The organism is Stenotrophomonas maltophilia group sp. Smal32 (assembly GCF_030237085.1).
Lineage (GTDB): Bacteria > Pseudomonadota > Gammaproteobacteria > Xanthomonadales > Xanthomonadaceae > Stenotrophomonas > Stenotrophomonas maltophilia_Q.
Genome location: NZ_JASJSI010000016.1, coordinates 1,134 through 54,985, shown reverse-complemented (window position 1 = coordinate 54,985; position 53,852 = coordinate 1,134). Strand labels below are relative to the sequence as shown.

General features: G+C 66.3%; 56 protein-coding genes, 8 tRNA genes, 1 pseudogene and 1 riboswitch (1 of these 66 only partly in view). Of the genes and pseudogenes, 18 read left to right on the top strand and 47 right to left on the bottom strand.

The genetic code is table 11. The features are described from left to right. Nucleotides 1-1,384: the 5' portion of an oxygen-independent coproporphyrinogen III oxidase gene (hemN, locus tag QRO91_RS06165; protein ID WP_049430659.1), read on the bottom strand. 26 nt of this gene lie to the left of the window's left edge; only the first 1,384 of its 1,410 coding nucleotides appear in the window; the start codon lies at nucleotides 1,382-1,384; its stop codon lies beyond the left edge, outside the window. Nucleotides 1,385-1,428: 44 nt separating this feature from the next. Continuing rightward, the gene (locus QRO91_RS06160; protein WP_049430639.1) at nucleotides 1,429-1,869 is read right to left on the bottom strand and encodes a group III truncated hemoglobin; all 441 of its coding nucleotides are present in this window, start codon (nucleotides 1,867-1,869) and stop codon (nucleotides 1,429-1,431) included. A gap of 179 nt (nucleotides 1,870-2,048) precedes the next feature. Between QRO91_RS06160 and QRO91_RS06155 the strand changes: the two genes are divergently transcribed. Then, nucleotides 2,049-2,336, top strand: a complete 288-nt coding sequence (locus tag QRO91_RS06155) for a hypothetical protein (RefSeq protein ID WP_111203420.1) — start codon at nucleotides 2,049-2,051, stop codon at nucleotides 2,334-2,336. Next, nucleotides 2,333-3,382, top strand: a complete 1,050-nt coding sequence (locus QRO91_RS06150) for a 4Fe-4S dicluster domain-containing protein (RefSeq protein ID WP_049430637.1) — start codon at nucleotides 2,333-2,335, stop codon at nucleotides 3,380-3,382. The genes QRO91_RS06155 and QRO91_RS06150 overlap by 4 nt, the downstream gene beginning before the upstream one ends. A 1-nt stretch (nucleotide 3,383) precedes the next feature. Here QRO91_RS06150 and QRO91_RS06145 read toward each other — a convergent pair whose 3' ends face one another. After that, on the bottom strand, nucleotides 3,384-3,620 hold the full coding sequence (locus tag QRO91_RS06145; RefSeq protein ID WP_005408923.1) for a hypothetical protein: 237 nt from the start codon (nucleotides 3,618-3,620) through the stop codon (nucleotides 3,384-3,386). A gap of 353 nt (nucleotides 3,621-3,973) precedes the next feature. Beyond that, nucleotides 3,974-4,183 carry a hypothetical protein gene (locus QRO91_RS06140; RefSeq protein WP_049430635.1) on the bottom strand — a complete coding sequence of 70 codons (210 nt, stop codon included), beginning with the start codon at nucleotides 4,181-4,183 and terminating at the stop codon, nucleotides 3,974-3,976. Between the two features lie 111 nt (nucleotides 4,184-4,294). On the opposite strand from QRO91_RS06140, the gene QRO91_RS06135 reads away from it, so the two are divergent. Beyond that, nucleotides 4,295-4,696 (top strand): transcriptional regulator, encoded by a 402-nt coding sequence (locus QRO91_RS06135; RefSeq protein WP_197619686.1) that lies wholly within the window; start codon nucleotides 4,295-4,297, stop codon nucleotides 4,694-4,696. Nucleotides 4,697-4,718: 22 nt separating this feature from the next. After that, nucleotides 4,719-4,782: riboswitch (Fluoride riboswitch) on the top strand. A gap of 74 nt (nucleotides 4,783-4,856) precedes the next feature. Next, entirely contained in the window at nucleotides 4,857-5,249 is a 393-nt protein-coding gene (gene crcB / locus QRO91_RS06130; protein ID WP_049430634.1) for a fluoride efflux transporter CrcB, read from the top strand. A 3-nt stretch (nucleotides 5,250-5,252) separates the two neighbouring features. Here crcB and QRO91_RS06125 read toward each other — a convergent pair whose 3' ends face one another. Then, nucleotides 5,253-6,086, bottom strand: a complete 834-nt coding sequence (locus QRO91_RS06125; RefSeq protein ID WP_197619684.1) for an AraC family transcriptional regulator — start codon at nucleotides 6,084-6,086, stop codon at nucleotides 5,253-5,255. Nucleotides 6,087-6,220: 134 nt separating this feature from the next. On the opposite strand from QRO91_RS06125, the gene QRO91_RS06120 reads away from it, so the two are divergent. Further along, on the top strand, nucleotides 6,221-6,715 hold the full coding sequence (locus QRO91_RS06120) for a DUF6265 family protein (RefSeq protein WP_049430632.1): 495 nt from the start codon (nucleotides 6,221-6,223) through the stop codon (nucleotides 6,713-6,715). Between the two features lie 18 nt (nucleotides 6,716-6,733). On the opposite strand, the gene QRO91_RS06115 is transcribed toward QRO91_RS06120, so the two are convergent. Further along, on the bottom strand, nucleotides 6,734-7,240 hold the full coding sequence (locus QRO91_RS06115) for an ATP-binding protein (RefSeq protein WP_197619664.1): 507 nt from the start codon (nucleotides 7,238-7,240) through the stop codon (nucleotides 6,734-6,736). 261 nt (nucleotides 7,241-7,501) lie between these two features. Between QRO91_RS06115 and QRO91_RS06110 the strand changes: the two genes are divergently transcribed. From QRO91_RS06110 to QRO91_RS22485, 3 genes and pseudogenes are all read left to right on the top strand, one after another. Next, complete coding sequence (locus QRO91_RS06110) at nucleotides 7,502-8,578, top strand: S9 family peptidase (protein WP_049430629.1); 1,077 nt, start codon at nucleotides 7,502-7,504, stop codon at nucleotides 8,576-8,578. Nucleotides 8,579-8,668: 90 nt separating this feature from the next. Then, on the top strand, nucleotides 8,669-8,869 hold the full coding sequence (locus QRO91_RS06105; protein WP_049430627.1) for a hypothetical protein: 201 nt from the start codon (nucleotides 8,669-8,671) through the stop codon (nucleotides 8,867-8,869). Continuing rightward, nucleotides 8,854-8,988, top strand: a pseudogene (locus tag QRO91_RS22485) (hypothetical protein); the annotation flags it as partial. The gene QRO91_RS06105 and the pseudogene QRO91_RS22485, both read left to right, overlap by 16 nt. Nucleotides 8,989-9,072: 84 nt before the next feature. On the opposite strand, the gene QRO91_RS06100 reads toward QRO91_RS22485, so the two are convergent. Further along, entirely contained in the window at nucleotides 9,073-9,342 is a 270-nt protein-coding gene (locus tag QRO91_RS06100; protein ID WP_197650970.1) for a hypothetical protein, read from the bottom strand. A gap of 124 nt (nucleotides 9,343-9,466) precedes the next feature. Next, nucleotides 9,467-10,171, bottom strand: a complete 705-nt coding sequence (locus tag QRO91_RS06095; RefSeq protein ID WP_049430624.1) for a helix-turn-helix transcriptional regulator — start codon at nucleotides 10,169-10,171, stop codon at nucleotides 9,467-9,469. Nucleotides 10,172-10,276: 105 nt separating this feature from the next. Between QRO91_RS06095 and QRO91_RS06090 the strand changes: the two genes are divergently transcribed. Next, nucleotides 10,277-10,924 (top strand): flavin reductase family protein, encoded by a 648-nt coding sequence (locus tag QRO91_RS06090; protein WP_049430621.1) that lies wholly within the window; start codon nucleotides 10,277-10,279, stop codon nucleotides 10,922-10,924. 4 nt (nucleotides 10,925-10,928) lie between these two features. Here the strand turns inward: QRO91_RS06090 and QRO91_RS06085 are convergent, their stop codons facing one another. The 3 genes from QRO91_RS06085 to QRO91_RS06075 form a co-directional block, all read right to left on the bottom strand. Further along, a complete protein-coding gene (locus QRO91_RS06085) occupies nucleotides 10,929-11,474 on the bottom strand; it encodes a DUF4124 domain-containing protein (protein WP_197632352.1) in 546 nt (181 codons plus the stop codon). Between the two features lie 74 nt (nucleotides 11,475-11,548). Further along, entirely contained in the window at nucleotides 11,549-12,058 is a 510-nt protein-coding gene (locus QRO91_RS06080; protein WP_285310314.1) for a GNAT family N-acetyltransferase, read from the bottom strand. Between the two features lie 78 nt (nucleotides 12,059-12,136). Beyond that, nucleotides 12,137-12,634, bottom strand: coding sequence for a GNAT family N-acetyltransferase (locus tag QRO91_RS06075; protein WP_197619660.1), 498 nt, complete (start codon nucleotides 12,632-12,634; stop codon nucleotides 12,137-12,139). Between the two features lie 107 nt (nucleotides 12,635-12,741). Between QRO91_RS06075 and QRO91_RS06070 the strand changes: the two genes are divergently transcribed. After that, entirely contained in the window at nucleotides 12,742-13,146 is a 405-nt protein-coding gene (locus QRO91_RS06070) for an NUDIX domain-containing protein (RefSeq protein ID WP_049430614.1), read from the top strand. A gap of 72 nt (nucleotides 13,147-13,218) precedes the next feature. Here the strand turns inward: QRO91_RS06070 and QRO91_RS06065 are convergent. The 3 genes from QRO91_RS06065 to QRO91_RS06055 form a co-directional block, all read right to left on the bottom strand. After that, nucleotides 13,219-13,292 (bottom strand) — tRNA-Cys (locus tag QRO91_RS06065). 66 nt (nucleotides 13,293-13,358) lie between these two features. After that, nucleotides 13,359-13,434 (bottom strand) — tRNA-Gly (locus QRO91_RS06060). Between the two features lie 142 nt (nucleotides 13,435-13,576). After that, nucleotides 13,577-13,652: transfer RNA gene (locus QRO91_RS06055), tRNA-Gly, on the bottom strand. 130 nt (nucleotides 13,653-13,782) lie between these two features. Here QRO91_RS06055 and QRO91_RS06050 point away from each other — a divergent pair. Continuing rightward, nucleotides 13,783-14,184: a hypothetical protein gene (locus tag QRO91_RS06050; RefSeq protein WP_197650972.1), complete on the top strand. Its 402-nt coding sequence runs from the start codon at nucleotides 13,783-13,785 to the stop codon at nucleotides 14,182-14,184. Continuing rightward, nucleotides 14,177-14,605 (top strand): hypothetical protein, encoded by a 429-nt coding sequence (locus QRO91_RS06045; protein ID WP_049429469.1) that lies wholly within the window; start codon nucleotides 14,177-14,179, stop codon nucleotides 14,603-14,605. The genes QRO91_RS06050 and QRO91_RS06045 overlap by 8 nt, the downstream gene beginning before the upstream one ends. Nucleotides 14,606-14,627: 22 nt before the next feature. On the opposite strand, the gene QRO91_RS06040 is transcribed toward QRO91_RS06045, so the two are convergent. The 19 genes from QRO91_RS06040 to QRO91_RS05950 form a co-directional block, all read right to left on the bottom strand. Beyond that, nucleotides 14,628-15,548 carry an HlyD family secretion protein gene (locus tag QRO91_RS06040; RefSeq protein WP_197650976.1) on the bottom strand — a complete coding sequence of 307 codons (921 nt, stop codon included), beginning with the start codon at nucleotides 15,546-15,548 and terminating at the stop codon, nucleotides 14,628-14,630. Beyond that, nucleotides 15,545-16,273 carry an ABC transporter ATP-binding protein gene (locus tag QRO91_RS06035; RefSeq protein ID WP_197650978.1) on the bottom strand — a complete coding sequence of 243 codons (729 nt, stop codon included), beginning with the start codon at nucleotides 16,271-16,273 and terminating at the stop codon, nucleotides 15,545-15,547. Before QRO91_RS06035 ends, QRO91_RS06040 begins: the two co-directional genes overlap by 4 nt. A gap of 10 nt (nucleotides 16,274-16,283) precedes the next feature. Continuing rightward, nucleotides 16,284-17,423, bottom strand: coding sequence for an ABC transporter permease (locus QRO91_RS06030; RefSeq protein WP_197650980.1), 1,140 nt, complete (start codon nucleotides 17,421-17,423; stop codon nucleotides 16,284-16,286). Continuing rightward, nucleotides 17,420-18,883 (bottom strand): TolC family protein, encoded by a 1,464-nt coding sequence (locus QRO91_RS06025; RefSeq protein ID WP_197650981.1) that lies wholly within the window; start codon nucleotides 18,881-18,883, stop codon nucleotides 17,420-17,422. The genes QRO91_RS06030 and QRO91_RS06025 overlap by 4 nt, the downstream gene beginning before the upstream one ends. A gap of 369 nt (nucleotides 18,884-19,252) precedes the next feature. Next, nucleotides 19,253-19,328, bottom strand: a tRNA-Gly gene (locus QRO91_RS06020). A 115-nt stretch (nucleotides 19,329-19,443) separates the two neighbouring features. After that, nucleotides 19,444-20,550 carry an NAD(P)/FAD-dependent oxidoreductase gene (locus QRO91_RS06015; RefSeq protein WP_197650983.1) on the bottom strand — a complete coding sequence of 369 codons (1,107 nt, stop codon included), beginning with the start codon at nucleotides 20,548-20,550 and terminating at the stop codon, nucleotides 19,444-19,446. Between the two features lie 138 nt (nucleotides 20,551-20,688). Then, nucleotides 20,689-20,764: transfer RNA gene (locus tag QRO91_RS06010), tRNA-Gly, on the bottom strand. A gap of 111 nt (nucleotides 20,765-20,875) precedes the next feature. Next, a complete protein-coding gene (gene pgsA / locus QRO91_RS06005) occupies nucleotides 20,876-21,502 on the bottom strand; it encodes a CDP-diacylglycerol--glycerol-3-phosphate 3-phosphatidyltransferase (protein ID WP_010486073.1) in 627 nt (208 codons plus the stop codon). Nucleotides 21,503-21,520: 18 nt separating this feature from the next. Further along, nucleotides 21,521-23,365 (bottom strand): excinuclease ABC subunit UvrC, encoded by a 1,845-nt coding sequence (gene uvrC, locus QRO91_RS06000; RefSeq protein ID WP_049432503.1) that lies wholly within the window; start codon nucleotides 23,363-23,365, stop codon nucleotides 21,521-21,523. Continuing rightward, on the bottom strand, nucleotides 23,362-24,774 hold the full coding sequence (locus QRO91_RS05995; protein WP_049432506.1) for a nhl repeat protein: 1,413 nt from the start codon (nucleotides 24,772-24,774) through the stop codon (nucleotides 23,362-23,364). Before QRO91_RS05995 ends, uvrC begins: the two co-directional genes overlap by 4 nt. Next, nucleotides 24,771-25,259 (bottom strand): low molecular weight protein-tyrosine-phosphatase, encoded by a 489-nt coding sequence (locus QRO91_RS05990; RefSeq protein WP_049432508.1) that lies wholly within the window; start codon nucleotides 25,257-25,259, stop codon nucleotides 24,771-24,773. The genes QRO91_RS05995 and QRO91_RS05990 overlap by 4 nt, the downstream gene beginning before the upstream one ends. Next, on the bottom strand, nucleotides 25,256-26,029 hold the full coding sequence (gene kdsB, locus QRO91_RS05985; RefSeq protein ID WP_100443625.1) for a 3-deoxy-manno-octulosonate cytidylyltransferase: 774 nt from the start codon (nucleotides 26,027-26,029) through the stop codon (nucleotides 25,256-25,258). The genes QRO91_RS05990 and kdsB overlap by 4 nt, the downstream gene beginning before the upstream one ends. A gap of 74 nt (nucleotides 26,030-26,103) precedes the next feature. Beyond that, entirely contained in the window at nucleotides 26,104-27,123 is a 1,020-nt protein-coding gene (lpxK, locus tag QRO91_RS05980; protein ID WP_197650934.1) for a tetraacyldisaccharide 4'-kinase, read from the bottom strand. After that, on the bottom strand, nucleotides 27,123-28,871 hold the full coding sequence (gene msbA, locus QRO91_RS05975; protein ID WP_049432515.1) for a lipid A export permease/ATP-binding protein MsbA: 1,749 nt from the start codon (nucleotides 28,869-28,871) through the stop codon (nucleotides 27,123-27,125). Before msbA ends, lpxK begins: the two co-directional genes overlap by 1 nt. Beyond that, complete coding sequence (locus QRO91_RS05970) at nucleotides 28,868-29,290, bottom strand: biopolymer transporter ExbD (protein WP_004152323.1); 423 nt, start codon at nucleotides 29,288-29,290, stop codon at nucleotides 28,868-28,870. Before QRO91_RS05970 ends, msbA begins: the two co-directional genes overlap by 4 nt. A gap of 3 nt (nucleotides 29,291-29,293) precedes the next feature. Beyond that, complete coding sequence (locus tag QRO91_RS05965; protein WP_049432517.1) at nucleotides 29,294-29,956, bottom strand: MotA/TolQ/ExbB proton channel family protein; 663 nt, start codon at nucleotides 29,954-29,956, stop codon at nucleotides 29,294-29,296. Nucleotides 29,957-29,959: 3 nt separating this feature from the next. Beyond that, nucleotides 29,960-32,359 (bottom strand): DNA internalization-related competence protein ComEC/Rec2, encoded by a 2,400-nt coding sequence (locus QRO91_RS05960; protein WP_197650935.1) that lies wholly within the window; start codon nucleotides 32,357-32,359, stop codon nucleotides 29,960-29,962. 59 nt (nucleotides 32,360-32,418) lie between these two features. After that, entirely contained in the window at nucleotides 32,419-33,762 is a 1,344-nt protein-coding gene (locus QRO91_RS05955) for a HAMP domain-containing sensor histidine kinase (protein WP_049432522.1), read from the bottom strand. A 1-nt stretch (nucleotide 33,763) separates the two neighbouring features. After that, a complete protein-coding gene (locus tag QRO91_RS05950; protein WP_033833867.1) occupies nucleotides 33,764-34,435 on the bottom strand; it encodes a response regulator transcription factor in 672 nt (223 codons plus the stop codon). Nucleotides 34,436-34,580: 145 nt separating this feature from the next. Between QRO91_RS05950 and QRO91_RS05945 the strand changes: the two genes are divergently transcribed. Continuing rightward, nucleotides 34,581-35,348 carry a MipA/OmpV family protein gene (locus tag QRO91_RS05945; RefSeq protein WP_197620513.1) on the top strand — a complete coding sequence of 256 codons (768 nt, stop codon included), beginning with the start codon at nucleotides 34,581-34,583 and terminating at the stop codon, nucleotides 35,346-35,348. Between the two features lie 30 nt (nucleotides 35,349-35,378). Further along, on the top strand, nucleotides 35,379-35,663 hold the full coding sequence (locus QRO91_RS05940) for a hypothetical protein (RefSeq protein ID WP_049432529.1): 285 nt from the start codon (nucleotides 35,379-35,381) through the stop codon (nucleotides 35,661-35,663). Between the two features lie 42 nt (nucleotides 35,664-35,705). On the opposite strand, the gene QRO91_RS05935 is transcribed toward QRO91_RS05940, so the two are convergent. Then, entirely contained in the window at nucleotides 35,706-35,846 is a 141-nt protein-coding gene (locus tag QRO91_RS05935; protein WP_005408867.1) for a hypothetical protein, read from the bottom strand. 162 nt (nucleotides 35,847-36,008) lie between these two features. Between QRO91_RS05935 and QRO91_RS05930 the strand changes: the two genes are divergently transcribed. The 3 genes from QRO91_RS05930 (at nucleotide 36,009) to QRO91_RS05920 (ending at nucleotide 37,457) form a co-directional block, all read left to right on the top strand. Beyond that, on the top strand, nucleotides 36,009-36,578 hold the full coding sequence (locus QRO91_RS05930) for a TlpA disulfide reductase family protein (RefSeq protein WP_197620511.1): 570 nt from the start codon (nucleotides 36,009-36,011) through the stop codon (nucleotides 36,576-36,578). Nucleotides 36,579-36,690: 112 nt separating this feature from the next. Further along, on the top strand, nucleotides 36,691-36,879 hold the full coding sequence (locus QRO91_RS05925; protein WP_005408865.1) for a hypothetical protein: 189 nt from the start codon (nucleotides 36,691-36,693) through the stop codon (nucleotides 36,877-36,879). Nucleotides 36,880-37,136: 257 nt separating this feature from the next. Further along, nucleotides 37,137-37,457, top strand: coding sequence for a hypothetical protein (locus QRO91_RS05920; protein ID WP_197650936.1), 321 nt, complete (start codon nucleotides 37,137-37,139; stop codon nucleotides 37,455-37,457). 95 nt (nucleotides 37,458-37,552) lie between these two features. Here the strand turns inward: QRO91_RS05920 and QRO91_RS05915 are convergent. From QRO91_RS05915 to uvrB, 3 genes are all read right to left on the bottom strand, one after another. Next, a tRNA-Val gene (locus QRO91_RS05915) sits at nucleotides 37,553-37,627 on the bottom strand. 98 nt (nucleotides 37,628-37,725) lie between these two features. Next, nucleotides 37,726-37,800: transfer RNA gene (locus QRO91_RS05910), tRNA-Val, on the bottom strand. A 107-nt stretch (nucleotides 37,801-37,907) separates the two neighbouring features. Next, on the bottom strand, nucleotides 37,908-39,932 hold the full coding sequence (uvrB, locus tag QRO91_RS05905; protein WP_049432592.1) for an excinuclease ABC subunit UvrB: 2,025 nt from the start codon (nucleotides 39,930-39,932) through the stop codon (nucleotides 37,908-37,910). 171 nt (nucleotides 39,933-40,103) lie between these two features. On the opposite strand from uvrB, the gene QRO91_RS05900 reads away from it, so the two are divergent. After that, a complete protein-coding gene (locus QRO91_RS05900; protein WP_197650938.1) occupies nucleotides 40,104-40,598 on the top strand; it encodes a GspH/FimT family protein in 495 nt (164 codons plus the stop codon). Between the two features lie 48 nt (nucleotides 40,599-40,646). On the opposite strand, the gene QRO91_RS05895 is transcribed toward QRO91_RS05900, so the two are convergent. From QRO91_RS05895 to QRO91_RS05850, 10 genes are all read right to left on the bottom strand, one after another. Further along, nucleotides 40,647-40,723 (bottom strand) — tRNA-Asn (locus tag QRO91_RS05895). Nucleotides 40,724-40,770: 47 nt separating this feature from the next. Continuing rightward, the gene (locus QRO91_RS05890) at nucleotides 40,771-41,196 is read right to left on the bottom strand and encodes a type IV pilin protein (RefSeq protein WP_049432588.1); all 426 of its coding nucleotides are present in this window, start codon (nucleotides 41,194-41,196) and stop codon (nucleotides 40,771-40,773) included. 13 nt (nucleotides 41,197-41,209) lie between these two features. After that, nucleotides 41,210-45,013, bottom strand: coding sequence for a pilus assembly protein (locus QRO91_RS05885; protein WP_197650939.1), 3,804 nt, complete (start codon nucleotides 45,011-45,013; stop codon nucleotides 41,210-41,212). Nucleotides 45,014-45,024: 11 nt separating this feature from the next. Further along, nucleotides 45,025-45,546 (bottom strand): PilX N-terminal domain-containing pilus assembly protein, encoded by a 522-nt coding sequence (locus tag QRO91_RS05880; protein ID WP_197650940.1) that lies wholly within the window; start codon nucleotides 45,544-45,546, stop codon nucleotides 45,025-45,027. Nucleotides 45,547-45,549: 3 nt separating this feature from the next. After that, entirely contained in the window at nucleotides 45,550-46,719 is a 1,170-nt protein-coding gene (locus QRO91_RS05875; RefSeq protein ID WP_049432579.1) for a PilW family protein, read from the bottom strand. Continuing rightward, nucleotides 46,716-47,216, bottom strand: a complete 501-nt coding sequence (gene pilV / locus QRO91_RS05870; RefSeq protein WP_005408857.1) for a type IV pilus modification protein PilV — start codon at nucleotides 47,214-47,216, stop codon at nucleotides 46,716-46,718. Before pilV ends, QRO91_RS05875 begins: the two co-directional genes overlap by 4 nt. Further along, nucleotides 47,213-47,728 carry a Tfp pilus assembly protein FimT/FimU gene (locus QRO91_RS05865; protein WP_197620521.1) on the bottom strand — a complete coding sequence of 172 codons (516 nt, stop codon included), beginning with the start codon at nucleotides 47,726-47,728 and terminating at the stop codon, nucleotides 47,213-47,215. Before QRO91_RS05865 ends, pilV begins: the two co-directional genes overlap by 4 nt. Nucleotides 47,729-47,889: 161 nt before the next feature. Beyond that, a complete protein-coding gene (gene ppnN, locus QRO91_RS05860; RefSeq protein ID WP_154348764.1) occupies nucleotides 47,890-49,278 on the bottom strand; it encodes a nucleotide 5'-monophosphate nucleosidase PpnN in 1,389 nt (462 codons plus the stop codon). A gap of 252 nt (nucleotides 49,279-49,530) precedes the next feature. Next, nucleotides 49,531-52,776, bottom strand: coding sequence for a carboxypeptidase regulatory-like domain-containing protein (locus QRO91_RS05855; RefSeq protein WP_197650941.1), 3,246 nt, complete (start codon nucleotides 52,774-52,776; stop codon nucleotides 49,531-49,533). 232 nt (nucleotides 52,777-53,008) lie between these two features. Beyond that, the gene (locus QRO91_RS05850; protein ID WP_285310313.1) at nucleotides 53,009-53,713 is read right to left on the bottom strand and encodes an SDR family oxidoreductase; all 705 of its coding nucleotides are present in this window, start codon (nucleotides 53,711-53,713) and stop codon (nucleotides 53,009-53,011) included. Nucleotides 53,714-53,852 lie beyond the last annotated feature (139 nt).

Here is a 53,852-nt window from a genome sequence, read left to right as displayed (position 1 = left end):
GCTCGTGTGCGGCGCGCAGGTAGGGGTCAAAGCACATCGCCAGCAACCGCAGCAGTGGTCGCCCCGGCTCGCTGGCGCGCACGACCCCCTCCCGGTACTCGGCCAGGCCGTCCTGTTGCAGCCGCTGCACCGCACGCAGGTCTTCGGCAAAGTACTGCTGGAAATCCACGCCGTGGCGCTGCCCCAGCACTGCACCATCCACCTCGCCCTGGCACATCAGCTGCTGGATCAGCTCCGCGCGCAGCTGGTCGTCGGCACTCAGCGCGACACCGCGCCAGACCGGCAACTGTCCCTGGTCCACCGCGTCCTCCCACGACGGCAGGTCACGTGGATTCTGGCTGTAGGTGGCACCGATATGGCTGATCGCACTGACGCCCAGGCCGAGCAAATCGGTATCGGCGTGGGTGGTGTAGCCCATGAAGTTGCGATGCAGCTGGCCGGCACGCTGCGCGCGTGAAAGATCCTCCTCCGGCAATGCGAAATGATCCATGCCGATGTACTGGTAGCCGGCCGCGGAGAGCTTCTCCACCGCCAGCCCCAGCAGCGCCAGCTTGTCTTCTGGAGAGGGCAACCGGCTTTCGTCGATCTGCTTCTGCGCGCGGAACAGATGCGGCAGGTGCGCGTAGCCATAGACCGCCAGGCGGTCGGGGCGCAGCGCCAGTACCCCGTCCAGGGTTCGCCCGAATCCCTCCAGGCTCTGCCCGGGCAGGCCGTAGATCAGGTCGACGTTTACCGAACGCATGCCGCTGTCGCGGCACGCACGGAGGATGTCCAGGGTCTGCTGCACGCCCTGCACGCGGTTGATCGATTCCTGCACCAACGGGTCGAAATCCTGCACGCCCAGGCTGGCCCGGTTGAACCCCAGCCGCGCCAGCATCCCCACGTCGCGGGCATCGATGAAGCGCGGATCGAGCTCGATCGAAAAATCGCGCTGCGGCGAATCGCTGAAGTCAAAGCGACGGCGCAGGCCTTCCACCAGCGTGGTCATCGCCTCGGCATCCAGGAAATTCGGCGTACCGCCGCCGAGATGCAGCTGGATGACCTCGCGACCGTCATCGAACTGTGGTGCCAGCAGATCGGCCTCGGCCAGCAGGCGCGAAACATAGCTGTGGCCACGACCGCGATCGCGGGTGATCACCCGGTTGCAGCCACAGTAGAAGCACGGGCTGGAACAGAACGGCACATGCACGTACAGCGACAGCGCGCGTGCCAGCTTGTTGCTGTCGGCAATCGCCTGGCGCAGCGCCGGTGCATCGAAGCCATCGTGGAAGTGCGGCGCGGTCGGATACGAGGTGTAGCGTGGCCCCGGCCGGTCATGCCGGCGCAGAAGGTCGGGGTCGAAGGTCCAAGCCAGGCCACCGGCGGCGGGAGAGAACGTGTCCATGCCACCAGCATCGCGCCGGACGGCCGCTGCCGCCTTGACCCAGATCAATCCTTGGCGGCGATCCCCAGCACCGGCAGCCCGACCTGGGGCCAGCGCAGCATCTGGTAGCGCTTCCAGAAGGTATCGCCGATGCGTGCGGCCACGTCGTTGGCCAGTTCCTGCATCGCCGGGTTGTCGCATTCGGCCGTGGTGATCCGGAACAGCACCAGCCAGCGGTCGAACAGGTCCTTGTCCAGCTCGATGGCCATGTGCTTGGACATCGGCGAGCCCTTGAAGCGGCGGGTACCGCGCAGCATCGCCGACCAGAAGTCGACCAGCTGTGCCAGGTGCTCTGGCCAGTCGTGCACATGCGCCTCGAACACCGGCCCGAGGCGCTCTTCCTCGCGCACGCGCGCGTAGAAGTCGTGGACCAGGCGGGTCACCTCCTGCTCGGTACACAACCCAGGCGAGGCGACGGGGAGAACAGGCGGCGGTGTTGCGTTCATCGGGGTACCCAAAGCGTGCCGGCAGTGTGCCGCAGCGAGGCGGCACCACCGTTGATCCAGATCAATGTCGGCGCAGTCGGCTGCACCTAGGCTGGCACGCCTGCAGGAAGCATGCCCTGCGGATGCTGCGCCAACCTCGGCGGAGTATACGCGCCGCCCACTTTTCGATCCGGGACAGCATGAACAGACCCTCTCCCAGCCGCCGCCAGCAGCTGATCCAGCACTGGGGCGCCATCCTTTGGCCCAGCTTCATCGCCGCGGGCGTGGCCAGCGTGGTGTTCTTCGCCTTCGTCGATCCCCTGCGCCTGCAGGCAATCAGTTTCCCGGACACCTCCATCAGCCGCGAGCTGGGCTATACCGCAGGCTTCTTCATGTTCTGGACGGTGACGGCGCTGTCCAGCGCGGTCACCTGGTACCTGCAACGCCCCATGCCCAGTGACGACGACGACGAGCTGCCACTGGGATGAGCGCGCGCCCTACCTCGAGAACCAGGCCCCGGCACTGGCGCGGCACGCTCAGCACTGCCCTGCTGGCACTGTTCTACGCCCTGCCGTGGCTGCGCTGGGACGGGCGGCAGGCGTTGCTGCTGGACATCAACGCGCGGCGCTTCGACCTGTTCGGCTGGACCCTGTGGCCCAACGACGTCGGCGTGCTGATCGGCCTGCTGGCGGTGCTCGCGGTGGGCCTTGCCCTGCTCACCCACCTCGCCGGGCGCATCTGGTGCGGCCATGCCTGCCCGCAGACACTGTGGCGCCGCACCTTCGACTGGATCGCCGACGGCATGGTCCGCACGCTTCCGGCACGCGTTGCGCGCGCGGCCACGCAGCTGGCCTGGGGGCTGCTCTCACTGTGGACCGGCATTACCTTCGTGGGCCTGTTCAGCCCGATCGCCGAGCTGGTGATCGCAGCGCCGCGTGCCGGCTGGAGCGGCTGGGAGACCTTCTGGGTGCTGTTCTACGCCGCCGCCACCTGGGGCAATGCCGGTTTCCTGCGCGAACAGGTCTGCCGTTCGCTGTGCCCATTCGCACGCATGCAGCCGCTGCTGACCGATCCACACACGCCACGCATGCTGTACGACGCCCGACGCGGCGAGCCGCGCGGGCCGCGCCCGTCGGGGCTGGGCGGCGTACTGGGCCGGGGTCGTGGCCTGCTCGACCCGACCACCGCCCAGGACTACGTGTTCCGCGCCGCGCACCCGCTGCTGGCCGGACCGATGCCGACCTTCAACGCCGATCGTCTCGGAGACTGCACCGATTGTGCCGCCTGTGTCAGCGCCTGCCCGATGCAGTTGGACATCCGCCAGGGGCCGCAGGCCGACTGCCTGGCCTGCGGCGCCTGCCTGGAAGCCTGCGCACAGCAACAGCACCGGGCCGGGTTCGGTCCGGGGCTGGTGCGTTACTGCAGTCCGCAGGCGATGGCCGGGCAACAGAAGCGCTGGTGGCGACCCCGGACCCTGGCCCTGCTGTGCTTGATGCTGACGCTGCTTGCCTTCGGCGCCTGGCGCTTGTTCTGAATCAACGCGGCCCGTCGGCGTGCGGCGGAACCAGCTGCGCACGTCGGACAATGCCCAGCTGCTCGATGATCAGCGCCATTTCGTTGGTGAACTCGGTACGCTCGGTCCCCTGCGGGACGAGCCGGTCCAGCACCTGCTGGTAGGTATCCCAGAACGCCGGACCGCATCCGTGTTTGTGATAGCTGGCTTCCAGTTCGCGGCGTACCCGTTCAGCCAAGCCATGCATGCCGTATTCCATACGACCTCCGTTGGACTTGTTCTGCATCGTTGACGGTCTACCGACTCACTTGCGTGCTACTGAAAGACTCCCGGGCTTCACGTCCGGTTGATCCAAATTAGTCACAGATTTCACGACAGGTCAATTACATGCAGCGACTTTCGCGATTGAAATTATTAATCGTTCACGAAACTACATACGGGACCCCGCCCCTCCCGGATGGGGTGAAGCCGACAACGCGACCCAGGCACCTGGCACGGCAGCCGGTAGGCGTCGACGATCGGTACTGCCAGAACGATCAGTTTTTCCTATTTTGCTAAGTGTACTTAACAGAATGTGCTTAGCGTGCTAAATGCGACAAAAGGCGGCGTCATTCAGATGGATTCGACTTCGGCGGCGGCAGTTGCGGGGAACAGGTTCGGGTAGCGCTGATGCAGGATGTATTGCCGCAGAGCCGGAATCGGGAAGTCTTTCGGCCATTGCGATACTGCGGAACGGCTGATGCCGAAGAAGCGCGCCAGCTCCGCATCGGTCTGGAATCCCAGCCGCGTGCGAACCTGCCGCTTGTTCCAGAATTCGGTCATGGTCTGCCCTTCTGTTAACCAGACTTATTCTTGCGGCAAGGATTCTTCGCATTCCACGCGTTAAGCTGGCTTGCATAGATGAATACTCTCGGCCAACGACTCGCCGCCGCCATGAAGAAAGCCGGGCACCCCCGCCCGGCCGATCTGGCCCGCGCCGCCAAATCCACCACGGCAACCATCAGCAACTGGCTCAACGACCATGTCAGTGCGTCCCATGTGAAAGCCGAGCAGCTGTTCCGCATCGCAGATGCGGCCAAGCTGGACGCACGCGAGCTGCTGTACGGAGTGAACGGGCGCGGCGTCGGGGAGCCGGGTAACGCCTACATTCCCAGCCAGGCCCACCTGGATGTATGGCAGGACGCCTACGAGCTGGTCAGTCACTTGGTGGCCAAGAATGGCCTGGAAATCGACCACCGCCGCCACGCGGCGCTGGACCTGCTCGCGTTCGAACTGCTGATGGATGGCTTCAGCCGCAGCAAGGTCGCCCGCGTGCTGACCACCTCGATGACGTGAATGCACTACCGCTGGTAGCATGGACCACGATGGGGATGGGGCTCCCCCGATAACCGCCTGAGAAGGCTGATGGCTCCTGCCAAGACGAACCCGGTGTTCGTCGATGGCAGGCCGTGCCTGCCCTCGGCGTTCGCCATCGACCCTGCACTCGAGGCACGCGATGCAAACGCTGAACAACTATGTCCTGGTCTTCATCGGAGGTGGCATCGGCGCCTGCCTTCGCCATGCCTGCAACCTGATCGGCGCCCGGGTGGCCGTCGGCAGCCCCTGGCCTTGGTCGACCTTCCTGATCAACATCAGCGGCGCGCTGCTGATGGGCGTGGTGGTCGAGGTCTTCGCGATGCGCAATGGCGCCTCGCCGCAGCTGCGCCTGCTGCTCGCCACCGGCATCCTCGGCGGCTACACCACGTTCTCCACCTATGCGCTGGAGATCGGCCTGCTGCTGCAGCGCGGCCAGCATGGGCTGGCCGCGCTGTATGCCGGTGGCTCGGTGGCACTGGGCCTGGCCGGCCTGTTCGGTGGCATGAAGCTGGCCCGGCTGGTCCTGGGCTGAGGCTCAGGCCGCGCCAGCACGCGCCTGTCCGCGCCATTCGCGTGGTGACTGCCCCGTGTGCGCCTTGAACGCGCGCGAGAGTGCCGCCTCGCTGCCATAGCCCACCTCGTCGGCAATCCGCTTCAGCGGCCGGCCCTGGCGCAGCGCCTGCTGTGCCAGCCCAACCCGCCAGCCCTGCAGGTACTGGCCCGGGGTGGTCCCCATCGCTTCGCGGAAGCTGGCGGCGAACACGCTGCGTGACATCCCGGCCACCTCGGCCAGATCTTCCAGCGTCCATCCCTGCGCCGGGGCTTCATGCATCGCCACCAGCGCCAGCCGCAATCGCGGATGGCCAAGCCCAGCGAACAGACCGCCGCGCATTTCGCCACCTTCCATCAGCTGGCGCAGCACCTGGATCATCACCACCTCGAACAGACGGTTGACCATCGCCGCTCGCCCGCAACGCTGCTCGAACGCTTCTTCGAACAACAACTCCAGGGCCGCCTTGCCGCCATACAGCTCGGCCAGTGGCAGGCAGATGAAATCAGGCAGCGCGGCACTGATCGGATTCAGCCGGCCGCCTTCGAAATGCAGGTTCGCGCAGGCCATGTCGGCGCCCTGCTGAGGATCGGTACTGAAGCGGTGCGGCATCGGGCGCGGGTACAGCAGCAGGCTGGGCACCTCGACCTGTACGGTCTGCTGGCCATGACTGACCTGCAGCGGGCCACGTCGCACCAGGTGCAGTTGGCCGGCCTCATCCTCGCCGTCCAGCGTGTTGATGCCGCACAGCGCACCGGCATGGAACACCGAGGCGGTGACCGCGAAGCGTTCAAGCAGAATGGCGAGGCGATCGACCATGGCGGGACGTTGGGTCAAGCGAGACAGGCTCAGTGCGACAGATCGTATCGGAATCACTGCAGGAAAGGAGGGCACTGGCCGGGCGGTCCACCGGGCGCTATACAGGCCCCAGATTCCCGCGCATGGAGGCACCGATGTCGATCCGCATCGCCCCGGCCCTGCTGACGCTGCTGCTTGCGGTGGCCCACGCACAGGCCTCGCCGCCGTCGAAGATCGAACACCTGGCCTGGCTGGCCGGCTGCTGGCAACTTGACGGGCAGCCGCCCGGCGCCGGCGAGCAGTGGTCCAGCCTTGCTGGAAACACCCTGTTCGGCAGCAGCCGCAGCCTGCGTGACGGGCGAACCGTCGGCTTCGAATTCATGCAACTGCGCCAGCACGATGATGGGCGCCTGGTGCTGACCGCCCTGCCCTCTGGCCAGAACGCCACGGACTTCAACGCCACGCGGGTCGATGGCAACGAGGCGGTGTTCGAGAACCCGACCAACGACTTTCCGCAGCGCATCCGCTACCGGCGCCTGGACGAGCAGCGGGCGCATGCGCGCATCGAGATCGCGCAGGACAATCCGGCACAGGCGATCGACTTTCCCATGCATCGCGTCGCCTGCGGTGGACCGGCGCCCGCGCGCTGATCCGCTTCCAGGCCACCCCTACGCCGTATGGCGGATTACCACGAAGCCTTCTTCCCTGGCCGGTGCTACGAAGTGACGGGTGATCTGCTCGAATTCCTCATCGCTGGCCTGGAAGGGATGCTCGCCGCGCGCATTGCGTGCACGCAGCCGCGCCTTGCAGACTTCGTCGGCAACATCGAGGAAGTGCAGTTGATGCGCGGCGCCCACTGGCGAGAACACCTCACGCGCCCACGCGCGGGTGGCGGGCGTGTTGAAGGGAAAATCGAGCACCACCGAAACGCCGGCCTGCAGCAGCGCACGCAGATGATCGGTCAGCACGCTGCGCAGCGTGGCTGCGCGCTGCAGATAATCCGCGATGGAGTGGATTTCGCCCGGGTGCAGCGCTGCCAACCATGCGTCCTCGCTGATCAGCACGTGGTGCGGCCTCGCCACCAGTTGCCGCGACAGCGTGGACTTTCCTGCGCCAATCTTGCCGCACAGCAGGTGCAGGGTTGCGCCGTCGGCGGCGGGTGAAGGGTATTGCATCTACGATCTCCTCGGTGGATTCCAGTTCCCGGGAGAGCGCTGCGTGCAATCCGCCTTCCCGGGCGGGTTGCAGGGCCGTGACGACCGCGCGCTACCCCGCCTTCCCGTGGGGAATGCGGATAATCGACGCGGTGACATGCGGGGCCATGCCGCCAGCGTAGAGCGCCGCCTCTTCGGCCCGCAACCCCCTGCGGCAGTGCAGCGCGCGCAACGTTTCATTGGCATCTATGCTCGGCGCCATTCCCGCATGGAATGACCACGATGCGCCCCTTGCTTCGATGTGCCCTCGCCCTTGGCCTGCTGCTTCCTTCGACGGCATTGCTGGCAGCACCACCCTCGGCGCCACGCACGCTCAGCGGCGAGCTGCAGGGCGCCCCCTGGCGGCTGGATGTACCGGCAGACTGGAACGGCGACCTGGTGATGCTGGCCCACGGCTATGAGCCCGTGGGCGTGCCGCGCACCATGCCAATGGCCGCCAACGACAGCACGGCAGCGCTGCTGGGCGCCGGTTACGCCGTCGCGCAGAGCGCGTATTCCGGCCAGGGCTGGGCGGTGGCTGATGCGGTCAACGACATGGAACACCTGCGACACCATGCGCTGGGTGAACTCAAGCGCGTGCAGCACACCTGGATGCTGGGCTTCTCGATGGGCGGCGCCGTGACCATCGGCAGCCTCGAGCGCTTCCCGCAGCACTATGCCGGTGGCGTGTCGCTGTGCGGTGCCAATCTCAGTGGCGAACAGATCGCGGCCGACCTGCTGACCACGCTGGTCGCGTTCGATTATTTCTTCCCCAAGGCGGAGGGGCTGCCGGGCACCGGATTGGCATCGCGCGAAGCGGCCCTGCTGCCGCAGGGTGAGCTGTACCAGGGAATCGCTACTGCGCTGCAGCGCGACCCGGCGCATGCCGCGTTGCTGGCGCAGCGGCTGCAGGTCTCCCGCGGCGAAGTGGCCGGCACGATCAGCCTGCACGCCCTGGTCCTGCATGAACTGGCCACACGCAGCGGTGGCATGCCGGTCGGCAACAGGGGCGTGGTCTACAGCGGCTTCGGCGATGACTCCGCATTCAATGCCGGGGTGCAGCGCATCGAAGCTGTACCCGCCGCGCAGGCCAAGGTGCGCGCGACGCTGGCGCTGACCGGCGCCCTGAAGCGCCCGCTGGTGATCCAGTTCAACCACAACGACCCGACCATCGTGCCGCACATGCAGACGGCGTATCCGCAGTTGGCCGCACACGCCGGTGCGCGGCCAGCGCCACGGGTACTGCCATCGGTGGGCGAAGGGCATTGTGGCTTTTCGGAAGCACAGGTGGTCGACGCCTTGAAGGCGGTACAGCACTGAGACCAGCGCGTGCCGCAGCGCATCAGGACCGTCCAGCAAGTGCTGCTATGGTGGCCCGGCCCATTGACGGGCACACAAAGGACTGACGTGATGATCAAGACGACCTTGAAGACCGTGATGCTCCTTGGCATGGCCGTGACCGGCCTGGCCTTCGCTGCAGATTCCTGCGAGTTCTGCACCCTGAAGTACGAGCAGTGCCTGCGTACATCACATGGACCGCTGGGCAAGACCTCCGAGCAGTGCCTGGCCGAATACAAGCTGTGTCGTGAAATGGACTGCCCGTCGCCCTGACCGGTGTCCGGCCGGCTCCTTCGGGGGCCGGCTCAGCCCACCTGTTCGGCACGCCCGAAGGCGAATGGCTGGGCTTCGACACGTCAGTCTCGTTCGGCCGACAGGGGCTTGGCCTGACCCGCACGGTGCTGCACGATGCGCGCGGTCCAATTGGCACGCTTGACCAGGCCTTGACCGTGCGCCCGTTGCCGCAACAGGCCGGATCAACCGCCCAGCGTGCCCATCGTGAAGGTGTAGCCGGAGCTCATCAGGAATTCGCGCATGCGCATTTCCGCCCGCCGTGGCGAGGCCAGGTTGGCCGGCGCATACAGTGCATACACCATGCCCGATCCCTCGATATGCTCGCGGCGGACCTCGCAGCGAGCGGTCTCCGAGGCAATCACCCATCCGTCCTTCAGCCGCTCCGGTCCAATGGATTGCCCGTTCTTCAACCGGAAGGTCAGCCAGCGCACATCTGCCAAGATTTTGCTCATTTCCGATTCGCTCCGTGCCCGAAGCGACCCGTGATGTCCTTGCTCGCCATTGCAGCTCCCTGAGACGTGGAACTCGACCATAACGCCTTGCCATGTCGTGGGTGACTGAGACTGGACGGGCACCTCAGGTCGCCAGGTTGAACAGCCGCCACAATGCCTCACGCCCCGGTGGGGTCAGGCGCAGTTCCCGGCGGCCTTCCACGCGCCGAAGCCAATCGTTGTTCACGAAACTGTCCAGCATCGCCTCACCGACCAGGCCTGCCAGGTGCGGGCGACGTTCGGTGCAATCCAGACAGCCACGGCAATAACGCGCCGGCTTGGCCACCACCGGCTGCCGCAGAAGCTCGCGCAGTGGCTGGCCCAGCCCGCCGAGGAATGCGGCGCCTTCGGCGCTGATCCGCCAATGCCCTTCGCAGGGCAGCACATGCCCCACCTGCAGCAGGCGATCGGTGATGGCTACCGCGTGCACACCGGCCAGGTGCCGATAGCAGGAACGCGCCTCGCGCAGCGCGGGCATGCTGCGCGCGGCCGCAGCGGTACACGAGGGGGTACGGTCGGCCACGCGCAGGATGCCTTCGAGCATCTCTGCCACCTCGCTTGACGCCAACCGGTGATAGCGATGCCGCCCCTGCGCCAGCGCCACCAGCAGATCACCTTCGACCAGCCTGCGCAGGTGCATGCTCGCCGTCTGCGGGGTCACACCGGCCACGTGCGCCAGCTCCGTTGCGGTGTAGGCACGCCCGTCCATCAACTGCAGCAGCATGGCCGCGCGTGCCTGGTCACCGACCAGGGCGCCGACACTGACAAGGGAACCAGAGGTGTGGACCATGCCGGGATTGTGGCACGCCCACCCGTGCAGACACTTCGATGCAGACCGAAGCTTCGGTGCCCGCAACCACGCCACAGTGGCCGTCCCGCCACCGTGAGATCCACCGTGAACACCGCCTCGATCCAGCGCCGCCGCATCACCCCATCGGTCCTGTACCCGGGCACGCCCGTGCTGCTGATGACCACGTTGAATGACGATGGCAGCAACAACATCAGCCCGCTTTCTTCGTTCTGGGCACTGGGCAACCGCGTGGTACTGGGCCTCGGCACGCAGGGCCAGGGCTATCGCAACCTGCAGCTGCGCAACCAGTGCGTGCTGAACTTTCCCTCATCCGCGCAGGCCGCACAGGTCGAGGCCATCGCCAGAGCGACCGGCTGCAACCCTGTGCCGGCCGCCAAGCAGGCGATGGGCTACGTGCACGTGCGTGACAAATTCGCGCTGGGCGGGTTCAGCCCCGTCGCATCCACCCACGTTGCGCCGATGGCGATTGCCGAATGCCCGTTACAGGTGGAGGCCAGCGTAATGGCGATGCATCCGCCCGGCGAGGATGATGGCCAGGGCTTCGTGATCGTCGAAGCCCGCATCCGCTGCGTGCATGCGCACGAAGACATCACCGTGGACGGCACCCAGCACATCGATGTGGCGCGCTGGAAACCATTGATCTACCTGTTCCGGCACTACCTGGGTGTAGGAGAGCCGGTCGGGCGCAACTTCCGCGCGGAAACGCCCATGCGCGCGTCTACCGCGCAGTGACCAGTCAATTCGCAGGGGCGGTCGAACTGCTGAACTTGTCGCGCACCGACCGCTCACGTTCGCGCCGGACCGATGCACACTGTTCGCGCGCGTTCGACATCTGCGTATCTGCTGCAACGCGCTCAGCGCTCAACGACTGCTGCAGGCTGGCGATCTGTGCACGGATGCCGGAGTCCTGTGTCGCGCCGGCCAGGTTGGTGCCCGCCGCAGCAAGTTGATGGTTCAGCTCGGCGACCTGCCGGCCAACCTGCTGGCTGCGGGACTCCAGCGGACCGTAGATGCGCGAGCGCTCACCCTGCACGCAGTTGCGCTCGGCGATGCCGGCGTCGGCCAGTTCGGTGTTCTGGTACACCGCCGCGCGGTTCGATGCCTCCCCCGCTGTTTCCGTGGAGGAACGGCTGGAACGCAGCTTCATGGGTTCAGCGCCGGCAGCACAAGGATTCTGGCTGTACACCGTTTCGCCGGATGCGCCCTTGCACTTGTAGACCTGGGCCGATGCCAACGGGGCACACCCCAGCAGGATCATCGCCATCACTGCCTTCCCTTTCATCCTGCACCGCTCCCTGGTTCATTGGACAACCGCCACGATACGGTGGTTTGGTGGCGACTGCACGCTGGCGCCATTCAGACCGTTTCGCCCTGCAGATCGAGCACATCCGTGGTCCAGCGGCGCGCTCCCAGCGTGGCCACCATGCCGCCGCGATAGACGAACCGGCGTGCTTGACCGTCTTCAATGAAGCAGGTCTCGTTCTGCATCGGCACATAGCCCGCAGAAGCATAGTGCCGATGATCCAGAGCGAACAGCACGGCGAAATCGATACCGTGCAGGCGCAGCTCTGCATGGGCCGCTTCGATCAAGCGCGAGGCAACGCCTTGCCGGCGAACGTCGGCACGCACCACCACGCCGCCGATCAGACCGATGCGTTCCGGCTCGCCGTCCAGCAGTGCATTGCGTTCGTACAGTGCGAGGTGGGCGACCACGTGATCACCTTCCATCGCCAGGACCAGAGCGACCGGCCCCGGGATGGCGTAGCCCTCGCCCTGCATGTCCGGGAAAGCCTCGCGGAGCAGATCCACCGCCTGCTGACGGTGTTCCGGCGCCACGCGCTCCCTGCTGGATACCTGAACGTGCATTGCCCTGTCTTCCTGGAACCGGTGCCCAGCCTCATCGTGCCACGGAAACATGACCATGCCCGCGGTAACGTTTCGCTGTCAGTGCAGCGTGATCCAGTACGAAACGATATCCGTGTAGCTGCCCTCGCGCTTGACTGCCCGCGGCTCCCTTCCGAGTGCGCTGAAACCCAGCGATTCATACAGCCTGCGCGCGGCAGTATTGTCCGCCAGCACCGTCAGGGTGACCGATTCAATGCCCTCGGCGCGCGCAGACGCAAACGCAGCACGAAGAAGCTGGCGGGCGACACCCTGGCCACGATGGTCGGTGCCCACATGGACACTGTGCACTTCCGCCGTATGCCGTCGCGCCATCCGCATCGGGCGTACGTAGCGCAGGAAGCCCGCAAGCATGCCGTCGATGAAAGCGCCGAAGTAGCGCGTGCCAGGATCAGCAAGTTGGATGCGCATCACGTCTGCCGTCTCATTCTGCGCTTCGGCCAGCGTGGACAGGAACGCAGCGGGCGACTCGCCAAGCGCCTGCAACCGTGCCTGCCAGAGAATGTCGGCGTCGTCAGCACCAAGCTGCCGGATGAGCATGCGACACACCTGCGAGGTTGTTGATACACAGGCGCCCAGCCTAGCGCGGGTCCGCCTGATGCGACGTGCATGCGAGAATGAAGAACGTCCCTTCTTCACCCAACGCCATGACTGAACTGCAGATTCCCCGCGTTGGATGTGGCGCCGTCGTCCGTGATGCCGACGGCCGCATCCTGCTGATCCAGCGCGGACGCGAGCCGGAGCGCGGGCACTGGGGCCTGCCCGGTGGAAAAGTCGACTGGATGGAAACGGTGGAGGCTGCCGTGGTCCGTGAAATCCGCGAGGAGACGGCGCTGGAAGTGACGTTGCTGCGCCTGCTGTGCGTGGCCGATCATTTCGAGCCGGCGCTTGCGCAGCATTGGGTCGCGCCGATCTTCGAGGCACGGGCATCTGCCGCTGCCGAGGCCTCCATCCAGGAACCGGGCGTGCAGACCGGGCTGGGCTGGTTCGCGCGGGATGCCCTGCCCCAGCCGCTGACCCAGGCCACGGTGCAGGCGCTGGCCATGCTGTAGCGGGTATCGATCCGGGCGCGTGCCGGTATCCAGGCAAACAAAAAGCCCTGACCGGAGTCAGGGCTTTTCAATTGGAGGCCTCAAGCGGAATCGAACCGCTGTAAACGGATTTGCAATCCGGTGCATAGCCACTCTGCCATGAGGCCAACGTACTGCGCGCCAGGAACGTAGCCCTGACAAGACAAAACCCCAAGATGGGGCCTGTCGGAACATGGAGCGGGAAACGAGACTCGAACTCGCGACCTCAACCTTGGCAAGGTTGCGCTCTACCAACTGAGCTATTCCCGCGTAAGCCGACATGCTACCGGAAATCCGGAAAACACACCAGCGATTTCACCTTTCTGACTGCGCGTAAAGCCTTGTGGCCCAACGTGCCCCGCCTTGCCGTGGCGGGAGAAAAACAAGGCCCCTACCGGGGCCCTGTAGAATCTGGAGCGGGAAACGAGACTCGAACTCGCGACCTCAACCTTGGCAAGGTTGCGCTCTACCAACTGAGCTATTCCCGCAGATTCCATTCGACCTGCGTCGAAGGAGCGCTATTGTGTCCAAATTCCTTCACGCCGTCAACAGTCTTCACATCATGCGGTCACAGGCGTCCGCGCTGGGGTACGCTGCCCCGCCCGGCCCGGTTCGCCCATGTTCCTTCGCGGCACGCCCCTGTTGATCGCCCTGCTGCTGCACCTGCTGGTGGCCCTGCTGTACTGGGCACTGATACCACTGGGAATGAACGGGTATCGCGACCATTTCGGCTTTACGTCACATCGTGACATCGGCCTGGGCATCGCCCAGTTCCATCTGTTCTGGATGTTCATTGGCGCCCAGCCGCTGATTGCGGTGCTGCGGCCGCTGTTCGCCAAGCTGCTCGTGCTGGCCATTCCCTTGGCATTCGCAACCTGGACGCTGATGCACAACCATCCGCTGCGCCTGCTGTACTTCACGGTCGGGCCGGGTTTGCTGGCACTGGCCGCGATCGCCATATCCGTGCGCCATGCATCACGCAGCCACTTGCCCACCACCACGGACACCGCCGATGCCTAGACGCTACGTCCGCCTGTTCTGGTTGCTGGTTGCATTGACCTGGCTGGCGTTGATCGCAGCGCTGGTCAACGCCGGCTTCACCCCGGACTACTGGCTGCTGCATCGCCTGGAAGGCGCCGAGCTGCCCTACCCAACCAGCACCGTCATCGTGTTCACGCTGCTGGGCACGGTCGAGCTGGTGGTGGCCGCCTTGATCGTGCGGCCCTGGAAACTGAAGCGGCTGTGGTTGCGCCTGCTGATCGCCTTCGCGCTGCTGCTTGTGTGGTCGGTACCGTGGATGCTGTCGGCGATGCACCAGCCGCCCGTACACGGTATGCACCTGCTGTGGTTGCTGCTGCTGGATGTGGGCCTGCTGCTGGCGCTGTGCGTGGTGTCGGCGGTGAGCGCATGGCGGGCACTCAGGCGTCGAAAGGGTTCATAAGCGCCCCGACACAACGCCAGGCCTACTTCCGGAACTCCACGCGCACGTGCTGGCCGAAGCGCGCCTTGGCCTCGCCATCGAACTCCAGCACGCACTCGACCACCTTGGCCACGCCGCGCCCTGCGTCTTCAGGCAGGCGTGCCTGCGCGAACACCGGGCTGATGCGCACCACGCGTGCAGTTGGCAGCGTGCCGGTGCTTTCGGCGCCATCGCTGTCCGGCACCACCGTGGCCTGCATGCCTACCTGCACGGCATCGGCATAGGCGGCGCTGAGTTCGGCACGCACCTGCAGCGGGCGCGCCGGCAACAACGAGATCGCCGGCTTGCCCGCCTGCACGAAGGCGCCAAGGCCCGGCACCTGGCCGACCACCGTGCCGGCTTCCGGCGCACTCAGCGACATCTGCTGCAGTTTCAGCCTGGCGTGTTCCAGCTTGTGCTGGGCCATGTCGACCTGCGCACCGGCAACGTCGACATCGGCACGTACGCCGGCCAGCTGCTGCTTGGCCGCATCGGCCTGCTGGTTCGAGGACACACCTTCGCTGGCGCCCGTAGACAGGCGGGTGGCGTTGCGCTCCAGTTCGCGCAGCTGCGCCTGGCTGCCCTTCAGGCGGTCATTGGCCAACGCCAGGTCGGCGGTGGCCATTGCCACTTCCTGCTGCAACAGGGCGCCATCCAGCGACAGCAGCAGCTGCCCCTTCTTCACCACGGCGCCTTCCTTCACCGGCGCAGCGGTGATCGAGCCATCCACCGGTGGCGCCAGTGCGATCAGCCCGCCTTCGACGTCGATGATGCCCCGCGCCACGGCGACCTTGCCGGCGACGACAGTACCCGACTTGCCTGAGGGTGCCGATGCGGGGGTGGGCGCTTCCCTGGAACAGGCACCGAGCAGCAATGCCGCCGACAGGGCCAGGCTGAGGGGAAGCAGGTTCGACGTCTTGGTCATGGGGCGGACTCTACAGTTTCGTTCTGGCGGCGGTCATCACGGACCATGCCGTCTTCCATGGCGATCACCCGGTCGGCATGCCGGATCAGGCGCGGATCGTGGCTTACGCACAGCACGGTGGCGCCATGCGCACGTGCGTAGCGATGCAGGATATCGATCACGCGCTGGCCGTTCTCGGCATCCAGCGCGCTGGTGGGCTCGTCGGCGAAGATCAGCGTCGGCGACTTGGCAAACGCGCGGGCCACAGCAACGCGCTGCTTCTCACCGCCGGACAGCTGCGCCGGGCGCATGTGGCTGCGATGGCTGAGGCCGACTTCTTCCAGTGCACGGCGCGCCAGCGGTTCGCTTTCGCGATTGCGCATGCCGCGGTAACCCAGTGGCAGCTGCACCTGCTCCAGCGCAGTCAGTGCCGGGAACAGGTTGAAGCCCTGGAACACAAAACCGACATGGTGCAGGCGGAAACGCTCCACTTCGGCGCGGCTCATGTGGCCCACATCCTGGCCGAGTGCATGCACGCGCCCCCCATCGGGGGCGGACAGGCCGGACAGCAGTGACAGCAGCGTGCTCTTGCCGCATCCGGAAGGGCCGGATACCAGGGTCAGCTCGCCGGGATAGATGTCCAGCGACAGGCCACGCAGCACCGGCACCTGCACATCGCCGGACATGAAGCCCTTTTCCAGTACGTCGGCCTGCAACGTGGGGGCGACGGCATGTTTGAAGGTCATCGGCCGTTCCTCAACGCAGCAGCAACGATGGATCGGAGCGGACCACGCTGCGCACCGCCATGATGCTCGACAGCATGGCCATCACCGCAACCAGCGCCACGCAACCGAGGATCACCATCGGCGTCAGCTGCACCGGCACGCGCTGGGTCTGCGCGATCAACAGCACCACCGTGCTGAACGCCGCCGCCAGCAACATGCCTACGCCGCCGATCAGCAATGCCTGCTCGAACACCACCCGCGCCAGCGCATAGCGGCCCGCACCGAGTGCATTGAGCGTGGCGTACTCGCGCACCGAACCGGCCACCACCGAAGCGAACGACTGGTTGGTGATCACCGCACCGACGAAGCAGACGATGACGGCCATGAACAACACGGCGATACCTGCGCCGGTATCGAACAGCCAATACTGCTGCGAGCGGCTGGCGAACTCCGGTGCAGTCCAGAACTCGACCGGTGTGGCCTGGCCCATCGACGCCGCAAGGCGGTCACGCACGCGACCGGCCAGTTCCGGCGAGCGCAGGCCCGCCACGAAATAGGTGCTGCCCTCATGCGGGTCGGTGCCGGCGATGGCGCGCGCGGTATCCAGCGAGGCCAGCACGTTGACGCCACCGAGGCCACGCAGGCCCGGTTGCGCGGCGACCACACGCACGGCCTTGCCGTTGATCCACGCACGGTTGCTCTGCAGGTCCACGCCGAGCGTATCCAGGTCGGCGCTGTCCACGATCACGGCCCCCGGTTCACGCAGCTGTGCACGCAGATCGGCCGGCAGGATGCGAGCGAACATCATCGCGTCGTCGCGGGTGGAGATGCCGGACAGGTACACCGACACATTGCCGGTGCCCTGCGCACTGGAACGCCACTCACCATCCACCCACTCGTAGGGTTCGACGCGGGTGACATCCGGGTCCATGCGCAGGTGGCTTTCAACATCCGCGCTGATCGCATGCCCGTAGTTGACGCTCTGGGTGCCGGGGAAACCGGCCCAGATATCGGCCGAGGACGCCTTCACGTAGATCGCGGCGGTGCCGAAGATGCCCAGCACCAGTGCGGCCTGCACGATCAACAGCACGCCGGCGAAGCACATCGCCAGCACCACCGGCAGGAACCGGCGCCACTCGTAGGCCAGGGTCTTGCGGGCCAGCGCGATCATTGCAACTCGCCCTCAGCCTCGACCGGCAGCGGTGCGCCGCCCAAGGCGCGGTACAGCGAGGCGAACGCCAGTACGCGCGCGCCCTGCGCGGCGATCAGGTCGCCATGCGAGGCCAGCGCCGCACGCTGCGTGTCCAGCCCATCGAACTCGCTGGACAGGCCCAGCTGCACCTGCCGCGCCTGGCGCTTGACCTGCTGGCCAGCAGCATCATTGGCCGCACGCAGCGACTGGATGCTGCTGTCCTGCCGCGCCAGGCTGCCCAGCGCGCCTTCCACTTCACTCACACCCTCCAGCACTGCCTTGCGATAGCCGAGCAGCGCGGCATCCAGCTGCTTCTCATCGGCATGGAAGCGCGCACGGCGCTGGCCCCAGTCCCACAGTGGAATATCGATGTACGGACCGATCGACGGGCTGGAATCGGAGTTGGAGCGCGCGTTCTGGGTGAGGTTGTAGGCGTACAGGATCGAGCCGCCGAGGCTGACCCGCGGATACATGGCCGCGCGCGCGGAGCCCTTGCTGGCCGCGGCCTGCATCACCTCGGATTCGGCCAGCAGGATCTGTGGCCGGTGGCGCAGCAGATCCGCAGGAACCTGCTGCAGCGAGAACGTGCCCAGCTTCGGCGGCGTGCGGTACGCGCGCCAGGTTGGATCCGGCCCATCGCGGCCGAGCAGCAATGCCAGCGCGCGGGCCGCGGTGTCAGCGTTTTCCCGAGCCTGTGCGATGGCGGCGCGGGTGGCGGCCTGGCGTGCACGCAGGCGGTCCAGCTCGCCCGGCTCGTCCAGGCGCAGACGCTGGCGGACCAGAGCCAGCTGCTCGCCGCGATCATCCACGGCCTGTTGCCGGGCCAGCAGGTCCTGCTGGGCCTGTGCCACGGTCAGGTCCAGATAGCTGCGCACCACGTCGGCGATCACCGCGACCTGCGCGGCGCTACGCAGCGCCTCGGCATTGCCGGCCGAGGCCTGCGCGCCCAGCTGCGCGCTCTCGGCGGCACCGAACAGGCCCAGGTCCCAGATCGCTTCGATGCCGGCATGGAAATAGGTATCGACCGCAGCAGCGTCCTGCACCTGCTTGGCGCTGGCCGAGATTTCCGGCAGGAAGCGCGAGTCCGAGGTGCCGGCGACGATCCGCACGGCCTGCAGCCGCAGCGTGGCCTGCTGCAGGTCTAGGTTACCGGCGATGGCCTGGTCCACCAGGCCGTCCAGCGCCGGGTCGGCCAGCACCTTCCACCACTGCCTGGCATCCACCGCCACGCCCTGCCCCTGCGGCACCTGGGTCCAGGCGCTGGGCGTGCGATCAGGCAGATCCGGGACGGACACCGACATGCAGCCAGCCAGGGCCAGGCTTGCCAGCAGCGCGGAGGGGCGCAGCACTGCCTGCAGGGAGAATCCGCGCCCGGTCCTGGGCACTGCCACTGGAGTGATACGCCTGACCACCAGCCCGCCAACGTGTAGAAGGAGCATGAAGGCTACCGTGCGATTGTGGAGCGAACATGGAGAAATGGTCCGAAAAAGGTCACAGCACGCGTGCGGTTCAGGCAACGATGCCATTGGCCTTTCGCCAGCCTTTCACTGCATGCGACGCACGGAACGCTGGTGCGACATCCAGGCCATTGCGTCTTGTTGCCACCTTCCCCGAGCCCCGCGCCTGCGGCCATCCCCACGACCGATACGCCCCGCTATTCCGATTGCGACACTGACGTCGGATTCGTCACGCTTGGCCACTGATATCATGCCCGCCATGAAGATGCCGTGGCGCGACTGTAGCGGCCCTGCCGGCCAACTTCATGACAAACGAAAAACGCCCCCTTGCGGGAGCGTTCCTCTTGAATCTGGAGCGGGAAACGAGACTCGAACTCGCGACCTCAACCTTGGCAAGGTTGCGCTCTACCAACTGAGCTATTCCCGCAGATTTCGTTCGACCTGCGTCGAAGGAGCGCTATTGTGTCGATATTGCTGCGCGGCGTCAACAGGAATTTTCACGTGAGTGAAGGACGGTGTTCAGACGCCCCCACCTGCTCTCTTCACGTGCGCACACCACGGCGGTGGAAGTAGACCTGCTCGGCGATGCGCCGCGTAGCCGCCGTGTGCAGCAGTGCGTTGAGCGGCCAGTCGGCCTGCAGATGATCCATCGCCCAACGCAGCAGGTATTTGCCGTGAAATGCAGGCGCGGCCTGCCGCGCCACCCGTTCGGCGTCCGGCCCCTGGCCACGCAGATGGCGGGCAATCGCCTCGCCGACTGCCCAGCCGTGTCGCCATGAGGAGTGGATGCCGCCGGCCGAGAGCGGCGAGACGATGCCGGCCGCGTCGCCGGTCAGGATCACGCGCTGGCCGGTGATCGGCCCGTCCGGCCGGCCGCAGCGCACCAGGCCGGCGCGGGTGGCCGAGGGACGCGCCGAAGGCGGAATGCCGACCACGTCGCGCACGTGATCGAGGAAACCATCGATGTCCGGCCGCCGCACCTGTTGCGGGTCATGACGCAACGCCAACCCGACCTGCAGGCCGGTTGGATTCTGCGCGACCCAGCCGATGTAACCCGGCGCGTAGCGCTTGCTGACGAAGCAATGCAGCGCATCGCCCTGCGTCACCTGCAGGCCGGCGAACTCACGTTCGACGCCGTAGTGGTTGTCACGCAACTGGCCGAGCCCGGTGCGCTGTGCCACGCGTGAGCCTACGCCGTCAGCGCCAACCAGATAGGCACATCGCCCTGACCCATCCACCAGCCAGCCGTCACCATTGCCATGGGCATCGGTGAAGGACTGCTGCAGGCGCAGGTCGACACCGTTCGCGCGCAGCTCGCTGGCCAGCCAGCGCATCAGGTTCGGCGTATCGGTGGTGAGGAAGTAGTAGCCCGGCGCGGCGAGCAACACGCTGCGAAGATTGGGGGCATACAGGCGCACGTTCGCGACCCGCTGCACCAGATGTCCGGGCATGCGCCCCAGCCAGGTCTGCTCCATCGCTTCCTTCACCACGATGCCGGTGGTGTGCAGGCGCTCACCGGGGTCGGCCTTGCGTTCCAGCACGCAGACACGCAGGCCGTATTGGGCGGCCGCCAAGGCGCAGGCGGCACCGGCGAAACTGGCGCCGACGATGACTACGTCGTGGTCGTAGGCGGAGGGCGTGTGGGGCATTGCTGCATCGTCCTGGAGGAACACAGATGCAGCTTCGAGCGGGGGCGTGGTGAGACGAAGAAGTGGCGGTGAAGTGGGAATGAAGCGCGCAGTACGCAAACGAAAAACGCCCCCTTACGGGAGCGCTTTTCTTGAATCTGGAGCGGGAAACGAGACTCGAACTCGCGACCTCAACCTTGGCAAGGTTGCGCTCTACCAACTGAGCTATTCCCGCTTGGGAGGCGAAATTTTACCTATTCCAAGGATTGCGTCAAGCGCTTTTTTCAGGGTCTGGGAGGCGCCTTGCACCACGTATCCACGCCATGCGTGGATCCGACCCCGTGCCTCAGTTGCCCAGCTTCTTCTGTCGCGAGCGCTCGCGTGCGGCGCGTTCGTCTTCGCGCAGGCTCGGCCAGGCGGCGTGCAGGTACTGCAGGCCCGACCACAACGTCAGCACTGCGGCAATGGCCAGGGTCCAGTCGCCGATGTGGAACACCGGCCAGCCCATCCAGATGTCTTCCACCGGCACGTTCGGCGCCACCGAATACAGCAGGCACAGCAGCGCGACCATCTGCGCGGTGGTCTTGACCTTGCCGATCATCGCCACGCGCACCTTGGCGCGCTGGCCCAGTTCGGCCATCCATTCGCGCAGCGCCGACACCGCGATCTCGCGACCGACGATCACCGCCGCCCAGAACGCCATCCACGGCGTCGGGTGGCCCTGCACGATCAGGAACAGCGCCACCGCCACCATCAGCTTGTCCGCGACCGGGTCGAGGAAGGCGCCGAAGGCCGACTCCAGCTGGTAGCGGCGGGCGATCCAGCCATCGAGCCAGTCAGTGATCGCGGCCAGGCCGAAGATCGCCGCCGAAGCGAAGTTGGTCCAGGTGTAGGGCAGGTAGAACACCAGCACCAGCACCGGGATCATCACGATCCGCAACAACGTCAGCCAGGTGGGCAGGGTCAACTTCATGCTTGCGTGCTTCTCTCTCTACTCGGCCGCATCAGGCGTGGCCAACCCGTGCAGGTTAGCGTAGATACGTGCCGCGAGGGCGTCATTGATGCCTTCCACCTTGGCGATTTCCGCTTCGCCAGCGGCTTTCAGGCCCACCAGGCCGCCGAAATGCTTGAGCAGGCTGGCACGGCGGCGCGGCCCGATGCCGGGGATGTCCTCCAGCTTGCTGGTCATCCGCGCCTTCTGGCGGCGGCCGCGGTGGCCGGTGATGGCGAAGCGGTGGGCCTCGTCGCGCACCTGCTGGATGAACTGCAGCGCCGGGTTGGCCGCGCCGGGGCGCAGCTCGCGGCCGTCGGGCATCACCAGCGCTTCGTGGCCGGCGCGGCGCTCCACGCCCTTGGCCACGCCCACCAGCAGAACGCCTTCCACGCCCAGGTCGGCCAGCGCGGCCTGCGCCTGTGCCAGCTGACCGGCGCCGCCGTCGATCAGCAGCACGTCCGGCAGCACACCCTGCTCTTCCACTGCACGGCGGAAGCGGCGGTCGATGGCCTGGCGCATGGCGGCGTAGTCATCGCCCGGCTCGATGCCGCTGATGTTGAAGCGGCGGTACTGCGCGCGCACCGGGCCGGCGGCATCGAACACCACGCACGACGCCACGGTGGCCTCGCCCAAGGTGTGGCTGATGTCGAAGCATTCCACGCGCTTGACCGGCTCGGCCAGGCCCAGCATGTCGCGCAGCGCATCGCTGCGCGCGTGCTGCGCATTGCGGCTGTTGAGTTCAGTGGCCAGCGTCAGCTGCGCGTTGCGGCTGGCCAGTTCCACGTAGCCGGCGCGCTCGCCGCGCACGTTCCACTTCAGCTGCACCTTGCGTTCGGCCGACGCGGACAGCGCGGCGACCAGCAGGTCGGCATCGGGAATCTCGCGGTCCAGCAGGATCTCGCGCGGCGGCTCGAATTCGATGTAGTACTGCGAGACGAACGCCGCCAGCACTTCCTCGGGGCTTTCCTCGCCATTGGTGCGCGGGAAGAACGGACGGGTGCCGAGGTTGCGGCCATCACGGAAGGCCAGCAGCAGCACGCAGGCCTGCGAGCCCTGCATGGCCACCGACAGCACGTCCAGGTCGGCGGCGCGGCCATCCACGTACTGGCGGGTCTGCATGCTGCGCAGCGAGGAGATCAGGTCACGCAGGCGCGCAGCCTGCTCGAATTCCAGTGCCTCGCTGGCGGCCTGCATCTGCTCGCCCAGCTCGCGGGTCAGCTCGTCGCTCTTGCCTTCCAGGAACAGCGCGGCGCGACGCACCGATTCGGCGTACTCGGCAGGCGCCACCAGCTCCACGCAGGGCGCGCTGCAGCGGCCGATCTGGTATTGCAGGCACGGCCGCGAGCGGTTGCGGAACACACTGTCCTCGCAGCTGCGCAGCTTGAACAGCTTGTGCATCAGGTTAAGGGTTTCGCGCACCGCAGTGACGCCGGGATACGGCCCGAAATAGCGCCCGGGAATGGCGCGCGGGCCGCGATGCAGGGCGATGCGCGGCCAGTCCTCGCGGGTCAGCAGCACATGCGGATAGGTCTTGTCGTCGCGCAGCGAGACGTTGTAACGCGGCGACAGCGACTTGATCAGCTGGTTTTCCAGCAGCAGCGCCTCGGCCTCCGAGCGCGTCACGGTCACGTCCATGCGCGTGATCTGCGAGATCATCGACATGATCCGCGCATTCTTCGGGCTGCCGTTGAAATAGCTGCCGACGCGGTTGCGCAACGCACGCGCCTTGCCGACATACAGCAGCGTGTCGTCGGCGGCGTACATGCGGTACACGCCGGGGGCGGTGCTGAGCTGGGCCGCGAAGGCCTTGCCGTCGAAGGCCGGGGCGGGAACGTCGGTCATTCGCTGATCGATACTTCGCTGAGCACGCCACTGTCGGGATCGAAACGCAGCACGGCGTGGGCGTCGGTCTCAGCGATCCACACCGCGCCTGCACCCACCGTCAGGCCGGCCGGGCCATGCAGGCGCCGCGGCAGCGGCTGGGTGGTCAACTCACCGCCGCCGAGGCGCAACGTGCGCAGGCGGCCGTTGCCGGTGTCGGCAATCCACAGCAGCGGCGCATCCGGACTGAGCGCGATCGCCTGTGGGAACTGCAGGCTGGCCTGCGCGCGCGGGCCATCTTCGTCACCGAAACGCCAGGGACCCTGCCCGACCAGCGTCTGCACCAGATCCCCGCGCAGCTGCAGTGCACGGATCGAGGAGCCCAGCGCATCGGCCACGTACAGCACCTGCTGCACCACGGCGAGTGCAGTCGGTTGTGCGAATGCGGCCAGGTGGCCGCTGCCATCACGCTCGTCGATGGCACCGCTGCCGGCGCGCCACTGCAGGCTGCGCTGACCCAGGTGGTAGCTCCAGATGCGGTTGTCGCCGGCCATGGCGATGTGCAGCTGGTTGTCGGCGATGGCCAGGCCGACCGGGTGGTCCAGCGAGACCTGCCGCGCCTGCACGACTGGGCCCTCCACCGGCGCGCCGGGGCGGCCATTGCCGCACAGCGTGTCGACGATGCCGGTCAGCAGGTTGATGCGGCGCACGGCATGGTTGCCGGTGTCGGCCACGTACAGCGCATCGCGCTCCAGCACCAGCGCCTGCGGGCGATGGAACGCCGCTTCGGCGAGGTTGCCGTCCATGAAATCGGCCGTCCCCAGCCCGAATTGGCGCAGGATGCGCCCGCCGTGGCTGCATTCGAGGATGCGGTGATGGCCACTGTCGGCGATGTACAGGCGTTCGGTGCTGACCGCCAGGCCCAGCGGGAAACGCAGTGCCTGGCGCGGCTCCGGATGCAGCTCGGCACCGCCGCGCGGCGGTGCCGACGGCGCACCGTGGCACAGCGCATTCAACGCACGCTCCAGGTCTCCCGGAGCACCCAGCCCGACCAGCCGTTGCTGTTCGCGACCCTGCGCGTCCAGCAGGACCACGGTCGGCCACGATGTAATGCCGAAGCGACGCCAGCCATCCCAGTCGGCATCGAGCAGGACCGGCATTGACAGCCCCTGGCGACGCAGCAGTTTCAGTGCGGCGCCGGCGTCACGCTCGAAATCGAAGCGGGGTACCTGCAACACCAGTGGCTGCAGCATGCCAGGGTGACGCGACAGCCATTGGCCGAATTCGGCCAGGCGCTGCGCGCTCCAGGCAGAAGCGGCGTTGACGAACAACAGGGCCACCGGCCGACCGCGCAGTTCGGTCAGGGTGCAGGGGGCGGCATTGAGCCAGGTGGCGAACTCGGGCAGGTCCGGGACGGGCTGGACGTTCATGGCCCGATTATGCCGGAGTCGGCGTCATGCAACAGTCGTGCCACTGCACGTTTTGCAGCATTGTCGACCAGCGTCCAGACCTGTTCAAAGTGATCGCTGCCGCCGGTGTAGGGATCCGGGATGGCCACCTGCCCCTCCCCGCCCGACCAGGGCAGGTACAGCGCCAGCCGCTCACGCTGGGCAGGTGCCACCAAGCGTCCCGCATCCCGCAGGTTCGCCTCGTCGGCGCACAGGATCCAGTCGAAACGGTCGAAATCCGAGGCGTGCAGCTGGCGCGCACGCAGGCCGCCGATGTCCACGCCGTGCCCGGCCGCGCAGGCGATCGCGCGCCGGTCCGGCGGCTCGCCGACATGCCAGTCGCCGGTGCCGGCCGAATCCACCTGCACCCGCCCCGCCAGCGGTGAAGCGTCCAGGCGTGCGCGCAGCGCACCTTCGGCCATCGGCGAACGGCAGATGTTGCCGAGGCAGACGACCAGCAGCCTCATCGCGCGGCCAGCGTCTGCAGCAACGCTTCGGCACGCTCCAGGTCCTCGGGCGTGTCGATACCCGGCGGGAACGGCTCCGGCGAGATCGCCACGCTGATCGGGTAACCCGCCTCCAGCACACGCAGCTGCTCCAGCGATTCGACCTGCTCCAGCTGGCCCGGTGGCATCGCGGCGAACTGCTGCAGGAAACCGGCGCGGTAGCCGTAGATGCCGATGTGGCGCAGCCAGGCATGGCCTTCCGGCAGCGCGTCGCGGCTGCGCGCGAAGCCATCGCGGTGCCAGGCGATCGGTGCACGGCTGAAGTACATCGCCTCCTTGCGTGCGTTGCGTACCAGCTTCACCACGTTCGGGTCGAACAGGGTCTGCGCGTCCTCGACGGTCGTGGCCAGGGTCGACATGGGCGAGCTGCCGCCGACCAACGCTTCGGCCACCGCACGGATGCCGGCCGCAGGCGCGAACGGTTCGTCGCCCTGCAGGTTGACCACTACGGTGTCGTCGGCCCAGCCGGCGATGCGTGCGCACTCGGCCAGGCGGTCGGTACCAGAGGCATGCGAGGTGGCGGTCATCGCGACCTTCACCTCGGCCAGCCCGGACAGCGCGTCGGCAATGCGTTGATCGTCGGTAGCAACCCATACCTCGCCAGCGCCGGCCTGCAGCGCGCGGCGCGCCACGTGCAGCACCAGCGGCTCACCGCCCAGCAGGCGCAGCGGCTTGCCCGGCAGGCGAGAGGCGGCATAGCGGGCCGGAATGGCGACAACGAATTCAGTCATGGGGCGATACTCGGCAGGCTCGTTACAACGGGGGTGCGGCCGGCGGCGCGTGAATGCAAGCGCCGCCGCGCCACTCAGTTCGGTCGCAGCTTGTCCAGGCGGTCAGTCAGCGCCACCCAGAACGCAGCAGGCAGTTCGGCACGCAACGGCACCGCGTAATGCCAATCGTTGCCGAACGCGCGGCATTTCACTGCGTCCTTCTCGGTCATCAGCACCGGCAGCTGGCTACCGAAGGACAGATCCTGCGGCTGGTAGGCCTGGTGGTCGGCGAAGGCATGCGGGACCACGCCGATGCCACGCGCGCGCAGCATGTCGAAGAAGCGCTGTGGATGGGCGATGCCCGCCACCGCATGAACACGCTGGCCCTTGAAGTACGACAACGGGCGCGCGCGGCCACCGGCCAACGGCTGCGCACTGTCGATGTGCAGGGCCATCGGCCACTGGCCGAAACCGCAGGCCTGGGCCGCGGTTTCCTCATCGGCCTGGCCCAGGTTGACCACACGGAAATCGCATTCGCCGGCACGGCTGACCGGCTCGCGCAGCGGTCCGGCGGGAATCATCCGGCCGTTGCCGTAGCGCCGCTGGGCATCGACCACTTCGATCTCGATGTCGCGCGCCAGCCGGTAGTGCTGCAGGCCGTCATCGCAGACGATCACATCGCAGCCGGCCTGGATCAGTGCCTTGCCTGCGGCCACGCGGTCGGCGTCCACGCGCACCGGTACGCCGGTCTTCCAGGCGATCAGCACCGGTTCGTCACCGCCCTTGGCAGTTGGCGTGTCGGCCTGCACCCACAGCGGCTTGTCGGCGTCTTCGCGGCCATAGCCACGGCTGGCGACGCCCGGCTTCCAGCCGGCCGCGCGCAGGCGCTGGACCAGGGCGATGGTCAGCGGTGTCTTGCCGGTGCCACCGGCGGTGATGTTGCCGACCACGATGACCGGCACCGGCAGCGTGTAGCGCTTGCGCCAGCCGCGCCGATAAGCGCGGCGACGCAGCGCGGTGACGCCGGCATACAACGGTGCCAGCAGGCGCATCGCCCACGGAACCGGGCTGCCGTCGTACCAGTACGGCGGGGTCTGGGTACCCTTGCCAGCCATCAGTCCTGCCTTTCGCGGAACTGCATGCTGTGCAGATGCTGGTACAGGCCACCCATGGCAAGCAGCTCCTTGTGGGTGCCCCGTTCAACGATGCGGCCGTGGTCCATCACCAGCACCAGGTCGGCATGCTCGATGGTCGACAGGCGGTGCGCGATCACCAGCGTGGTGCGTTCGGGCATCAGGCGCTGCAGCGCGTCCTGCACCAGTCGCTCGGATTCGTTGTCCAGCGCGGCGGTGGCTTCGTCGAGGATCAGGATCGGCGCGTCACGCAGGATCGCGCGGGCGATCGCCAGGCGCTGGCGCTGGCCGCCGGACAGCAGCGCGCCATTCTCGCCGACCGGGGTCTGCAGCTGCTGCGGCATGCGCGCGATGAACTCCCACGCATTGGCTGCTTCGGCCGCCGCACGGATCTGCTCCTCGCTCGCTTCCATGCCATAGGCGATGTTGGCCGCGATGGTGTCATCGAACAGCATGACCTTCTGCCCGACCATCGCCACCTGCCGACGCAGGTCGGCCAACGGATAGTCATCCAGCGCGACGCCATCGAGGGTGATCACACCACCGCTGGGCTCATAGAAGCGCGGCACCAGCCGGATCAGGCTGGTCTTGCCACTGCCGGAACGACCCACAATGGCGGTGACCGTACCCGGCTTGGCCACGAAACTGATGTCGTCCAGGGCGATGCCGCTGTCCTCGCGGTAGCGCAGCATGACGTGGTCGAAGGCCAGCTCGCCACGCACGCGCTGCACGTTGTTGCGGCCCTCGTCACGCTCCACCTGCATGTCGAGGATGCCGAACAGGCGCTCTGCGGCGGCCACGCCGCGCGAAATCGAGGTCTGCACGCTGGTCAGGCGGCGCAGCGAAGGAATGATGGCCATCATCGAGGTCATCAGGCCCATGAACTGGCCGGCATTGAGGCGGCCGGCCAGCGCTTCGCGGGTCGATACCCAGACGATCACCGCCAGCGCCAGTGCGGCCAGGAACTGCACCACGCTGGACGCCGCCGCTCGGGTGACTTCCACCTTCATGTTCAGCGCCAGCATGCGGTTGGCTAGGCGCGAATAGCGCGAGATCTCATGCTGCTGGGTGCCGTGCACCTTCACTTCCTGCTGTGCCGCCAGCGACTGTTCGGCGGTCTGCGCCATCGACCCCATGCCGTCCTGGATACCGCGGCTGATGCGGCGGTAGCGCTTGCCCACGTAGGACACGATCACGCCGATCAGCGGCACCACCACCAGCATGGCCACGGTGACCTTGACGCTCATCTGCAGCATTACCGCCAGCATGGCGATGATGGTCAGGGTGTCGGCGACCACGGTCTTGAGTGCGTCGGCACTGGCCTGGGTGACCTGTTCGGTGTCGAAGTTCAGGCGGCTGACCATCACCGGCGTCGCTTCGGTATCGAAGTGCGAGGACGGCAGGTGCAGGTACTTGGCCAGCACCTGTTCGCGCAGGTCGCGCACCACGCTGCGGCCGGTCTTGGCCAGCGCATAGTCGCTCACCCAGGTGGCGAGGCTGCGCATCAGGAACAGGCCGAGGATGGTCAGCGGCAGGATCACCGCCATGCGCGGTTCCGGGTTGACGAAACCACGGTTGACCAGCGGCTCCATCAACTTCGTGAAGTGGTAGCCCGCCAGGGCTTCGACCACCATGGCGATGACCGCGGCCACCATGAACACCCAGTAGGCGCGGGTGTACCCCAGCAGGCGTTTGTAGATCGGCCACACCGGCGCGTGATTGGAACTCATGGACGCACCTCGGGTGCTGTTGCAATGGCAATACGGCGGAAGCCGAGCTGACCCAGCGCGTCCTGCGCGGTCACCACAGCCTGGTAGGGAGTGCGTGCGTCGGCGCGCAGCAGCACGGTCTGCTCGCGATCGCTGCCGGCCACGGCGGCGATGGTCTGCTTGACCGACTCGACGTCGCTGCGCAGCACTTCCTGGTCATTGATGAAGTAGCGGCCTTCGGCGTTGATCAGCACGCTGAGCGAGCGTGGCGGCTCGTTGGTCTGCTGCTGGCTGGCGGTCGGCAGCTGCACCTGCAGCGTCGAACGCGCGTCGAAGGTGGTGGTGACCACGAAAAAGATGATCAGCACCAGGATGACGTCGATCAGCGGCACCAGGTCGATATGCGGCTCATCCTGGGATCGGTCGTTGCCGATACGCATCGATCAGGCCTTCGCCGTGGCGGCGCCGGCCTGGCGCGCGGCCGGGGCCGGGTTCATCACCCCGGGGCGGCCGTCGAGCGTATCCAGCAGGGCACTGGCTTCCTGCTCCATCTCCACCACGTAGCCGTGGATGCGGCCCTTGAAGTAGCGATGGAACATCAGCGCCGGGATCGCCACGATCATGCCGGTGGCGGTGCACACCAGCGCCTTGCCGATGCCGCCGGCCAGCTGGTTCACATCGCCCACGCCGTGGTCGAGGATGCCCAGGAACATCTGGATCATGCCGATCACCGTGCCGAGCAGGCCCAGCAGCGGGCCCGCCGAGGCAATGGTGCCCAGTGCGTTCAGGAATCGCTCCATGCGGTGCACCAGGTGGCGGCCGGTGTCTTCGATGCGCTCGCGGATCTGGTCGCGCGGGCGGTTGCGGGCTTCCAGTGCGGCAGCCAGCAGCGCCCCCAGCGGCGAGTTCGCCCGCAGGGTCTGCAGGTGGGCAGGGTCGAGCTTGCCGCGAGCGGCCCAGTTGCGCACTTCCTGGCCGAGGCCGGGCGGCAGCACTTCAGTCCGCCGAAGGGACCAGAAACGCTCCAGGATGATCGCCAAAGCCAGTACGCCCAACAGCAGCAGCGGCACCATCGGCCAGCCACCGGCCTTGACCAGTTCCCACACGTTTCAACCCTCCGGCCCAACGGCCGCTTGTTCGATCGGCGATAGGATAGCAGCCGACCGCGCCCGCCCAGCGGCATCCCACCACCGGGATGCATGGATGCGCTGTTCACGCAGCTGCAGGCCTTGTGCGCCAAGCCATACGCGGATCGCCCCGGAGTCGGCCGTGGCCAGCACTTCCGCGCCTTGCGCCTGCCAGCGCTGGACCACCTCCTGGCGCGGGTGGCCGAAGCGGTTCCGGTGCCCGGCCGAGACCACCGCCAGCCGCGGCGCCACCGCCGCAACCCACGGCGCACTGGAGCTGCCGCCGCTGCCATGGTGCGGCACCAGTACCACGTCCGCCTTCAGCGCGTGCGGATACGCCTGCAGCAGCGCCCCCTCGGCCGGTCGACCAATATCGCCGGGAAGCAGCACCACGCCGTGGCGGCTGGCAATGCGCAGCACGCAGCTGTCTTCGTTTTCGGCCTGCCGGCTGCCCGGCGCGGGGTGCAGGACCTGGAAATCGACCCCATCCCACTGCCAGCGCATCCCCAGCTGGCACGGGGCAGCCCCGGCGATGGTGCTGCCGGGCGGCGCCAGCAGTTGCAGCCCGGCCAGCTGCCGGCGCAGGCCGGGCAGGCTGCCGATGTGATCCAGGTGGTCATGGCTGAGCATCGCCTGCTGCGGTGGCCCCTGACCGAGCGCACGCAACGCCGGAACCAGGATCCGCTCGTTGCCGTCACCACCGGTCGGCGGTCCAACGTCGTACCAGAGCGCGTGCCGGGCCGTGCGCACCAGCACCGCCGTGCCCTGGCCCACATCGTGCACCAGCAGCTCCAGCTCGCCGTCGGCAGGGGCATGCCGTGCCGGCCACAGCAGTGGCAGGCACAGCAGCAGGCCAGCAAGGCCACCGCCGGCACCGCGCGGCAGCAGCCACCAGAACACGCCCAGCAAGGCCACCGGTACCGCCCAGCGTGGCGCCTCGGCCAGCCACCACATCGCCTGCGGATGCAACGCCAACGGCTGCAGGGCCTCCCAGCTGAGCTGGAACAGCCAGGCCGCGGCGCGCCAGGCCCAACGCCCCGCGCCGTCATGCAGCACGTGCAGGCCGGTACCGAGCAGCGACAGCGGAACAACCAGCATCGTCCACCACGGGATGATCGGCAGATTGACCAGCGGCCCCAGCCGCGCGGTCCCGCCAAACAGCGCAACGCACAGCGGCAGCAGGCCGAGGCTGGCAACACCCTGCGCGGCAAGGAACCCGCGCAGCCCACCACCGATGCCCTCCGGCCCCGTCCTCGGCAGGCACCAGAGCAGCCACAGCACGCCGCCGAAGCTCAGCCAGAATCCAGCCGAGAGCACCGACAGCGGCGCCGGCAGCAGCATCACCATCGCGGCCAACGCCAGCCCCTGCCCTGCACCGACCGGGCGACGTCCGGCCCTGGCCAGTGCGACCAGCCCGATCATCAACGCCGCGCGCACCGTCGGCAGTGCACCACCCGCAGCTACCGCATAGGTGGCTGCGGCAAGCGCCGCTCCACATGCGGCGGCCTGCGGCCGTGGCCAGTACCGTCCCAGCAGCGGGCACAGCCACCACGACAGGCGGCACAGCAGCACGCCGAAGCCCGCGACCACGCCCACGTGGAAACCGGAAATGGCGACCAGATGGGTCAGGCCCAACGCGCGCAGGTGTTCCCAGTCGGCATCGGACAGGCCACGGGTATCGCCCAGTGCCAGCGCCTGCACGAACCGTGTGGCAGGATGTGCCACCTGCACGGCGATCGCGGCACTGCTGCGTTCCCGCCAGGCCTGCAGGCCCTGCGCCGGCAGCCACTCGCGTGCACTTGCCGGATCACGCACCGAGGCATTGCCGGAGATGCCCCGCAGCACGGCGTGGCGCTCGCCATCGAAGCCACCGGGATTGATCCGTGAACGCGGCGCCCGCACGCGCAACGACAGTTCCCAGTACGCCCCGGCGCGAACCCCATGGCGTCCAGCATCCGGACCACCTTGCGGAGGGCCGCGCCACGGATCGTTCCAGGTGACCTGCAGGCGCTTGCCACGCAGCGATGGAAGCGCGTCGGCATCTTCGACATGCAGCACGAAACGCGTGTAGCCGGGCCCCTGCTGCGGAAGGTCGGCAACCCGGCCCCGCACCTGCACATCCTGCGGCGGCGCGCCGGGCGCAAGTTGGCCGTGCAGGACCCAGTGCCCGTGCAGTGTGGCCCATGCCAGGCCGAGCAGGATCGCGCCCCACGCACGGCCGCGCCAGCGCAGCAGCCAGCCGCTGGCGCCGGCGACCGCCATCGGCACGCTCAGCCACAGCGGCAGCAGCATCGGCATCTGCACGCAGGCCAGCGCCCCCAGCACCAGGCCTGCGGCGCAGCCAAAGCCAAACAGGGCCGGGGCGGAGCGATCGGGAACCATTCCCCCAGCCTGCCGCTGGAGGTGGCAGGCTGCCTATCGGGCCTTTCCCCGTGTGCCTGTCAGCGCCGTACGGTACCGCGGTGGAAATTGACCCTGAAGCTGGCGCCGCCGCCCGCCGCTTCACCGACGCTGACCGAGCCACCGTGGTGCTGCACGATTTCCTTCACCAGGTGCAGGCCCAGGCCACTGCCGCTGCCGGCTGCTCGCAGGCGGTGGAAGGGCTCGAAGATCGCTTCGCGGTCACCGACCGGAATGCCGGCGCCCTGGTCGCTGACCTCCAGCAGGCCGCGTGCATCCAGGCGCACGCAGATGATGCCGCGCCCGCCACCATGGACGATGGCGTTGTGCACCAGGTTGGCGATCACCCGCCCCAGCGCCAGGCTGTCGCCATGGATCCACACGGGCGACTCCGGCGCATCCACCTCGAAGCCATAACCGGCGCCGACCACCAGCGGTGCCAGATCGGCGGCCGCCTCGCGCACCAGCAACGCCAGGTCCAGCCGCTGCAGCGCGCCGACATTGCGGTCGAGCCGCTGCAGGTCGAGCAGGTGCTCGGCCACGTTGCCGAGGCGGGCGACATCGGTCAGCAACTGCGATTTCAGTTCACCCTGCGGCAGCTGCGAGAGGCGCGCCTGCACTACCGCGATCGGCACGCGCAGCTCATGCGCGGCATCGGCGAGGAATTTGTCGCGTGCTGCATAGCCCTGCTGCACCTTGTCGATCGCATCGTTGAACGCTTCCACCAGTGGTGCGACCTCGGTCGACACCAGCTGCGCATCCAGGCGCGCGCCCGGCTGGCCGATGTCCAGTTCCTTGGCCTGCTGCGCGGAGCGGCGCACGCCGCGCATCGCGCGATGGATCACCGTCGGCATCACAAGCAGCGTGACCACGATCAACGGCAGGAAGAACCACAGGCCGATCAGGCGCAGCACCATCAGCGCGCCATCCAGCAACCCGCCCTTTGGAGCGCCACCGACCATCACCGTGATGCGGCGCCCCTCTTCGTTGCGGATCATCACCCGCGCCACATCCAGGTACGGCGGCACCAGAGAACCAAGTTCGGTCGCGCCCAGCGTCGGCAACCGCGCCAGCAGCGGCGCGTGGATCGCCGGAATCGTGCCGCGCTCCAGCCAGGCACCCTTGTCGTCGACTGCCGCGAACCAGAGGTTGCCGCCTGCACTGGCATCGAGCTTTTCCCAGCGCGCCTGGTCCAGCACCAGCCGGCCACCCTCACTGTGCACCGCCTTGGCCACTGCCTCGGCCATGAACATGTCCATGCCCCAGGTGTCCTTGTCACCCCAGGTCAGGATCAACGCGACCACCGCGAACAGCACGGTGAAGGCCTGTGCAAGGAACAGGCGCCAGGCCAGGCCCAGGGTGATGGAACGGATCGGACGTGCCATCTCAGGCCTCCGCCAGCAGGTAGCCGACACCGCGGATCACATGGATCTCCACGCCGGCCCCCGCCTGTTGCAGCGCCTTGCGCAGCTTGGAGATATGCGCATCCAGTGCATTGGACTGGATCTCGTCATCGAAGCCGTACACTGCTGCCTCCAGCGCACTGCGGGTGACGGTGCGTCCCTGCCGCATCGCCAGCGCCTGCAGCACCAGCACCTGCCGCCGCGGCAGCGCCAGCAGCTGGCCATCGACCTGCGCCTGCAGCGATTCGAAATCGAATTCCAGCCGGCCCAGTCGCAGGCTGGGTGTCACCATCGCAGAGGGCCGCCGCGACACCGCACGGATGCGCGCCATCAGTTCCTCGATCGCCACCGGCTTGACCAGGTAGTCATCGGCGCCGACATCCAGGCCCTCGACCTTGTCCGACAGCGTGCCCTTGGCAGTCAGCATGATCACCGCCAGGTTCGGGCGCAGGGCCCGCGCAACGGCAACGAAGCCCGCGCCATCGCCATCAGGCAACTGGCGGTCGAGCAGCATCAGCTGGTGCACGGGTTCGCGCAGCGCGATGGCGGCTTCGGCCAGGCAACCAACCACATCGGCGACCACGCCCTGCCGCTCCAGTCCCGATTGCAGGGCTCGGGACAGATCAGGATCGTCTTCGACCAGGAGGATGCGCATCGGGGGCTCGGCTTCCGGAAACGGTGCCGATCATAGTGCCTGGCGCCCACTTTTTCCGCTTCGGCCTGCCGGATGCGCCGACGCAATGTTCTGACAATGTTGCTCCCCCACCATGCGCAGCCATCCCCTGCAAAGTCGCTGATCGATGCCGTCACTGTCCCCGACCCTGCTGCGCCCGCTGCTGTTCTCCGCTGCCTTCGGCCTGCCGGTGTTCGCGCAGGCCGCCGACCGCAACCCGGGCGTGCAGGCCGGCATGAGTGCTGGCGCAACCTCGGGCGCGTATGCGCACTACGACGTCAAGCCGCTGGTGGTCCCGTCCATTGCCTGGCAGGGCCAGCGCTTCTTCGCAAGCCCCGGCTCGCTGGGGATGTATCTGTACAAGGGCCAGGGCCTGCGCCTTTCGACGGCGGTCACGCCCTACACGCTGCGCTTCAAGACCGATGACGTGAATGATCCGCAGCTGCGCCGCCTGCACAGCCGGCAGATGTCGGCCATGGCCGGCATCAACGGCGAATACAGCGCCGACTGGGGCATCGTCGAAGCCGGGGTGATGCGTGAGATCACCGGCCACGGCGGCGGTTTCGAATCGCGCCTGCACTACAGCTATCAGATCCAGGCCGGCCGCTTCACCTGGCTCCCCAAGGTGGGCGTGGTGCACTCCAGCGCACGCTTGCTGGATTACTACTACGGCATCAGCGATGAGGAAGCGTTGCGCTCCGGACTGGCCGCCTACCAGCCGGGCAGCACGACATCGCCAAGCCTGCAGATCGCCGTCAGCACGCCGCTGGGCACGAAGTGGCGCGCGACCGGTGTGGTTGCCAACCAGTGGTTCGGCGATGCAGTGAAGGACAGCCCGATGGCACGACGCGGCACACAGTCGTCGGCCTTCATTTCCCTGATGCGCTCGTTCTGAACGAGCGCCCGCTACGGACAAGGACCCCCCATGGCCTCCGTCTCCCCCACCTCCGAAGCACACGCGATCCTGCGAGCCCCCGATCTGGACAGCGCCGAGCGCGCCTACCTTGGGCTGATGCCCGACCTTGAGCACGTGAGCGCGCTTGCACGCCGCGCGCTCGGCCAGTCGCGCGTTGCCGACGCGGCCCGGGGATACGCGCTGTCGATGACTCTGGTCGGGCTGCGCCTGCAGGAACTGGAGATGGGCGAGGCCAGCGCGAAAGAGCATCGGCAGGCCACCCTGCGCAGCCTGCGCCAGGCCTTCAGCGCCTGAGCGCAGGCCATCGGCAACGATGCTGCAGTGCCGCGCACCCGCTCAGCGGAACGTGGTCCAGGCCAGCACAGCGGACAACAGGGCGACCCAGATTACTGCCTTGAACGTACCTTCCAGCATGTTGCCGCCGAACAGCAGTTCAAAGAACGGATTGGGCCTGGAAACCGGCACATGATCGCTCATCGGTGAAAGATCCTGGTGATGGGTGGAGGGTATGCACGCATGCCTGCGCGGGCATCACTCTAGTACAGGCCCGTCATCGGTGGATGTGCCGAGAACATCCGCTTAACACCCTGCGCGCCAGTTCGGGTATGTTCGACCCAACGCTGCGTTCAAGGATGATCGATGCTCAAGCGCGCCTTGTTCCCTGTTGTCGCCCTGCTGCTGTCCGTGCTGGTCATCGCGCTCGGATGGCAGAACCGCCAGCTGCGACAGATCAACGAGCAGATGGCCACTCAGCTTCAGGACATGCGCCTTGAAGCACACGGCCTCGAGCTGGGCAGTCGCCCGGATGCACTGTCGCTGCGCACCACGCAGCAGACCTTCGTCGATATCGGCGGTGCGCGCGACGTTCCGCAGATCCTCTATTTCTTCTCCACCGCATGCCGCTACTGCCTGGCCTCGGTACCGCAGCTGCAGCAGATCGCCGCGGCCCGCGGCAACAGCGAACTGGTCGGTGTCGGCCTGCCGCCATACGACCGGCTGGCGGACTACGCCGGCAAGCATGCACTGCGCTTCCCGATCGCCATCGACAACGAAGCCGCTGCGTCCACGCGCTATCGCGCCACTGTCACGCCGATGCTGATGGTGCTGGCCGCCGATGGCCGCGTTGCCTACAAGCATGTCGGGCAGCTCGACGCCCAGGTCGTGCAGGCCGCCGTCGCGTCGCTCGCGCCGAAGCCGGCGCTGCCCTGATCCCGCATGCCGCGCATCACGTCGCGGCGCCCTGTTACTGCATTCGCGCCACAACCGGCACTCCCGTGCCTTCGGCAACTGCAACTCCACAACGCCAACCAAGGAGATACACATGATCGGAAAGAAAGTGCTTTCGTCCGTCGCCGGTATCGTCGTTGTCGCGGCCATGGCCTTCGGCGCCAGCCAGGCCTTCGCCGTCTCGCCCAAGACCGGATATGCACCGGGCTGCGAACCGCACCCGCAGTGCCCGTTCGGCAACGCGGGCAAGCACGGCCAGCTGCTGTGCTGCGACCCGCTGTAACCGGATCCGTGCATGGGGTCGGCATCGCTGACCTGCCACACCCGCCGCGGAGCTGAGCCAGCGCCGCGGCCATGACCGGGCCACCCCGCAGTGGCCCACCACGCCGGGCCGCCGTGATGCGCGGCCCGGCACTTCCCGGCCCGGATTCATCCTTCCCGCATCGACTTGGCGCACGCTTTACCGGCTTTCGTCGCATACCGGTTTCACAGCGCAGGGGGCAGTGCCACGCTGGACTCCCTTCTCCGGAGCACCGTGCCATGCCGATGCTTGCCCTGCTGCTGTTGTGCGCTGGCCTGTTCGGCCGCGATGCCGACGCCGGGGATGCCTCCCTGCGCAGCCAGATCCTGCAGGCCGACGCCGGGCGTGCGGGCATGCCCCCGGCACATGAGCCGACGGCCCTGCAGTTGTTCCGGTTGCGCCAGGACCGCGTGCTGCGGGTGGGCAACCAGCGCCCGCCTGCGGGCGGCCAGCAGCATCAGGCCGGTTCAGAACGTTTCGCGCAGGTCTGGGAACGCGTGGACGGCCACTGGCGACTGCAGCGCATGATCAGCATCGACGAATGGGTTGCCCAGCGCTGACGCTCGGGCACCGGTAACCATCGCAAACGAAAAAGCCGGCCCAGGGCCGGCTTTCATCGTGATCCACCGCTGCACCGGCAGTGCCGGGAGCCAGGTGGTGGGCGGTACAGGGTTCGAACCTGTGACCCCTACCATGTCAAGGTAGTGCTCTACCGCTGAGCTAACCGCCCATCTTGTTCTTGCCGCCCGAAAGCTGGCCCTGCTACGTAAAAACCCGGCGCCAGGGCCGGGCTCTTCAGTTCACGACAGCCCCCTTCCGGAGACTTCGTGGTGGGCGGTACAGGGTTCGAACCTGTGACCCCTACCATGTCAAGGTAGTGCTCTACCGCTGAGCTAACCGCCCGTTTTTGCTTCTGAACGTCCGCGATTGCGTCGGTGCAGGCCGCGTATATTACGGATGCCGGCCGTGAAGCGCAACACTTTTGTGAAGAAGATGCTGCACCGCCGCGTTCAGCCCAGACTCGCTTCCTTCAGCTGCCGGATCTGGTCACGCACGCGTGCGGCATCCTCGAATTCCAGGTCCTTGGCGTGCTGGTACATCTGCTGTTCCAGCGCCTTCAGACGGGCCGCCAGCTGGGCCGGGCCGAGCGAGCGGTAATCGGCTCCGTCCTCGGCAACACCCGCCCTGCCCTTGCCCTTGCCCTTCTTGGCTTCCTTCTCCGCCGCATCCGAACGCGCACCTTCGAGGACGTCGACGATCGGGCGCGCCACCGAGCGCGGCACGATGCCATGTTCTTCGTTGTACTCGACCTGCTTGGCGCGGCGGCGGTCGGTCTCGTCGATCGCTGCCTGCATCGAGCGGGTCACCTTGTCCGCATACAGGATCGCCTTGCCTCGCACATTGCGGGCGGCGCGGCCGATGGTCTGGATCAGCGAGCCGGTGGAGCGCAGGAAGCCTTCCTTGTCGGCGTCGAGGATTGCCACCAGCGACACCTCGGGCATGTCCAGGCCCTCGCGCAGCAGGTTGATGCCCACCAGCACATCGAACTTGCCCAGGCGCAGGTCGCGGATGATCTCCACGCGCTCGACCGTGTCCACGTCCGAGTGCAGGTAGCGCACGCGGATGCCGTGTTCGGTCAGGTATTCGGTGAGGTTCTCGGCCATGCGCTTGGTCAGCGTGGTGACCAGCACACGGTCACCGGCCTTGATGCGCGCGTTGGCCTCGCTCATCAGGTCGTCGACCTGGGTGCCCACCGGGCGGATTTCCACCACCGGATCGATCAGGCCTGTCGGGCGCACCACCAGCTCGGTGATCTCGTCGCCGGCCTCGCGGTACTCATACGGGCCCGGCGTGGCGGACACGTAGATCGCGCGCGGGCAACGCTCCTCCCACTCCTCGAAACGCAGCGGCCGGTTGTCCAGCGCCGACGGCAGGCGGAAGCCGAACTCGACCAGGGTCTCCTTGCGCGAACGATCGCCCTTGAACATGGCACCAATCTGCGGAATGGTCACGTGCGATTCGTCGATGACCAGCAGCGCGTCCGGCGGCAGGTAGTCGAACAGCGTCGGCGGCGGCTCGCCGGCATTCTTGCCGGTCAGGTGCCGCGAGTAGTTCTCGATACCATTGCAGAACCCGACTTCGGCCATCATCTCGATGTCGAACTGGGTGCGCTGCGCCAGGCGCTGCGCCTCGACCAGCTTGTTTTCCGCATACAACTGCTCAAGCCGTTCCTTCAACTCCACCTTGATGGTTTCCACCGCGGCCAGCACGCGCTCGCGGGTGGTGGCGTAGTGGGTCTTGGGGTAGACAGTGAACCGCTGCATGTTGCGCATCGTCTCACCGGTGAGCGGGTCGAACAGGGTGATCTTCTCGACCTCGCCGTCGAACAGCTCGATGCGCAGCGCTTCGCTGTCCGACTCGGCAGGGAACACGTCGATCACTTCGCCACGCACGCGGAACGTGCCACGCTGAAGCTCGTACTCGTTGCGCGTGTACTGCAGCTGGGTCAGGTGATTGATCAGGTCGCGCTGGTCGATGCGCTCGCCCTTGGACAGGATCAGGCGCAGCGACAGATAGTCCTCGGGCGCACCCAGGCCATAAATCGCCGACACCGTGGCAACCACGATCGCATCCGGGCGCGACAGCAGGGTCTTGGTCGCGGCCAGCCGCATCTGCTCGATGTGCTCGTTGATCGAACTGTCCTTCTCGATGAAGGTGTCCGACGAAGGCACGTAGGCCTCCGGCTGGTAGTAATCGTAGTAGCTGACGAAGTACTCGACCGCGTTGTGCGGGAAGAACGCCTTGAACTCACCATACAGCTGCGCCGCCAGCGTCTTGTTCGGCGCCATGATCAGCGTTGGCTTCTGAACGTTCTGGATGACGTTGGCGATGGTGTAGGTCTTGCCCGAGCCGGTGACGCCCAGCAGGGTCTGCTTGGCGATGCCCGCTTCGAAGTTGCTGGTCAGCTTCGCGATGGCATCAGGCTGGTCGCCCGCCGGCGAATACGGCGAGACGAGTTCGAAACGGTCGCTCATGGTGTTGCCAGTTCCCGGGGAGGACAAGTATACGGGGCAAGGGGTGACGGCCAGCTGAGGGGTTTCCGGGCAGGCTGGCGCGGCGGTGCCTGATGGCGGCGCTGCTGCCGGGGCGAGAGGCTTGAAGCCATGCACCACATCCCCCGTCCCAATCGTTTGGCGCTACGCGGCATGCACCTGATCGAGATGCTGGTGGTGATCGCCGTCCTTGCCGTCCTGGTGGCCGCGGGCTGGCCCGCGCTGCATCCGCTGCTGTTGCGGCATCGCGCCGACGCCCTGCAACTGGCCCTGCATGCCAGTCTTTCCAGCGCCCGAAGCGAAGCTCTGAAGCGCCGTGAATTGATCGGGCTGTGCGCCAGCGACGACGGTGAGCAGTGCTCACTCGACTGGAGCACCGGCTGGATCATCTATCGCAGCGGCAGGCATCGGGGGACACCGGCATCCGCCGAGGACATCCTGACCCACCACCAGGGCCGGACCGACATCGCAATCGTCGCCCAGGCCAGCAGTGGACGGCCGTTGCTGTTCTTCCAGCCTGATGGGCGCAGTCCCGGCGCCAATCTCACACTACGCATCTGCGCAGGAAACCGGCTGCATGGCAGGTTGGTCATCAACAATGGCGGCCGTATCCGCAGCGAGCGTGTCGACCGCACCCTCCCCTGCTGACGGGCCAAAAAGACAAAAGCCGCGATTTCTCGCGGCTTTTGCAGTATCTGGCGCCCGAAGTTGGACTCGAACCAACGACCCCCTGATTAACAGTCAAGTGCTCTAACCGGCTGAGCTATTCGGGCGGGGAGGCGCATTGTACTGGGCGATCAGAGGAAGATCAACACCTGATTTACCAGCAATCGGAAACCGTGCCGCTGGCCGTTTTGCGGTTGGCCTGGTCCACGCCCAGCGTCCCGCAGCTGTCCTTGGTCTGGTTGCCCTGGGGCGTCGCCGTCAGCGTGAACGAGGACGCCTTGCCATCGAAGGTGATCGCGTAGCGTGTGGTCCCGCCCTCGCGCGGCGACACCTTGCTGGGCAGCGCGAAGCCCGAATAGGTGTTGTTCACCGAGTAGTAGCGCTCAGCACGCTGCGCGTACTCCACCAGGTCCGCCTTGGCCACGCCCCGGTGCGACTGGCGGATGTACTGCTGGTACGACGGAACGACAATCGCCGCCAGGATGCCGAGCACGATCACCACGATCATCAATTCGATGAGGGAGAAACCGTGCTGCTTGCCGGGACGACGCAGGGTACTGGAAAGAGTGTTCAGGCTCATGGGAATGTCTTCGTTACTGGATCTGGCGCCAGGATTGGCGACCGCAGGGATAAGGCACGTACATCGTCGGAGCACCCGCCACGTTGACCGCCATCCAGCAGGCGCGCCCGCCTCGATCGGCACCCTTTGCCAGGCGCGGCATCACCGAGACATTGACGTCCTTCACCGGTGCGGTGCCGCCGGTGTCGAGACTGACGCCGGCCGTGCCCGCTCCGTAGGGCGTGCCGGTAATGGACCCGACCCGCGCCTGCTCCAGCGATGCAACACCCGAGATCGGATTGAGGCCAAACAGCCAGTTGCTTCCCTCGGTCGAACAGCCACGGCCACCCGCGGTGGGCATGTAGGTCGGCATGAACACCGTTCCCGACGCCACGGCAGGATTACCAACAAAGCGTTCACCTGCGCCGGGCAATGCAATGCTCCACCCGCGCGCCGCCCCGGAGAAGGGCGTGGCCGTGACCGTGCGCAACTTGTTGGTGGTGGTCACCGTATAGGCCAGCAGATTGGCGGGCACGATCGTGGCCTCCGGCTGGTCCTTGCTGGTGTCGTTGACACCGTACAGCGACTGCGCGGTGAGATCCTGCGGATCATTGTCGAAGGAGAAGCTGCCGGTACCCAGCACCAGCATCACGCCACCACCCGGTCCGGTCACGGCGGTCATGCCGCCGGTAATCGGCTGGCGGTACACCTGGTTGTTGTTGTTGGTCTGGCGCGCCGTGGTGAACACCGGCGTGGTGACCGAGGTCGCCGTGCTTTCCAGGTCGAACTTCCACAGCGCGCCGCGCTGGTCGGCCGCATAGATCGTGTCCGCCAGGCCGTCGCGGCCACGAACACGCCCCGTCCCGCCGGCGCTGTCGGCGCGCCAACGGTCGACGGCCACGATGTTGCCCAGGCCGTTGTCACCGGCAGGTGCAGTCGCCGCGGCCTCGGTAGCAGTGATCATCCGCACCGCGCCCGATCCCAGGTCGACCACGAAGAGCACGGCCTTGCGGCTGAGGCTGTTGTAACCGTTGCCGAAGATCGCTTTCCACGCCACCCCGGTCCCTTCCTTCACCGGCACGATCACCGGCTTGCCAAGGACATGGCCGATATTCGCCTTCACGGTGCTATCGAGCCCCGGCGCCACGTCACTGATTTCCCACAGGCGATTGCCGGTACCGAAGCTGGATGGGGTAGTGACATCCAGCGCGAACACCGAGCGCCCACCGGCGCCCGCCGTACCAACCAGCGCCGTGGCCCAGTTGCCACCGATCTGTGCGTCCGCCACCGCGATCGGTCCATCCACGTAGTAGCGATGACGGAAGCGCTGGTCGGACTTGTTGGCCGCCACGTAGGGATACAGCAGGTTGGCCATGTGGCCCAGCGCAGTTCCAGGGATGTAGGCGAAGGTCTCGCTGCCACCGGCACTGTCACTCACGCCGCTGCCGTTCATGCCACCGTCGAAGGCATGCAGCATGCCGTCGTTGGCACCGACATAGACCATGTAGCGGCCGTTGTTGCGCTTGCGGGTCAGATACGTGGCATACGAGGTCGCCATCGCGGTGCTGATGCGCTGGTAGCCATAGTCGTCGCGGGGCGAACTGATCACCGGGCTGGAGTTGACGATGTCGCCCAGCACGGTGGTACGGGTGCGATAGATGCCCCCCGAGTTGCGTACTTCGCGTGATGCGTCGCCGCGCAGATAGGCCATGGCCGTGGCGATGTCGCCGCCCAGCTTTTCAGCCTCGGTCGCAGAACAGCGCGCAATACCGGGATACTGCTTCTCGTCCTTGTTGCAGAGATCGGTGAAGGCGATGTTGGTGCTGCTGAAGTCAACTGCAGCATTGCCCTTGGTGGCGACGATGGTGCGCGAACGCTGCGCGCCCAGTTTCTCTGCCGCTTCCCACACCTGCGTGTACTCGGTCTGCTGCGTCTTGTCGTTCACCGCGAGCTTGGATGCCTTCAGGCGGCTGAACCAATCGGTTTCCTCGTTGGCCACTTCGAACTGGGGCGTGACCGCCAGCGACCCGGTACCGATACGCGCGCCGGTCAGGCCCTGGCTGCCCGAAGGCGCTGGCCCGGAGGTGACCGACGACAGCACCCGGCGCATGGCCGTGGTGATGTCTGCTGGAGTACGCGCGTTGATGTACTCACCACGGGTATTGGTCGCGGCGTGCCAGATGTCATCCACGGTGCTGGGGTTGTCGCTCTGGCGATCCGGCCAGTTGTTGTAGATGGCCGAATCGGTATACGGATTCTGCTGTTTGTCCGGATCAAACAGGTTGCCACGCGCACCCAGGGTGATCCCATAGAAGTTGATGTGCAGGTCCTTGTTGCAGTCCAGCGACTTGTCTGTACTGGTCGCACACTGCTCCGGCACCGGTACATTGCCCTTGGGCATCGCTGTATCGGTGCGCAACGGATTGACGTAGTAGTACGCCGCGATATCAGCCATCGTATCCGAGTTGCTGTCCTTGAACGGGGCACCCATGGCACCGTCAATATTCCCTGGGGTGGGAATCGAACTCGATGGGAACCCGTTGCCGTTGTTGCTGTAGCCATCGGTGAACAGCATCACCGCGTTTTTCTGGCAGGAAAGCTTGATGGGGGCCGCATCGTCGGTTCGCATGAACTGCAGGCCGGCCGCATTTACCGCATTGCGGTTTGGCGTGCCACCACTGGCCGTCAGTGCGATCATGTCGTTATACAGCTGAGTCTTCTGACCAATCAGGCTCATGTCCTGGATCGTTAGACGCTTCGCAGCATCCGTCGAGCTGTTGTACTTCAGGAAATCGTTGATCCTGAAATAGCCGACATACATATCGTTGACATTCAACGCATGCGTCATGCCCGCGATCATCGCGCGGTTGCGGTTTCCGTAGTAGGTAAACCAGTTGGCGAAGTTCTGCATTGCCGCCGCATCACTTGCCGTGAGCACGTACTTCCACATGTGGCAACCCTTGCCGCAGGCATCCAGGACCTTGGTCCGATTGTTGCCCGCGTTGGCGTAGGCATTGGGCGTTCCTGCCAACTGCGGATAGGGGTCGCCATCGCTCTTGAAGGGCATATAGAACGTCGCAGGCGTGTACTCCAACGACGCGTTGGCCGCGGACGACCATGAGTTCCCAGATTTGTTCTCCTGCACGGAACTGAACCGCCCGGAGTCGGATACGGTCATGTATCGCTGGCCCGGCGGGGCATACATGCCGTCCTGCATGCGTTGCACATCCCAGGATCGAGTTCCCAGGTAGCTGCTCGATACATTTACGACATAGTTGTTGTCATTCTGGTTGCGCGGATCAATGAGCGCAGCGCTGGCGATCGATGCCGGGTAGGATTCAACAGCCTCATTGACGATACGGAGCCAGGGTTGATACTGGATCGAGGGATCGTAGTAGGCTGGATTGTAGGCAGCGGATCGGGCAAACCCGAACACGTCCAACGCAGGGATTCCGAGATAGCTGGTGTTGATCCGCGGCCCCGGCAACAGGTAGAAATAATTGCACTGCCCATCGTTGTAGGGCCTGTTCCGCAAATCGTAAGCGATGATGTCATCCGGCTTGTTCAGGACGCCGGCCGACTTGAAGAAACTCTTGCGCGCGTTGCTCCAGCACGCCGTACCATCCTGCCCCGGGAACTGGGTCTGGAAGGTCATCGAACCCGAATCGTCCACCGCCATGATGAAGGACGGCGGCGCGGAGACCTTCAGGTTCATCGGGTGCTGCGACAACGTGCCCTGCGCCTGCGCGGCGAACAGGTTCATCGCAAGCCAGGTGCCGCCAGCCACCGCCAGCAACAGCCCGGAGCCGGCCAGGATCTTGATCTTTCGGGTCGCCATGACCGGGTTCCTCAAAGCTTGAAAACAGTGTCGACAGCCGCCGAGGAAGTACCCTCGTTGCTGGTGGCGGCATCGCGATCGGAGCCGAACGCGGTGATCTGGTAGACGCGGGTGGGCTCTTCGCTTTCCGGCGTGCCCATGCCCAGCGTCGATTCGCCCTGGATGCAGGCGTCGATACGGCGCACGCTGACCACCGGCGCCGCCGACAGTTTCTGCTCACCCACCCAGCGGGTGGGATCGAAGCCGTCATCGCAGATGCGCTTGATGGCGTCAGCCTTCAACGAGCCGCCATCGCCGGTATTGTTGTCGATCTCCTCGATCGACCGCTCGGCATCGCGTACCGCTCGTTCGCTGGCCTGGAACGCCACGTTGGCGGCCCGGTAGTTGGAGGACATGCGCTCCTGCATGCTCGCCACCTGCATGCCGACCACGCCGATCAGCGACAGCAGGATCAACAGCATCAGAGCCACGTACAGCACCGCACCGCGCTGCTGCGTATGCCCCTGGAATCGACGGGAGACGGAGGGCTTCATGGGTCAGTTCCCGAACAGTCGGTTGCGCAGTGCCACGGACACCTCGTAGGAGGCACGGTAGCGATCGTCGTAGGTCGTGGGCGGATTGAAGCCAACGCCGAGCACGCCCAGCTGGGCCACGGCCGTATTGGCCTGCTCGGCCGCGGCCCGCTGCGGGCTGCGCACCAGCAGCCCGAACTGCACCAGGCCAACCCGCCGCCACGCAGCGACAGCGGCGGCATCGGTACCGGTGCTGACCCCGCTGGCAGTCTTCTGGAAGGCGATTACTCCGGTGGGCGGCGCGGTGCTGCTGATTGCCGTCTCGGTATCCTGGCCGTAGAGGAACTGCAGGCTCTCAATGCCCTCCACCAGCTCCTCACCGGTGCCGAACGTGTTGTCGCCAGCGCCACGCGCGCGGTACAGCGCGGGTTCGCCTGCGGTATTGGTGGCCACGTAGTACGCCATCGATTCCACCCGATAGACCATGGTCACCGCGTTGTTGGCCGAATACGCCGAGAGATCGGCTTTGCTGGCCGTGATCGTGCTGTCGGCGATTTTCCCGGCGAACACATCCACCTTGCTGCAATCGGCCACGGCAAACGCCGAGGGCGTGGTGACGGCACCGGCCGACAGTCGGGCCGCCGCGTCCTTGGCGATCGTGATGTCCGGTGAATTACCGGAACCGATGGACAGCACCGGCGAGCCTTCCGGCGCCAGGTAGCGCATCACGATGATGTCGCTGCCACCCAGCGGTTTGGGCTTCAGATTGGTGATCGCCGACGGCGTGCTGCCGGCAGCTCCCCAGCTTGCGCCGAGGGTCAGCTTGTTGCCAGGCGCAGTACCCTGCGCCTCGTAACCCTGGATCGGCACCGAGAAGTCCATCGGGCTGCCATCACCCGACTTCACGCCGGCAATGTTGACCTTGACACTGTCCTGGGCGCGCACCAGGTGCGCCTGGTCGTTCACGCAGCCCATGTGCCCGGCCATCCGAATGTCGCGCTCGAGGAACTCCAGTGCGAATCGAGCGTTTTCCTGGGTGCGCGCGACGCCTTCGGAGAGCTGCGAGGCCGCCCGCGAAGCCATGAAGATCTGGGTCACGCCCAGCATCAGCACCAGGCCGATGACCAGCGAGATCAGCAGTTCCACCAGCGAGAGGCCAGCCGCATGGCTGGCAGCGGAAGGCGCGCGCTTCATAGACGGGTAACCAGGGTGAACGTGGTGATGCTGTCGGGATTGGCTGCGTTCCATCGCTCGTCTCCCCAGCCGATGCCCACCGTGACCAGGCCATCATTGACGGTCACGTTGGCGCTGGCCTTGCCTCCCAGCACCTTGACCACCTGGCATTGCCAGCGCGCCACGTTCGCCTTGGAGGCTGTCACGTCGGCACTGTTGGGCCAGGTGCAGGGGCCAGCCGGCGCGGTGACCGAGCCGGCGGTGAAGGAGGCCTTGGTATATTCGCCACCGTTGAGGGTTTCGCTGCGCTGCACGCGCATCAGCTCGATCAGATCGTAGGCCAGGCTGGTGGCCTGGGTGCGCTGGCTGGCGCTCTGCACGAACCGCACGTTCATGGTCTGCAGCAGCGCAAAGCCAAGCAGGCCGAACGCCAGCACCAGCAGCGCGATCAGCACCTCGATCAGGCTGAAGCCACGACTGCGGGCAGGCCCGCCCATGCCGGAACGACGACGTTTCATTTGCAGGTTCCTGCGGTGGAGCGGACCTGGCCCGAGAACAGGACGGTCAGGGTCCGCATGGGGTCACCCGCCTTGCAGCCTTGCGGCACCAGGCTCACGACCTGGTCGGCGGACGCGCGGCGGCGCCCCTGGGAATCGAAGGTGATGACGGTTGGACTGGGAGCCTCGACCGCCAGGCTGCTGCTGCCCTTGGAGAAGCGCAGCACGCTTTCGCTGCCGCTGACGGCGCCATCGCCATCGGCGTCGCCCCAGGCCAGCATGCCCTTGCTCCAGTCGCCATCGCAGGACGTACCGTTGCTGCTGCCGCACACCCCGCCACCGTGGCGGTTGCGGATGGCCTCGCTGCGGGCGAGCGACAACAGACCGATCACCTCGTTGTTGGTGGTGGTCAGGCGGTTGGAGCGCATCGCGGTGCGGAAGCTGGGATAGGAGATGCTGGCCAGAATGACCAGGATGACCAGCGTGATCATCAACTCGACCAGCGTGAAGCCGTTTTGCCGGCGCAAAGACATTGGACGCTCCCCAGCGTGTTGATGGCCACGATGGGCCATCGCCCTGCCACCGGCAAGCGGCGGCAGGATGAACGGTCAATCCAGGGCGACGGGCGTCAAAGCCTTGACGACCCGACCTGCCCTACCCCGTCCGGCGCGATCCCCATCGCGCCGGCGCGGGCTCAGGCCAGCACCTGGTAGCAGGGCTGGTATTCGCCGGAGATCTTCATCCGGCGCTGCTCGACGAAAGCGCGCAGCAACGCGTCCAGCGCCTGCATCATGTCCGGGTCGCCATGGATCTGGAACGGCCCGAACTCTTCGATGCGGCGCATGCCGTCTTCCTTCACGTTGCCGGCGACAATGCCCGAGAACGCCCGGCGCAGGTCCGCCGCCAGCGCGTGCGGCGCACGCCCGTGGTGCAGGTCCAGCGCCGCCATCGCCTCGTGGGTCGGCACGAACGGCTGCTGGTACTCCCACGGAATCTCGATCGACCAGTTGAAGAAGAACGAGTCCTTCTGCGCCAGGCGGTGCTCGCGCACGCGCTTGATGCCATTGGCCATCTTCTTCGCCACCGCGACCGGGTCGCCGATGATGATCTCGTAGCGCTCGGCGGCTTCGTCACCCAGGGTCAGGCGGATGAAGCGGTCGATCTGTTCGAAGTACGGCGCCGCCACGGTCGGTCCGGTCAGGATCAGCGGGAACGGCAGGTCCTTGTTCTCCTCGCGCAGCAGGATGCCGAGCAGGTACAGGATCTCCTCGGCGGTGCCGACGCCACCGGCGAACACGATGATGCCGTGGCCGATGCGGACGAAGGCCTCCAGGCGCTTCTCGATGTCCGGCATGATCACCAGGTGGTTGACGATCGGGTTCGGCGACTCGGCGGCGATGATGCCCGGCTCGGTCAGGCCGATGTAACGCGTCACGGTACGGCGCTGCTTGGCATGGGCAATCGTGGCGCCCTTCATCGGGCCCTTCATCGCGCCCGGGCCGCAGCCGGTGCAGATGTCCAGGCCGCGCAGGCCCAGCTCGTAGCCCACCTGCTTGGTGTACAGGTATTCATCGCGCGAGATCGAGTGGCCGCCCCAGCACACGACCAGGTTAGGGTCGCCCGGGTTGAGGATGCGCGCGTTGCGCAGCAGGCCGAACACCGCGTTGGTGATGCCCTCGGACGACTCCAGCTCGGCCGCGTAGGCCGGGCCCATCTCGATGGCCATGTAGGCCAGGTCACGCACCACGGCGAACAGCAGCTCGGCGACGCCGCGGATGATCTCGCCATCGACGAAGGCCATCGCCGGTGCGTTGACCAGGTCGATGCGCACGCCGCGATCCTGCTGCGCCACCTGGATGTCGAAATCGGGATACAGATCGCGCGCCGCGCGCGGATCGTCGGAGGCACTGCCGCTGGTCAGCACGGCCAGCGCGCAGCGGCGCAGCAGCTCATGCATGCCGCCGGCAGAGGCATCGCGCAGGCGGGCCACTTCGGCCCGCGACAGCACATCCAGCCCGCCGCGCGGGTAGATCCGCGCGTCCTGCACCGGCAGTGCGCGGGCTGATTTTTCGTTCGTGGTCATGTCCAATTTTTCGCTTCCTTCAAGGTTTCCGACTGTACTGCCGCCCCCTTAAAAAGCAAAACGGCCGGGAAGCCCGACCGTTGGATATGTGCTCCCCGCGTTCGCCTTTCCGGGACCGCATCGGCGGCGTTGGCACCGCGCACATATCTGGATGCTACGCCGATGCAGAGTGGCCTGCAAGGACTTTCGCCTGAACGGAAAACGGCCGGGTTTCCCCGGCCGTTTTCACTTACTGCTTCAGGCTCTGATTGATCAGAACTTGTACTTCAGGGTCAGCTGCATCGACCAACGCGACACGGCGGTGTTGCCCTTGTCGTTGTTGTTTTCCTGGATCGAGGAATTGTCGGTACGGCCGGTGAAGTTGTACAGGTACTTGCCGGTAGCCGGGTCGATACCCGAGTAGTTGGCAACGCGACGGGTGGCGTAGAAGCCGTAGTCGTCGATCAGGCCCCACTTCTTGTTCAGCAGGTTGCCGACATTCATGATGTCCAGGGCGACTTCACCCTTGTGACCCTTCACGAAGCCCGGGAATTCCTGGCTGATGCGGACGTCGAAGCTGTTGACCCACTTGGCGCGGTGCGAGTTGGCCGGGACCACGCTGCCACGGTAGGCCTCGAGCTCCGGATTCTGCGCCAGCCAATCGAAGAACTTCTTCTCCATGTCGGCACCACCGGTGAAGATCACGTCACCCGGGCCCTTCGGCACGTAGAACAGGTCGTTGGTACCGGCACCGTCGCCATTCACGTCGTTGTAGTAGACGTAGCTGTACGGACGGCCCGAACGGCCTTCATAGAACAGGCCAACGCGGGTGGCATTGTCACCGAAGAAGTTGTGCTTCCACTCCAGGGTGCCGGTGATGCGGTCCTTGATCGCGTAGCGCGAGTTGTACGCAACGTTGTCGTTGGCGTTCAGGCTCAGCGTGTTGTTCCAGTTCGAGGTGTTCTGCGAGCTGGACAGCGGGCTCACTTCCTTGGACTGGGTGTAGGTGTAACCCAGCGACCAGCCCCAGTTCTCGGTCAGCGGCTTGGCCAGCGAGAAGGTAGCCTGCGAACCACGACCCTTGTCGGTGTTGCGCAGCAGGATCACGTCGCCGATGTCACCCGGACGGTTGACGCGGTCACCCGGGCAGGTCAGGTCGGTCGCCGAGCAGGCGCGGCCATTCTTCTGGCCGGCCTGCATGCCGTTCGGGCCGGCATTGGCACCGTTCATGCCGTAGTCGTTCCAGTACAGCGCGCGGCCATCCTGGCCGACCGAGCGGTTGGCATTCGGGGACATCACGTCCAGGCGGTCGAAGTACAGACCATCCTTGACCTTGGTGAACAGCACTTCAGCCGACGCCACGATGCCGTACCACGGCAGCTCATGGTCGAACGCCAGGTTGGCCTTCCACACCGACGGCAGACGGGTGCCCGGAGCGATCAGGTCGACGTTCTGGCGGGCCGAGGCCAGCGACGGGTTCGGGATGTACGGGTTGTCGGCGTCGAAGCTGAAGCCACCCGGGTTGCGGGTCAGGTTGTATTCGGAGTAGTTCAGGCCGGTGTTCTGGTAGGCACCTGCCAGCCACACGTTCGGCGCAGCGCCGCCGAACAGGCCAACGCCACCGCGCAGCTGGGTCGGACGATCAGTGTCGAAGGTGTAGTTGAAGCCGACGCGCGGCTGGAACAGCTTCTTGTCGACCAGCTGGGTGTTGTTGAAGCCGTACAGCTGTTCGATGCGCGGGTTGTACAGGCGCTGGGTGCTGAAGTCCGGCATGTCGATACGGATACCGAACATCAGGCTCAGGTTGTAGTTGATCGCCCAGGTGTCCTGGATGAACAGGCCGGTGTTCTTCAGGTGGAACTTGGCCGGGATGTCGTCAACGCTGCCGCCGGCGCGCGGGACGCGCACCTGGTAGGCCGACGGGGTACCGGCTTCAAACGCAGCCAGGTCGGCGAACTCGTACGCGCCGTACAGGTTGCGGCCGTAGAAGTTCATCAGGTCGTTGTCGGTGTAATCGAAACCGAACTTGACGGTGTGGTCACCGATGTACCAGGTACCGGCACCGAAGGCGCTCAGTTCCTTCGACTCGACGATGTTGGTGTGGGTGTTCTGCTCGGTACCCAGGTACAGCGAGTTGTTGCCGAAGCGCACGCGGATCTGCGGCAGGTGCGAGGCAGCAACGCGGTTGGACGAGTAGTCCTTGTGCGAAACCTTGAACTCGGTCGAGAAGTTCTCGGACCAGTCACTGAACAGTTCACCCATCCAGGTTTCGTACTGGGTCGGCTGGGTGTACCAGAAGTCGCTCAGCGAGATGGCGCTGTTGTTGACCTGCGGGAAGCGGACGACGTCCTGCTTCATCTTGTTGTAGCGCAGGGCCGCGCGGTGGTTCTCGTTGATGTTCCAGTCGAGCTTGATCGCGTACTCTTCGATCGAGGTCTTGTTGTCCAGCGCACCGATGCCGCCAACCGGGTAGCCCAGATCGGACATCCGCTTCTGCACACGGGCAATGTCGGCGTCGCTGATGCCGTTCGGCTTGTTGTACGGGGTTTCGCCGAGGCTCACGCCGCCGCCGCTACGCTCGTACTTTTCATAGTTGGTGAAGAAGAACAGCTTGTCCTTGACGATCGGGCCGCCCAGGGTCATGCCGTAGGTCTTCTCGTCCTTGAAGCCGTTGAAGTCCGTGGTGTCACCTTCCAGGCGCGTACGGATCATGTCCTTGTCGCGGTACGAGCCGTACACGGTGCCGTGGAACTCGTTGGTACCCGACTTGGTCACGGCGTTGATCACCGCACCGGTACCACCGGCGATGGTGGTGTCGTAGTTGGCCAGGTCGATGTTGATTTCCTGGATGGCGTCCATCGACACCGGCTGACGCTCGGTCGGCAGGTTGTTGGAGCCCAGGCCGAACGGATCGGAGGCACTGATGCCGTCGATGCGGATGGCGTTGTAACGGGTGTTCTGGCCACCGGCCGAGATCGCGCCGTCAGCCTTGCTGACCTGCGAGATGCGCGGGTCCAGGCGGATGTAGTCCTGGATGTTGCGGTTGGCCGACGGCAGCGCGTCCATCGTTTCGCGGGTCACGTTGCTGCCGGTGCCCATCTTGTTGGCACTGAACAGGTCCAGGCCACCCGCGGTGGCGACGACGTTCACCGCGTCCAGGTTGGTCGCAGCCAGGTCACCGCCGAGGCTGGCGTTGACGGTGTTGACCTGATTCAGGTTCAGGAAGACACCTTCTTCGGTCTTGGTACCTTCACCGGACTTGGTGATGGTGATGGTGTACGGACCACCCACGCGCAGGCCGCGCGCGTTGTATCGACCCGACGCATCGGTCGTCGCACGCGAAACGGTGCCCGACTCGGTGTGGGTGATGGTGACTTCAGCGCCGGCGACAGGCTGGCCTGCGGCGGACATCACCTGGCCACCGACACCTGCAGAGGTGCTCTGGGCAAAGGCGGGAGCGGCGGCAAGTGCGGCCACGAGACCAAGGGTAAGCTTGGACATCCGGAGTGGGTGGGTCATTTTTCGGTAGCCTCGATGCGAGTTGGCGATGGCGGAAAAAAAGCGCATCCAAACAGCCCTGCGGGTGGCTGGTCGGAGATTTATCTGGGGTTCCCTACCGCTTGGCTGAAGGCAGCCATAACGGTTAACACTAGATTAACACGCTACGCCATCAATGTGACGGTTGTGCGACAAACGGCACCGGATCGCAACGCAATCGTGACGGGTTCTTCACTCCGCCTTTCCCCGGGACTCACTCGCCGGGGAATGCCTGGCTGGCATCGAGAATCTGGCCCCGCCAGGCGCTGCCAGCGCTGGACAGCAGGGCCACGGCCGCAGCAGCGGCGGCCTCCGGGCCCTGCGCGGCCGGGTCCTGGTCGACGGAATAGGCCCGGGCGCGCAGCGCCGTGCGCAGGGGGCCCGGATACAGGCCGCTGACCCGCACCGGGCTGCGGCCGAGTTCGTCATGCAGGCTGGTGATCAGCCCGCGCAGGCCATGCTGGGCCACGCCGTACCCACCCCAATAGGCCTGCCCCACCCTTTCGGAGGCATCGACCGCAAACACCAGGGCGGCATCCTCGCGCTGCCGCAGCAGCGGCAGGCAGGCCTGGGCCAGCCATGCCGGAGCAGTCAGGGTGACATGCACCGCACGGGCGAAACTGGCCGGGTCGGCCAGTTCGAACGGGGTCAATCCGGGGAAATGGGCGGCACAGACCAGCACTCCATCCAGCCGCCCCAGCTCGCGCTGCAGGGCCTGGGCCAGTTCGGCATAGTCGTCGGGGCCCGCACCCTCAAGATCCAGCGGATACAGCAGTGGTTCCGGGCCGACCGCCTGGACCTGGGCATAGACACGGTCCAGGCGGCGCGGTTTGCGCCCCAACAGGACCACGGTAGCCCCAGCGGCGGGGGGGGGCCCCCCCCCCCCCCCCCCCCCCCCCCCCCCCCCCCCCCCCCCCACCCCCCCCCCCCCCCCCCAACCGCGGGCCTACACCCCCCCCCATGTTGGGGTTGTTTGTTTGCCCGGCCAAAAAACAACGTGGGCCCCAATCAACTTAGCGTTTTTTATCCGCGCTTAAAAAAAAAAAAAAAATTTTTTT

Excerpts from the sequence above, each read along its gene's own strand:
- QRO91_RS06075 (WP_197619660.1), bottom strand. The coding sequence starts at position 12,634 with ATGCTCATCCGGCAGCTTGGTGCTGACGACGCCGACATTCTCTGGCAG.
- QRO91_RS05940 (WP_049432529.1), top strand. The coding sequence starts at position 35,379 with ATGGCCTCCGTCTCCCCCACCTCCGAAGCACACGCGATCCTGCGAGCC.
- QRO91_RS05990 (WP_049432508.1), bottom strand. The coding sequence starts at position 25,259 with ATGAGGCTGCTGGTCGTCTGCCTCGGCAACATCTGCCGTTCGCCGATG.
- QRO91_RS06040 (WP_197650976.1), bottom strand. The coding sequence starts at position 15,548 with ATGACCAAGACGTCGAACCTGCTTCCCCTCAGCCTGGCCCTGTCGGCG.
- QRO91_RS05865 (WP_197620521.1), bottom strand. The coding sequence starts at position 47,728 with ATGTCTTTGCGCCGGCAAAACGGCTTCACGCTGGTCGAGTTGATGATC.
- QRO91_RS05920 (WP_197650936.1), top strand. The coding sequence starts at position 37,137 with ATGCCGATGCTTGCCCTGCTGCTGTTGTGCGCTGGCCTGTTCGGCCGC.
- QRO91_RS06085 (WP_197632352.1), bottom strand. The coding sequence starts at position 11,474 with ATGAAAGGGAAGGCAGTGATGGCGATGATCCTGCTGGGGTGTGCCCCG.
- msbA (WP_049432515.1), bottom strand. The coding sequence starts at position 28,871 with ATGAGTTCCAATCACGCGCCGGTGTGGCCGATCTACAAACGCCTGCTG.
- QRO91_RS05935 (WP_005408867.1), bottom strand. The coding sequence starts at position 35,846 with ATGAGCGATCATGTGCCGGTTTCCAGGCCCAATCCGTTCTTTGAACTG.
- QRO91_RS06035 (WP_197650978.1), bottom strand. The coding sequence starts at position 16,273 with ATGACCTTCAAACATGCCGTCGCCCCCACGTTGCAGGCCGACGTACTG.
- QRO91_RS05945 (WP_197620513.1), top strand. The coding sequence starts at position 34,581 with ATGCCGTCACTGTCCCCGACCCTGCTGCGCCCGCTGCTGTTCTCCGCT.
- QRO91_RS05970 (WP_004152323.1), bottom strand. The coding sequence starts at position 29,290 with ATGCGTATCGGCAACGACCGATCCCAGGATGAGCCGCATATCGACCTG.
- QRO91_RS06160 (WP_049430639.1), bottom strand. The coding sequence starts at position 1,869 with ATGAACGCAACACCGCCGCCTGTTCTCCCCGTCGCCTCGCCTGGGTTG.
- QRO91_RS06015 (WP_197650983.1), bottom strand. The coding sequence starts at position 20,550 with ATGCCCCACACGCCCTCCGCCTACGACCACGACGTAGTCATCGTCGGC.
- QRO91_RS05925 (WP_005408865.1), top strand. The coding sequence starts at position 36,691 with ATGATCGGAAAGAAAGTGCTTTCGTCCGTCGCCGGTATCGTCGTTGTC.
- QRO91_RS06120 (WP_049430632.1), top strand. The coding sequence starts at position 6,221 with ATGTCGATCCGCATCGCCCCGGCCCTGCTGACGCTGCTGCTTGCGGTG.
- crcB (WP_049430634.1), top strand. The coding sequence starts at position 4,857 with ATGCAAACGCTGAACAACTATGTCCTGGTCTTCATCGGAGGTGGCATC.
- ppnN (WP_154348764.1), bottom strand. The coding sequence starts at position 49,278 with ATGACCACGAACGAAAAATCAGCCCGCGCACTGCCGGTGCAGGACGCG.
- QRO91_RS06070 (WP_049430614.1), top strand. The coding sequence starts at position 12,742 with ATGACTGAACTGCAGATTCCCCGCGTTGGATGTGGCGCCGTCGTCCGT.
- QRO91_RS05995 (WP_049432506.1), bottom strand. The coding sequence starts at position 24,774 with ATGAACGTCCAGCCCGTCCCGGACCTGCCCGAGTTCGCCACCTGGCTC.
- lpxK (WP_197650934.1), bottom strand. The coding sequence starts at position 27,123 with ATGGCTGGCAAGGGTACCCAGACCCCGCCGTACTGGTACGACGGCAGC.
- QRO91_RS06100 (WP_197650970.1), bottom strand. The coding sequence starts at position 9,342 with ATGAGCAAAATCTTGGCAGATGTGCGCTGGCTGACCTTCCGGTTGAAG.
- QRO91_RS06105 (WP_049430627.1), top strand. The coding sequence starts at position 8,669 with ATGATCAAGACGACCTTGAAGACCGTGATGCTCCTTGGCATGGCCGTG.
- QRO91_RS06045 (WP_049429469.1), top strand. The coding sequence starts at position 14,177 with ATGCCTAGACGCTACGTCCGCCTGTTCTGGTTGCTGGTTGCATTGACC.
- QRO91_RS06145 (WP_005408923.1), bottom strand. The coding sequence starts at position 3,620 with ATGGAATACGGCATGCATGGCTTGGCTGAACGGGTACGCCGCGAACTG.
- QRO91_RS05930 (WP_197620511.1), top strand. The coding sequence starts at position 36,009 with ATGCTCAAGCGCGCCTTGTTCCCTGTTGTCGCCCTGCTGCTGTCCGTG.
- pgsA (WP_010486073.1), bottom strand. The coding sequence starts at position 21,502 with ATGAAGTTGACCCTGCCCACCTGGCTGACGTTGTTGCGGATCGTGATG.
- uvrB (WP_049432592.1), bottom strand. The coding sequence starts at position 39,932 with ATGAGCGACCGTTTCGAACTCGTCTCGCCGTATTCGCCGGCGGGCGAC.
- QRO91_RS05890 (WP_049432588.1), bottom strand. The coding sequence starts at position 41,196 with ATGAGCCTGAACACTCTTTCCAGTACCCTGCGTCGTCCCGGCAAGCAG.
- QRO91_RS06050 (WP_197650972.1), top strand. The coding sequence starts at position 13,783 with ATGTTCCTTCGCGGCACGCCCCTGTTGATCGCCCTGCTGCTGCACCTG.
- QRO91_RS05955 (WP_049432522.1), bottom strand. The coding sequence starts at position 33,762 with ATGGCACGTCCGATCCGTTCCATCACCCTGGGCCTGGCCTGGCGCCTG.
- QRO91_RS05885 (WP_197650939.1), bottom strand. The coding sequence starts at position 45,013 with ATGGCGACCCGAAAGATCAAGATCCTGGCCGGCTCCGGGCTGTTGCTG.
- QRO91_RS05855 (WP_197650941.1), bottom strand. The coding sequence starts at position 52,776 with ATGACCCACCCACTCCGGATGTCCAAGCTTACCCTTGGTCTCGTGGCC.
- kdsB (WP_100443625.1), bottom strand. The coding sequence starts at position 26,029 with ATGACTGAATTCGTTGTCGCCATTCCGGCCCGCTATGCCGCCTCTCGC.
- QRO91_RS05880 (WP_197650940.1), bottom strand. The coding sequence starts at position 45,546 with ATGAAGCCCTCCGTCTCCCGTCGATTCCAGGGGCATACGCAGCAGCGC.
- QRO91_RS06095 (WP_049430624.1), bottom strand. The coding sequence starts at position 10,171 with ATGGTCCACACCTCTGGTTCCCTTGTCAGTGTCGGCGCCCTGGTCGGT.
- QRO91_RS06080 (WP_285310314.1), bottom strand. The coding sequence starts at position 12,058 with ATGCACGTTCAGGTATCCAGCAGGGAGCGCGTGGCGCCGGAACACCGT.
- QRO91_RS06110 (WP_049430629.1), top strand. The coding sequence starts at position 7,502 with ATGCGCCCCTTGCTTCGATGTGCCCTCGCCCTTGGCCTGCTGCTTCCT.
- QRO91_RS06140 (WP_049430635.1), bottom strand. The coding sequence starts at position 4,183 with ATGACCGAATTCTGGAACAAGCGGCAGGTTCGCACGCGGCTGGGATTC.
- QRO91_RS05900 (WP_197650938.1), top strand. The coding sequence starts at position 40,104 with ATGCACCTGATCGAGATGCTGGTGGTGATCGCCGTCCTTGCCGTCCTG.
- pilV (WP_005408857.1), bottom strand. The coding sequence starts at position 47,216 with ATGAAACGTCGTCGTTCCGGCATGGGCGGGCCTGCCCGCAGTCGTGGC.
- QRO91_RS06115 (WP_197619664.1), bottom strand. The coding sequence starts at position 7,240 with ATGCAATACCCTTCACCCGCCGCCGACGGCGCAACCCTGCACCTGCTG.
- QRO91_RS05950 (WP_033833867.1), bottom strand. The coding sequence starts at position 34,435 with ATGCGCATCCTCCTGGTCGAAGACGATCCTGATCTGTCCCGAGCCCTG.
- uvrC (WP_049432503.1), bottom strand. The coding sequence starts at position 23,365 with ATGACCGACGTTCCCGCCCCGGCCTTCGACGGCAAGGCCTTCGCGGCC.
- QRO91_RS05960 (WP_197650935.1), bottom strand. The coding sequence starts at position 32,359 with ATGGTTCCCGATCGCTCCGCCCCGGCCCTGTTTGGCTTTGGCTGCGCC.
- QRO91_RS06155 (WP_111203420.1), top strand. The coding sequence starts at position 2,049 with ATGAACAGACCCTCTCCCAGCCGCCGCCAGCAGCTGATCCAGCACTGG.
- QRO91_RS05875 (WP_049432579.1), bottom strand. The coding sequence starts at position 46,719 with ATGAAGCGCGCGCCTTCCGCTGCCAGCCATGCGGCTGGCCTCTCGCTG.
- QRO91_RS06030 (WP_197650980.1), bottom strand. The coding sequence starts at position 17,423 with ATGATCGCGCTGGCCCGCAAGACCCTGGCCTACGAGTGGCGCCGGTTC.
- QRO91_RS06125 (WP_197619684.1), bottom strand. The coding sequence starts at position 6,086 with ATGGTCGATCGCCTCGCCATTCTGCTTGAACGCTTCGCGGTCACCGCC.
- QRO91_RS06135 (WP_197619686.1), top strand. The coding sequence starts at position 4,295 with ATGAAGAAAGCCGGGCACCCCCGCCCGGCCGATCTGGCCCGCGCCGCC.
- QRO91_RS06150 (WP_049430637.1), top strand. The coding sequence starts at position 2,333 with ATGAGCGCGCGCCCTACCTCGAGAACCAGGCCCCGGCACTGGCGCGGC.
- QRO91_RS06025 (WP_197650981.1), bottom strand. The coding sequence starts at position 18,883 with ATGCTCCTTCTACACGTTGGCGGGCTGGTGGTCAGGCGTATCACTCCA.